Raw genomic sequence first — 57,113 nt, 5'->3', positions numbered from 1 at the left:
GGGCGACTTGCCGAGATTGATCAGGTCGATCTTGTCCTGGGAGATATCCACGCCAATGACTTCATGGCCACGAGCGGACAAACAACCAGCGCACACAGCGCCGACGTAACCCAAACCAAATATGCTGATGCGCATCGCAATTACCTCTGTCTTGTATAGGCCATTAATTGACCGGACTTAAAGTGTGGGCGCACTTGGAACTACGGCGCATACAAAGCCGCAATGCCAGGTGCAGGCATCGTTAAGTTTTAAGTTGTAGGGAGTTGCACTTTTAAAGTGCAGCTCATCATTGTCAGTAAGGCGTGTCAGATGATGGGGACGGCCTTGGGGTGGGCGCATGGCGCCGCGTTGTATCTGTTTTTATGCCTTTTAAAACAAAGGGTTATAGCTGTTGTTCGATCACCTTTGCATGGGCTTGTCTGGCTCGGATAAAACCTGAAGTTGGTCTTATCGTTGTAAGTGATATCTTACAAACTCTGTAAGAATCGTTACGGGTTGTATGAGCGGTGGTTCTGAACATAGTTCCAGTCCGTTTATCTCGTTTTCGCCGAATCTCACGAATATGTAAAAAGATGGCACTGGTTCCAAATTGATAGCACTTAAGGTTTCGGCCTTTAGTTACAGGTAGTTCATCCGGGTGGATAGTTAATTGCCACTATCTATAAAAAAATTAGGTGCCACTATGAAAAAAAGTCACATTTGTCGAGTGAATTTATGTTCACAGATATGTATCCGTGCTTTTTTGTGTGCCAGATGTTTGGCGATTTTGGCGTGGGATGTGAAGAAGGTCACAACGCGACGCGCCCTCAGTCAGGCTGAGGGGCGTCAAAAAGGCGGGGGTTATTCGGGGGCGTGGTCGCGCAAAAAGACCAAGAGGTCAGGCTTGGATTGCTCGGCGCTAAAGTAGTAGCCCTGATCGTCAAATTGCTTGAGCTGCTCGGGGGTGTTGATGCGCTCTTTGATCACAAACCGGCTCATCATGCCGCGGGCTTTTTTGGCGTAAAAGCTGATGATTTTGTGCTGGCCGTTTTTCAGGTCTTTGAATTCGGTATTGATGATGCGGGCGTTGAGGTCCGACTTTTTGACTGCCGAAAAGTATTCATTGGACGCCAGATTCAGCAGCACATCATCGCCTTGTTCGGCCAAGGCTTGGTTCAGCCATTCGCTGATGCGCGTGCCCCAAAAGGCGTAAAGGTCTTTACCGCGGGCGTTGGCCAGTTTGGTGCCCATTTCAAGGCGATACGGCATCATCAAGTCCAGCGGGCGCAACAGGCCGTAGAGCCCGGAGAGCATGCGCAGATGAGTTTGTGCGTAGTCAAAATCGGCTTCGCTGAAATCTACGGCATTGAGGCCGGTGTACACGTCGCCCTTGAACGCCAGCAATGCTTGCTTGGCATTTTCGGGGGTGAAGGCCGGGGTCCAACTGCCGAAGCGGGCTGCGTTAAGGCCGGACAGCTTGTCGGACAAGTGCATCAGCTCGCCAATCTGTTGCGGGCTCAGTTCGCGTAATTGCTCGATCAGCGTCTGGGAATGATCCAGATATTGCGGCTGGGTGAAGCGCTGGGTGGCCGGCGGCGTTTCGTAGTCGAGGGTTTTAGCGGGTGAAATCACCATCAGCATGGGGTCGTCTCCTTTAAGCGTGGTGGGATTCTAGGGGGTTGGGCGGTTTGACTCCACCTATGAAGCTGATAGGGCCGGTGAGAGGGTGTTTGAAAAATCAAAAGATCGCAGCCTGCGCCAGCGCCTACGCGGTGGGGTTATAGTGCGCACAGTTTTTATAAGGAGATTGATCCGTGCGCATTGCTCTTTTGTTGTCGGCCTGGCTGGTGTGTCTGGGCGCAGTCGCAGCGCCCAATGAGCCGGCGACGCTGGATCGCAGCACCTGGCCTGAGCAGTTGATTAGCCCGGCGCTATTTGATGTGGCTTCTCGCGCTGAAATTCTGACGTTCGCCCATGCCTTGTTGGGCAGTGAAGCGCTGGATGAAACCGCGCTCAAGCAGCGACTGGGCCTAAAAATCATCAATATGGATGCCATTGATACCGTTCGTCAGCGCATGTGGCAGCGGTTGTTGGTCAATTACAATTTTGCCCAGCAAAGCTGCGGTCAAGACGCCTCGTTTTGTTATTACGTCGATGGCATGGACAGCTTGCGCGAACAGGCGGGCAAGTTCGAAATCGCCGATGACTCGTTTTACGTGGCGTGGGCTGAGCCCAGCCGTGAGTTTCACCGACGGTATCTGGATGAGCAATTGCGGCTGGCAGCGTTGTTTCCGCAAATCAGCAGCGAGATTGAGTTGTTCGGCGATCAGGAATTCAATGGCGACGGCATGAATGACCGGCTGTTTATGCTGACCTTCGACAGCGGCCCGACCCAATTGCCGGGCACCACCGATTGGTTGACGGACTATTTGCGCAAACAGTCCATGAGCGCGACGTTCTTTGTGTTGGGCACCAGCGTGCAGGCGCGTCTGGACAAAGGGTCTGATCAGGCGGTGCAGGCGTTGTACAAAGGGCAATGCGTGGGTGTGCAGGGTTGGGAGTACCGTTCGCACAGCCACTGGAAGGATTGGCAAGACTCGATCATGCGCAGCACGGCGCTGGTCAAGCAGGTGCTGGCGCAGCGTTATGTGCCCTTGTTTCGGCCGCCTTATGGGCAGCGGCGGGCTGACAGTGGCGCGTTTTTCACGTCTCAGGGTTTGCAGGTAGCGCTGTGGGATATCGACTCTCAGGACATGGCGAGCAGCCTGACGGCCGAGCAATCAGCACAGCGGGTGTTGACCCTGATGTTGCTGTGGCGTCACGGCGTAATTGCCCTGCACGACACGCAAGACAAGGTGCGCACGGTGTTGCCTTGGCTGCTCAAGGCGACCGCGCAAAGTGGGTTGGGATGGCAAGACTGTGCGGCGTTTAAGTAGTAAATGCGCAGTGTTGGGCTTGGATGTAAGCGCGAGCGTGCTCGCGATAGGGCTTGATAAAACGCCCCTTTAGATCGCGATCTACCAAGTAGGGCGTTCAAATCTGATTAAGGTTGATCATTTAGCCTAGTTGTCGTTTGGCAATGCGCCAAGGCAGCTCGTCAGTCAAAAAAATAAATTCAAAAATACTTTTTTTTGTCACACGTTTAGGAGTATTACGAAGACAGACCGCCGAAACCTGCAACACAGGTGGCGTCTTCCAAGACCCATCGGGCAGGGCATTCATCTGAACTTGGGCAGGTGAATTCGGCAGTCACTTCGAGGCGCAGCACTGTTGTGGTATTGCGTCGAATGGCTCCCACAAAGGTGACCGAGTATGGATGATCACGGACGCACTCCTTCTTCCAACCAGCCAATCCTTTATGTACTCGATACCAACGTTCTGATTCACGATCCCAATGCGTTGCTCAATTTTGAGGAACACCACGTCACGATTCCGATGACGGTGCTTGAAGAACTCGACAAACTTAAAACCGGCAAGCTGCTGGTGGCTGCAGAATGCCGCCAGGCGATTCGTTTGATTGATCAGACCCTTGGTGCGGCATCGCCTGAAGATGTCGAGCAGGGCGTGCCTATTCAGCGAGGCAAAAGCGGGCCTAAAGGCTTTCTGTCGATTTTGATGAACAAGCGCAGAGAGCCCAATGCGCTGCTCCCCGAAAATCTCAACGACAACATCATCATAAATCAGTTGATTGACCTGCACGCCCACGACCCTAAACGGCGGGTGGTGCTGGTCACTAAAGACATCAACATGCGGCTCAAGGCGCGCGCATGCGGGATTGAGTCCGAAGACTACAGCACCGACCAACTGGTGGATGACGTGTCGATGCTGTCGCGCGGCTATCACACCATGACCGGCTCGTTTTGGGACAGGGTCAGCAAGGTTGAGACCCGTCAGGGACATGGCCGCACCTGGCATCAAGTGCAAATGATCGACAACCTGCCATCGGTGCATATCAACGAATTCATCATCGACGAGCAGGGGTTTGTAGGCTGGATCAAGGAGGTTCGTAAAGACCATTTGCTGATCCTCGACATGCACCAAGAGCCGTTGCTGCATCAGGAAGCTTGGGGGTTAAAACCCCGGGACATTTATCAGGGGCTGGCGCTGTTTGCCTTGCTGGATCCCGATATTCATCTGGTCAATCTGTCGGGTGCGGCGGGCTCGGGTAAAACCATTCTGGCGCTGGCGGCCGCCATTGAACAAACCATGGTCAGCAAGCGTTACCGGCGCATTATCTGTACCCGTAGCGTGCAAGGGCTGGATCAGGAAATCGGCTTCTTGCCGGGCACCGAAGCCGAGAAGATGGAGCCTTGGTTGGGGGCGATCACGGACAACCTTGAAGCCCTGCACATGGATGACGAAAGCACCCACGGCAGTGTCGACTACATCCTGAGCAAGGTGCCGTTGCAGTTCAAATCCCTGAACTACATTCGGGGCCGTAGCTTCCAGCAAAGCTTGATCTTGATTGATGAGTGCCAAAACCTGACGCCGCACCAGATGAAAACCATCATCACCCGTGCGGGGGCCGGTTCTAAAGTGGTGTGCCTGGGCAACCTGGCACAGATTGATACGCCTTACCTGTCGGCCACCAGTTCGGGGCTGACCTACCTGACGGAGCGTTTCAAAGACTTTCCCAATGGTGTTCACATTGCCCTGCAAGGGGTGCCACGCTCGATTCTGGCCGAATACGCTGAGTCGCATCTGTAATGTCTGACCCGGGCGGCCTTGAGCCGCCCGGTTGCATTTTTGACCTTAGTGATTAGTCACCGCGTGCCGCCTGGAGATCAGCGTGTAAATCGACGGCAGCACAAACAGCGTAAACAACGTCCCGACCACCATGCCCACCACGATCACAATGCCCAGACCAAAACGGCTGTTGGCCCCGGCACCACTGGCGAACAGCAGCGGCACCAAACCAACCACCATCGCAGCGGTGGTCATCAAAACCGGGCGCAACCGCAGGCAAGCCGAGCGAATGATGGCGTGAGCCGGGGAATAGCCGTGGCTCATTTGCAGTTCGTTGGCGAACTCGACCATCAAAATCCCGTGTTTACTGATTAGCCCAATCAAGGTCACCAAGCCGATCTGGGTGTAGATGTTGAGCGTGGCCCAGCCCAGCGCCAGCGGTATCAAGGCCCCACAAATCGACAGCGGCACGGTAATCAGAATGATCAGCGGGTCGCGCAGGCTTTCGTACTGCGCGGCCAGCACCATGTAAATCACGATGATGGCGAGCAGAAAAATCAGCATCAGTGCATTGCCTTCCTGGATAAACTGGCGCGAATCAGACTGCCAGTCATGGCTGAAGCTGGCGGGCAGTTGCTCGCTTTGCTTCGCCAAAAAGGCCACGGCCTGCCCAAGGCTGACACCCGGTGCCGGTATGCCTTGAAAGGTGGCCGAATTTTGTTGATTGAACTGTTTGAGGCGGTTGGGCTGGATGTCGCTGTGCAGGCTGACCACTGTTGCAAGCGGAACTTGCACGCCCTGGTCGGTGCTCACGTAAAAGCCGTTCAGCGCGCTCGGGCTCAGGCGTTGACTGGCCTGGGTTTGAGCGATGACGTCATACGAGCGTCCCTGCATACCAAATCGGTTGGTGTAATTTTCGCCCACCAGTACCGCCAGAGTGCTGGCGATGTCCTGCATGCGAATCCCCAAACTGTTGGCTTTGTTGCGGTCAATCCGAACTTCGGTCACCGGGTTGTTGAAGTCCAGATCACTGTCGACCACGGCGAACAAGCCGCTGGCGCGAGCCTGCCTTTTGATGTCTTGCATGGTCTGAAACAGCGACCGATAGTCTTCGGTGCTACGAATCACGAGCTGCACCGGCAAGCCGCCGGTAGAGGCTGGCAACGCGGGCATCTGGAATACGAAGATGGAATTGCCTTCTACGGCGTCGACTTTTTGTTGCAGTTCGCTCTGAACGTGCGCAGCACCGCGCTCGCGTTTGCTCCAGTCGGTGAAGTTGACCCCGGCAAAACTGGCCGCTACGCCGTCGGTGCCGTTGATGATCCAGGTGCTTGAGGCTTCTGGGAGGGCTGCCATCAGCTCGCTCAGTTGGTAGGCATAACGTTCAACAAAGTCGAGGTTGGCGTGTTGCGGGGACTTGATGGCCAACAGCAAGTTGCCTTGGTCTTCGTTGGGGGCCAGTTCTTTGTCGGCCTGCCCGTAGAGCAACGGCAAACTGAGCAACACCAGCACACCGAAAACCAACACGGCGCCGCGCCCGCGCAGTGACAGCACCAAGCCGCGTTGATAGCGGCGTGACAAACGGTGGAAGAAACGCTCGGCCATCAGGCCCATGCGCCCTTCATTTTGGCCGGCGGGTAATAACTTCGCGCACATCACCGGGGTCAAGGTCAGGGCAATAACCCCCGACACCAGCACCGCACCGGCCAAGGTCAGGGCAAATTCCTTGAACAGCGCACCGGTCAGGCCGCTCATTAAGCCGATGGGCATGTACACGGCGGCCAGCGTGATGGTCATGGCGATTACCGGCGAGGCGATTTCTCGCGCCCCGATCAACGCCGCCTGCAGCGGGGCCGAGCCGTCCTTGATGTGGCGGTGAATGTTTTCGGTGACGACGATGGCATCGTCCACCACCAAACCGATGGCCAGCACCATTGCCAGCAGGGTCAGCAAGTTGATGCTAAAGCCAAACAGGGTCATCAATGCCAATGCGCCGAGTATCGACAGCGGAATGCTGAGAATCGGGATCATCACGGTGCGCCACGAGCCCAGGCACAGAAAGATGATCACCACCACAATCAAAATGGCTTCGAGCAGGGTTTGGATCACTTCCACAATTGAGGCTTCAATAAAGTGCGCGGTTTCGAACGCCAGTGCGACTTCAACCCCCGGTGGCAGGGTTTTTTGGATGTCGGGCAATAAGCGTTTAATGCCGCCGACGATCAACAGCGGGTTGCCCTTTGGGGTGGCGTACACACCCAGATGCACGGCGGGTTTGGCGTTCATCAGGGCGCTGGTTTCGTATGCCGCCGAGCCCAGTTCAATGTCGGCAATGTCACGCAGGCGCAGCAAATGGTCTGCGCGATTGCTGATGACCATGTCACGAAATTCTTCAAGGCTTGTCAGGTCGCTGTTGACCTGAATCGAAGAGACCACGTATTGGCCTTTGATTTGGCCGGGCGCGGCCTGAACGTTATTGGCGCGAATGGCCTGCTCAACCTGATCGGCGCTGATGCCGTGGCCAGCCATGCGCTGCGGATCAAGCCAAAGGCGCATTGCCAGTCGCTGGCCGCCAAAAGCTTCGACCTTGGCCACGCCCTCGATCGTGGCGAACAGTGGCTGCACCACGCGACTCAAGTAATCACTTAAGGCGGCTGCCGATAATGTATTGCTGGTAAAGCCTACATACGCCACGGCGGTGGAGTCGCCTGCCGAGCGCTCGATCACAGGGTCGTAAGCGTGCTCTGGCAGGCGGTATTTAACCTGATTGACCTTGGCGATGACCTCGCTTAACGCCTTGGCCGAGTCTTGGTTCAGCGCCATGCGCAAGGTAATCACGCTGTGACCTTGCACGGACGACGAGCTGACGTAGTCAACACCTTCTACCGAGGCCAGCGACTGGTTGATGGGTTGGGTAATAAAGCCCTGCATCAGTTCGGCTGGCGCGCCGGGGTAATCGGTGTTGACGGTAATCACCGAACTTTCCAGCAGTGGGTATTGGCGCACCGGCAAGTCCATAAAGGCTTTGAGCCCGGCCAGCAGAATCATCAAGCTCACGACCAGCGCGAGCACAGGGCGATGGACAAAAAGATCAGTGAATTTCACTCGGTGGCTCCTGCGTCAAGGTGCCATTGGCCGGTGGCGGCAGCGTCCAAAGCGCTCTGCTGCGTGGGCTCGACACGGGCGCCATCACTGAGTTTTATTTGGCCTGAGGTCACGACCTGATCACCCATCGTCAGCCCTTGTTCGATCACCACCCAGCCATCTCGGCGATCACCGGTTTTGACTGAAACCCGGCGCACGGTCGGTGCGTTGTTAGCGTTGTTGACGGGTTGCACCACGTACACATCTTCGCCGTAGGCGCTGTAAGTCACGGCGGTTTGCGGCAGGCTCAAGGTGTTTTCAGGCAACGCTTGAGGCAAACGCACTTTGGCGAACATGCGTGGCAATGCGGCGCTGGGCGGATGCTGCAAGTGCGCTTGAACGCTCAAGGTGCGTGAGCGATCAAGGAAGGGGTCGATGCTGCTGACCACAGCGGTCAAAGGTTGATGGGGCAGGGCGTCGAGTTCGATGTGCAAATTACTGCCCGTGCGAAATTGGCTCAGGGCTTGTTCCGGCACACTGAAATTGACGTACAACCCCTTGTTGCCCATCAGGTTGATCAAGGTGTCGCCGGGGTTCACGTATTGGCCCACATGCACTTTACGAATGCCCAAGGTTCCGGCGAAGGGCGCGCGAATAGTGCGTTGTTCGATGCGGGCCATCAGTTCCTGTAGCGCACCGCGTGCCGTGGTGTATTGAGCTTGAGCATCGTCCAGAGTTTCGCGAGAAATAGCCTTTGAGCTGATCAGTTTTTTCAGGCGCTCAAGGCGTACCCGCGTGTTGGCGAGTTGGCCCTGCAAGTGAACCAACTGGCCGCGTTCGGGGGCATCGTTGAGCCGTACCAGCACTTGCCCACGCTCGACGATTTGCCCGGACTGAATGGGCAACTCAACAATGCGCCCGCCAATTTCAGCCGGGACGCTGACTTCTTCAATCGCCTCCAGCTCGCCGATGGCTTCTACATAGCGCGTGAAGGGCTGGTTGCTGACAGGGGCCACGGCCACTTTGATGGGGGCCGCCACATAGGTAACGGGCGCGGGTTGTTGCCAGCGCCAAAAGGCCCATGCGGCGCACAGTAGGGCCAAGCCTAAAAGCGCGTATAAAACGTGGCGTGAGTTAAGCTTGCTCGCGTGACGCGCTGTTTGGGTGGGTCGTTTGGCTTCAAGCATGCAGCGCTCCCTTGGAGTTGGCTATGACAGGAGGTCGCAGTGTTACTGCGCAATATCGATTTGAATTTGTTGGTCGTACTGGACGCGCTGCTCACGGAAAAACACGTGACCCGCACCGGGCTTCGCTTGCATCTGAGCCAGCCGGCCATCAGCCATTCGCTGAATAAACTCAGGGTCTTGCTCGACGACCCGTTACTGATTCGTCAGGGCAACGAGGTGGTGCTGAGCGCGCTGGCGCAAAATCTTCAGGCGCCGCTCAAAGACATCTTGGGGCAGATCGAAACATTGCTCGGTCAGTCCATCGACTTTGTACCAGCGGACTCTCAGCGTACTTTTCGCGTGGCAATGTCCGATTACGGCGCCGCGATCGTGTTGCCAAAATTGCTGGTGCAACTGCGAACACAGGCACCGGGCACCTCCTTGGTGGTCATTCAGGACAGCCGTCTCGGCATGCTTGAGCAAATCGAGCAAGGCAAGATTGATCTGGCCGTGGGCGTGTTTGCTGCGCTGTCTGCGGACGTCAGCAGTGATGTGTTGTTTGAGGAAACCTTTACTTGCCTGCTCAATCGGCGTTCGCTCCCTGAAAATGGCGTGCTTGATCTGGACAGCTATCTGGCTCGCCCGCACGTGTTGGTTTCAATGGATGGCAACACTCAGGGTGAGGTCGACAACGTGTTGCGCAGCCAGGGATTACAGCGCCGAGTGGTGGTCAATGTGCCGCATTGGGGCACCGCGCCGGGGATGATTGCCGACACTGACCTGATTCTCACCGTGGCCACCCGCACGCTGGATAACGTGCCGTTGGGCGACACATTGGTGGCGTTGGCGCCGCCGTTGACGGTTGCGCCGTTTAACTACGTGCAGGTCTGGCACAACCGTTTTAATCAAGACCCAGCCCATCGCTGGCTGCGTGAATTGGTCAAGCAGGTGAGCAAACCATCAGCCCCGTGACGCAATCACAAACCCGGCCAGCACCACGCTCACCCCAATAATCTTTTGCACGCTTGGCGTGTGCCTTGGCAGCCCGAGCCAGCCAAAGTAATCAATGACCAGCGAAATAATCAGCTGGCCGACCACCACCGCCATGATGAAATTAAGCGCCCCCAGACGCGGCACGGTAACCAGTGCAACGGTGATGTAAAACACCCCGGCCAGCCCGCCGAACCAGACCCACCAAGGCCCGCTCAACAGGGCGCCAAGGTTGGGGCGGGGCACTTTGACAATTAGCATCACCAGCGCAATGGCTACACCACTGACCAGCAAAGAAATAACCGTGGCCCAAAACGGATGCCCCAGCAGCACGCCTGTTCGGGCGTTACTGCCGCCTTGCAGGGGCACGGCAAAACCTGCAAACAGGCTCAAGACAACGGCAATAAAAAGCGGCATGAAACAAGGCCTCCAATGTTTGAACCGTTGTACGGCGAATGCGTGCAGGCGGCCAATTCGATGTTCTGATGCACGGTATTCGCGGGGTCGATGGCCTTAAGCTGAGCCCCGGGTTTACAATCGCCGCTCCTGTCTGGAGTACTGCTTGTGCTGACCCATTTAGATTCTCAAGGCCGCGCCAACATGGTTGATGTCACTGATAAAGCAGTGACATCCCGCGAGGCAGTGGCCGAAGCCGTGGTGCGAATGCGTGCTCAAACCCTGGAAATGATCGTCAGCGGTGGGCACCCCAAGGGTGATGTGTTTGCCGTGGCGCGAATTGCCGGCATTCAGGCCGCGAAAAAAACCTCTGATCTGATCCCTTTGTGCCACCCGCTGATGCTTACCAGCGTCAAAGTTGAACTCAGTGCCCAAGGCACTGACGCGGTGCGCATTGTGGCGCGCTGCAAATTGGCCGGGCAGACCGGTGTCGAGATGGAAGCGCTGACAGCTGCCAGCGTGGCGGCCCTGACCATTTATGACATGTGCAAAGCCGTTGACCGTGGCATGACCATCGAAACCGTACGCTTGCTGGAAAAGCTCGGCGGCAAGAGCGGGCACTTTCAGGCAGACGCGCCATGAAACTTCAGGTGATGTTTTTTGCCCGCTACCGCGAAGCATTGGGGCTGGATGCACTTTCGGTTGAGGGCTCGTTTACGTGCATCGAACAACTGCGTTCGCATCTGGTGCAACAAGGCGGCGCCTGGCAAGTACTGGCCGAACCCAACCTGATGTGTGCGCGTAACGAAGAACTGTGCAAACTCGATGAGCCTTTGGCCGAGGGTGACGATGTGGCGTTCTTCCCGCCTGTGACCGGAGGCTGAACATGGCCATTCGCATTCAGACCGCCGCGTTTGATCCGGGCGCCGAAACCAACGCCATGCACGCAGCTAATACGGGCGTTGGCGCCGTGGTGACATTTACGGGCTATGTGCGCGACTTCAATGACGGGCGCGACGTGGCGGGAATGTTTTTGGAGCACTACCCGGGCATGACTGAAAAAGCCTTGGGCAAGATCGTGCTGGAAGCCGGGCAACGTTGGCCCTTATTGAGGCTACAAGTGATTCACCGGGTCGGGGCGTTGGAGCCGGGCGAGCCGATTGTATTTGTCGGCGTGGCCAGCGCGCATCGTCAGGCGGCATTCCAAGCCTGCGACTTTGTGATGGACTACCTGAAAACCCGTGCTCCGTTCTGGAAGAAAGAACACACCGCAGATGGCCCGCGCTGGGTAGAAGGTCGTGCCAGCGATCATGCGGCGGCAGATCGCTGGGTATAGTTGCTCGCTTGAGTTCGGCTTTTGAGCAATCGCGAATAAATACATACCATTCCTACGTCAATAGGCGAATTGGCCTACGCGTGTATTGCCACTCTATCCGTTAGCGTTCACCTCTTTTCTTTGGGGCCACCTTTTTCTAAAGCGTGGCCTTTTTGTTTGAGGAGCCACGGATGCTCACGCCTGCTCGATCCCCCCGTTTCAGCCTTGCCATTCACGCCACGCAACATGCGTTTCATGTGCTCGGATTCACGGGCGATGAAGCCATCAGCACCCCGTATGCGTTCGATGTTCAGTTGGTCAGTGATCGCGCTGATCTGGATATTGAAGCGTTGCTGCATCAGCCTGCCTTTTTAGCCTTTGATGAGCAGGGTTCAGGTGTTCACGGGCAGATCTCCCGCATTGGCATGAGCAGCCCTGGCACACGGCTGACTCACTACCATCTGACGCTTGTGCCGTCTTTAACCTACTTGGGTTATCGCACTAACCACCGCATTTTTCAGAATATGACCGTGCAGCACATCATCGAGAAGCTGCTTAAAGAGCACGGCATTCTCAGTGACGCCTACCTGTTTAGCTCATTCTCGACCTACCCACCTCGGGAATACTGCGTGCAATACGGCGAGTCCGATTTGCACTTCATTCAACGCCTGTGCTTTGAAGAGGGTTTTCACTACCACTTTCGGCATTCTCCCGACGGCCATGTGCTGGTTTTCGGCGATAAACAGCAGGCGTTTACCGGGTTGGAACATCCAACACCTTACGTACAGCGCTCAGGCATGGTGGCTAAACACGCCGCTATCAATCGCTTTGAATTGAGTCTGCACACCCAGACCAATCACACCGCCCACCGTGATTACGATTTTGAAAAAGCCAGCTGGACGCTACAAGCCAGCCGTCGCGTTAAACGCAACGAACCCATACTCGAAAGCTACACCTACCCCGGCCGCTTCAAGCAAACGGCTCACGGCGAGCGCCACAGTCAGCGCGCTTTGGAGCACCATCAAACGGGCTATCAACAGGTTAATGGCCACAGCGATCAACCGACCTTGCGCAGCGGTTACCTGCTAACCATGACCGAACACTCGACCCCGGCATGGAATACCGACTGGCTACTGACCCACGTCCATCACGAAGGTAAACAGCCGCAAGTGCTGGAAGAGTACGCACCCAGCGTGCCGTCGAAAAACGTGGACGGCTTTACCCAAGGCTACCGCAACACCTTTAGCGCCATCCCCGAGGACATGACCTACCGCCCACAAAAGGTTTTCGACAAGCCACGCATGCTCGGTAGCCAAACTGCTCGTGTGACCGGGCCTGCGGGCGAAGAGATCCATTGCGATAAATTCGGCAGGGTTCGGGTCAAGTTTCATTGGGATCGCAGCGCCATCGACAACGACAAAAGCAGCTGTTGGCTGCGAGTGGCCTCAAGCTGGGCGGGCGATCATTTTGGTGCGATGACCCTCCCCAGAGTGGGTATGGAAGTGTTGGTTGATTATCTGGAAGGCGACCCGGATCAGCCGATCATTGCCGGGTGCCTGATCAACAGCCTTAACCCGGCGCCCCTCGACCTGCCCGCCAATAAAACCCAAAGCGTACTGCGCAGCCGCAGCACACCGGGCGGGGGCGGCTACAACGAACTGCGCATCGAAGACCGCAAAGGCCAGGAGCAAATCTACCTGCATGCCCAGCGTGACATGGAGCAAATCGTCAAAAACGACAGTCGCCTGCAAGTGGGGGGTGAGCACCGAACCCTCATCACCGGCAACAGCGTGACGGTGCTTGAAGCCCAAGATCAACGCACCGTCACGGGCGATCGAAAAACGCAGCTCAACGCCAGCGATCACTTACAGGTGGCAGCCAGCAGCCACACCAGCGTGGGGCAAGTGCTGGTCGCTGAGGCGGGGCAAGACATTCATGTAAAGGCCGGCGCGCTTGTGGTGCTGGAGGCGGGTTTCATGATCACCCTGATGGCGGGCGGCCAACACTTGGTGATCAGCGCGGCGGGTATCTATAGCAGCAGCCCGATTTTATTAGGTGGCGTGCCCATGCCGGCGACGCCAGCGGCTCCGTTGTTGCCGGGCCAGGTTGGGCATGTGTTAACGGCACAAGATCTGCCCACGTCTATTGCCCCCTCACAACTGGCGCTGATGACGATGACCAAGGCCATTGATGCAGACATTTGTCCGGTGTGCGAAGCCTGCAAAAACGGCTTGTGCCTACCTGAAGGAGCGCAGCAATGAGCGCTGTAATGCCTGAACAATGGATTGAGATGCAGCGTCGCCAAGGGCATGACGTGTGTTTAGTGCTGGATGCTCTGAACGAGAAGCGTGCCCAACAGGCGCTGTTGAGTGAGCGCGCTTACGAGCGTTATTGCAGCGTTTACAGCCAAACAGCGGTAGCAGAACTGGCCCATGCAGGGCCATGCTTGATACTGCTCGGCCCCGATGACAGGGAGTGTTTGAACGAACTGCTTAATGCTCCCGAGCGCCACTGGGGCTGGCTGACCAGTATTGCGCGGGGTGATTTACCCGCGTTGCTGAAGCACTGGCGCGAACGTTTTTTAATCGGTACACGACCCAACCAAGGGTTGTACCGCTTTCAGGACAACCGCGTGTTGACCCGTGCCCTTGAGTATTTGCTCCCAGATGCACTGCCGGCCTTTCTCGGCCCCACTCTCAGCGCCTGTTACTGGCAGGGGCAATGTTGGGCCGTGACCGACAACCCAGCCCCCGGCCACTACCCGCTGCCAGATACGCCGGGCTGGTTGCACGTGCCCATGCCTTCAGCTACTGCGGCGCACATTCGCGAGGCCAACGCCCGGCGTTTTTTGCTGGAGCAGCATCAGCAGGCATTTTTGCGCCTTGGTGCACAACGCCCGTCTCAGGCGTGGATCCGCCAACAACGGGAATTGGCTGACACATGGGGCTGGTTAGCTTCAGAGCAGTTGGAGTTTTTATTGAGCCACAGCCTGAAATATCCCTCGTTTGAACTGCCGGTTCAATGGCACCCGCGCGCGCAAGAAACCCCAACCGAACACTTTGAACGAATAAACCAAACCGCCAGATTCTGGGCAGGCGAGGGTGCCCTATGAAGCGGCTTATTCAATATGCCGGTTTGATAATGGGTATTTACTTGCTCACCAGTTGCTCTTGGGGCAAGCCAAACACCTTCACTTTTACCGTGGATATGCCACCGGGGTTTAGATATAGGGCGATTGTTATTTATGTGCCTGCGCCGGGGGAGACCTGTACGGTGCCCAAAAAATACAATAAAGCTCCAGTGTTCAATGACTGGTGGCGGGAAAATTATAAACCTGACTCCGAAATTGTAATTCGCAAAATCCGCAATGGATGCCCATTGGTGGTCTATAACATCAAACTCGAGATGTTTGCGAAATATGGAGAAGATAGGGGCGATTATGGTGTTGGCAGAGCTCAGGTGGTTATCAAAGAAAAGCTGGATGCAATTGATACGGAAACTTTTGATGCTACGGGGGAAAGTGTTTTTTACGGTGAGTGTGAATGGCTGTTTAGAACATCAGGTTCAAAACGCCGACTTGCTAAGCTGCTAAGTTGCAAAGATGTGAACGTTGGCCGTCCATCAACCCGTGGCGGCCCTGTTGCAGGCTATACCCTAGATCAATTGCCGGGCAAAACGGTAAAAATGAAAATTAACTTGGCGAAAGAAGAAAGGTCTGCCATCGGTGATACGTGGGTGAAGGTCGAAAATGGATGGAAGCGTTGTATGGGGGATAACTTTGAAGATCAATATGCTTTTTGTAATGGTAATTATAAAGACTTCAGTTCTTTCATAATGCCGGATGGCAAGCAATGTACTGTTTATCCGGGGTGTACCGAGTGAAGGGCATAGTCAGAAAACGATGGATTGTGTGCTGTGCGCTGGCCAGTTGTGCTGTGCTTGCGGTCGGCTGGTATTTAAGAGAGCCAAATACCTTCACTTTTACCGTGGATATGCCACCGGGATTTAGATATAAGGCGATTGTTATTTATGTGCCCGCGCCGGGGGAGACCTGTACGGTACCCAAAAAATACAATAAAGCTCCAGTGTTCAATGACTGGTGGCGGGAAAACTATAAACCTGACTCCGAAATTGTAATTCGCAAAATCCGCAATGGATGCCCATTGGTGGTCTATAACATCAAACTCGAAATATTCGCGACGTATGGAGAGGATAGAGGAGATTTTGGTGCTGATTGGGCTCAGGTGGTTATTAAGGAAAAGCTGGATGCAATTGATACGGAAACTTTTGATGCTACGGGGGAGAGTGTTTTTTACGGTGAGTGTGAATGGCTGTTTAGAACGTCTGGGAAAACGCGAGTGCTCAGAAAGCTATTGAATTGCAAAGATGTGAACGTTGGCCGTCCATCAACCCGTGGCGGCCCTGTTGCAGGCTATACCCTTGATCAATTGCCGGGCAAAACGGTAAAAATGAAAATTAACTTGGCGGAAAATGAAAGGCCGTATATGGGGGATACGTGGGTGGAATTTCCTAATGGTTGGAAGCGCTGCATGGGTAAAGGGTTTGAAGATCAATATGCTTTTTGTCGGGGTAACGAAAAAGATTTTAGCCACTTCATGATGCCGGATGGCAAACAGTGCACTATTTATCCGGGGTGTACCGAGTGAAGGGCATAGTCAAAAAACGATGGATTGTGTGCTGTGCGCTGGCCAGTTGTGCTGTGCTTGCGGTCGGCTGGTATTTAAGAGAGCCAAACACCTTCACTTTTACCGTGGATATGCCACCGGGGTTTAGATATAGGGCGATTGTTATTTATGTGCCTGCGCCGGGGGAGACCTGTACGGTGCCCAAAAAATACAATAAAGCTCCAGTGTTCAATGACTGGTGGCGGGAAAATTATAAACCTGACTCCAAAATTGTAATTCGCAAAATCCGCAATGGATGCCCATTGGTGGTCTATAACATCAAACTCGAGATGTTTGCGAAATATGGAGAAGATAGGGGCGATTATGGTGTTGGCAGAGCTCAGGTGGTTATCAAAGAAAAGCTGGATGCAATTGATACGGAAACTTTTGATGCTACGGGGGAGAGTGTTTTTTACGGTGAGTGTGAATGGCTGTTTAGAACGTCTGGGAAAACGCGAGTGCTCAGAAAGCTATTGAATTGCAAAGATGTGAACGTTGGCCGTCCATCAACCCGTGGCGGCCCTGTTGCAGGCTATACCCTTGATCAATTGCCGGGCAAAACGGTAAAAATGAAAATTAACTTGGCGAAAGAAGAAAGGTCTGCCATCGGTGATACGTGGGTGAAGGTCGAAAATGGATGGAAGCGTTGTATGGGGGATAACTTTGAAGATCAGTATGCTTTTTGTAATGGTAATTATAAAGACTTCAGTTCTTTCATGATGCCGGATGGCAAGCAATGTACTATTTATCCGGGGTGTACCGAGTGAAGGGCATAGTCAGAAAACGATGGATTGTGTGCTGTGCGCTGGCCAGTTGTGCTGTGCTTGCGGTCGGCTGGTATTTAAGAGAGCCAAATACCTTCACTTTTACCGTGGATATGCCACCGGGGTTTAGATATAGAGCGATTGTTATTTATGTGCCTGCACCGGGGGAGACCTGTACGGTACCCAAAAAATACAATAAAGCTCCAGTGTTCAATGACTGGTGGCGGGAAAATTATAAACCTGACTCCGAAATTGTAATTCGCAAAATCCGCAATGGATGCCCATTGGTGGTCTATAACATCAAACTCGAAATATTCGCGACGTATGGAGAGGATAGAGGAGATTTTGGTGCTGATTGGGCTCAGGTGGTTATTAAGGAAAAGCTGGATGCAATTGATACGGAAACTTTTGATGCTACGGGGGAGAGTGTTTTTTACGGTGAGTGTGAATGGCTGTTTAGAACGTCTGGGAAAACGCGAGTGCTCAGAAAACTATTGAATTGCAAAGATGTGAACGTTGGCCGTCCATCAACCCGTGGCGGCCCTGTTGCAGGCTATACCCTAGATCAATTGCCGGGCAAAACGGTAAAAATGAAAATTAACTTGGCGAAAGAAGAAAGGTCTGCCATCGGTGATACGTGGGTGAAGGTCGAAAATGGATGGAAGCGTTGTATGGGGGATAACTTTGAAGATCAATATGCTTTTTGTAATGGTAATTATAAAGACTTCAGTTCTTTCATAATGCCGGATGGCAAGCAATGTACTGTTTATCCGGGGTGTACCGAGTGAAGGGCATAGTCAGAAAACGATGGATTGTGTGCTGTGCGCTGGCCAGTTGTGCTGTGCTTGCGGTCGGCTGGTATTTAAGAGAGCCAAACACCTTCACTTTTACCGTGGATATGCCACCGGGATTTAGATATAAGGCGATTGTTATTTATGTGCCCGCGCCGGGGGAGACCTGTACGGTGGGTACTAAAGATAATAAAGCGTCGGCGTTTAATTATAAGTGGTGGAAAGATTATAAGCCTGATATTGAAATCGAAATTCGGCGTGTGCGTAATGGCTGTTCATTGGTTGTGTATAACATAAAGTTAGAGATGTATGCGGTGTATGGTGGGGCGTGGTTGGATTTTGGTGCTGATTGGGCTCAGGTGGTTGTTAAGGAAAAGCTGGATGCAATTGATACGGAAACTTTTGATGCTACGGGGGAAAGTGTTTTTTACGGTGAGTGTGAATGGCTGTTTAGAACGTCTGGGAAAACGCGAGTGCTCAGAAAGCTATTGAATTGCAAAGATGTGAACGTTGGCCGCCCATCAACTCGTGGCGGCCCTGTTGCAGGCTATACCCTTGATCAATTGCCGGGCAAAACGGTAAAAATGAAAATTAATTTGGCGGAAAAAGAAAGGCCGTATATGGGGGATACGTGGGTGGAATTTCCTAATGGTTGGAAGCGCTGCATGGGTAAAGGGTTTGAAGATCAATATGCTTTTTGTCGGGGTAACGAAAAAGATTTTAGCCACTTCATGATGCCGGATGGCAAGCAGTGCACTGTTTATCCTGGGTGTACAGAGTAAGGGTAGGAGAACGTGATGGTTTCTGCGGAAAAACAAGATAATGATTTCAACAATCGAATGCTTTCATGCCCTTTACAAGTTAAAGAAACCAGTTTTCAACTGGTAGATGAGTTTGGTTTGGGACAGCCTTACGCTGAGTTAGTGTATGAAGCTATTGATTCGGAAGGATTCAAGTACAGTGGTTTTTTAGATTCGGCAGGAACAGGGACGGTACGTGATCACTTTGCAGGGCCTATTGCCGTAACGATGTTGTCGTCATATCAAGGTGTAGATGACTACTACAGTGCATTAATGATTCGAGAATATTACCCCCTACAAATTACCGAACTTCAGGTCAGGGCCGAACAAACCCGTTATATCAATAAAGATGGCAGGCGCACTCAAGATAATCCGGTGCTGGGGCTTGTGAACACGGATTACTGCCAAATTGAAGTACGGCATTTGGTTGAGCATATGTCTCATTTGCCGCCTAAAGTTAAGTGTTATTACCCTCCGAGCCCGGGGGCGCGAGAGGTGATGGGGAAGCATGGCCTGCGGGGAGTTTGTATAGCCGGCAGTCGGCATACGGTATTGCAAGTGCGGCCGCTGCGGGCATTACGCCCCATGTTGTCGACGGACCCAGAGTTTTGTGCGCTCAACCTATACCAGTTAGCACTGATGGCCACATTAAGTTACTGCCCATTTGGTCAAGCCCCAGACCAGCATCCGATTGAAACGCCCAGTGTCACCTTTGGCCAAGCTCCTAGTTCGGGCAATTGGTTTGCTGATGGGCTGGCCAAGTTTGAGGAACTCTGGCAAGTGGATGCCGGGCAGGCACAGGCCTTTTACCCGCTGTATGAAGACGTTGCTTATTCCAAACGCTTTGAAATTGCTCCGTTTGATCCCGTGTTGTACCCGGACAACAACCCACAGTTAGGCCCTGATCAGGAAAGCCCCTCTAAAATCCATTTTCTGGATGATCGTGGCGATGTTGACGAGACCGACACCCAGGCGTTCGCCACCCATAACGATGAAATCATCCTGATTGCAGTGCGTGGTACCAGCGAGCTATTGCCGGATGCACTGCGGGATATCGATGCTTTTCAGGTGGCTTTTGAAGAGGGAGCTGGCTCTGTTCATCGCGGGTTTTATGAGGCAGCAAAAGTGGCTTCAACTTTTGTGGGTAAATACCTGGAAAAATTCTACTCCGGCCAAAAACTACTAATCTGCGGCCACAGCCTTGGTGGGGCCATCGCTTTTTTGCTGTCGGAGATGCTACGCCGTAGACCTGAGGAGTACGACATTTTGCTCTACACCTACGGTGCGCCACGGGCAGGGGATGCAAGCTTTGTGGAGGCGGCCAAACCCTTGGTGCATCACCGCATGGTCAATCACAACGACCCGGTGCCTAGCGTGCCAATGACCTGGATGAAGCTAAAACCTGCCGATTTTATGCCGGGGGCAGGGATTCTTATCCGTAATGTGCCGGTGCAGTTCGCCGCTTTTGTGGCCAATACGGTCAACTGGGAGGGCGACCCGTATGCCCATCATGGGAACTTGCAGCACTTTTTACCGGTGGATTTCGGCGGCGGTGAGGTTTCACATATTTTGTGGGCACCGGGCTGTGAAACGCTGGCCCAGCATGCGGCCTGCACGCTGGCGCTTGAGCAATATGAAGGGCTGCCCGCACGGGGTGGGTTAGGCAGGCAGTTGTTGGATGCGGGCAATCACTCAATGACCGGAGGTTATGTGCCGTGCAGTTGGGCAACGCTCAAGCGCTGGCAAGAAGCCATGACCGCCAAGCGCCCACGAGTGACCAGTCTTGAGCTGGAATGGGTCGATGAAATGTTGGCGCGGGTTGAAGCGCAACTGGAACAAAGGCGCAGTTGGCTAAAGCAGCAGGCGCATCCTTATGTGCGTGCTTCCCAGTCAGCGGTCGATAGCCTGCGTCGGGAAGTGTCGAAGATAAAAGAGACTCGCGACCGCCTACACACGCTGGGCTATAAAGCGCTTCAAGCGGGGGACGTGTATGGCACGCATGCCGCACACCCTGAACCCCTGGCCGAGAATGTAGAGCGTTGGGCAGCTCACCCCGAAAACCAGCGTATAGAACAGTTGGCGATGGCGCCCAAGGGCATATCGGCGGCTGAAATGTATGCCTCGTTCGGCACCCACGTTGTCGGCGCGCCCTATGCGGGTGACATTCTGGACTTAGTCTAAATATCAAAGGCTGCGGCGCAGGCCTTGTGTAGGCCCGAGCCTGCTCATGTCTTGCTGGCGCCCAAAAATCAGGCTGTTTCGGTTGGGTCCAGCGGCTTGCGCACTGCGCGCACGACCGGGCGCAGCAGTTCGGTCGGCGGTGTTTCGCAGCTGATCTTGCGACCCAGCAGGGCTTCGATTGACGGCAGTTGGTACGAGTCATCTTCACCGGCAAAACTGATCGACACGCCGCTGGCACCGGCCCGGCCTGTACGGCCAATGCGGTGTACGTAGTCGTCAGGCACTTCAGGCAGGGTGAAGTTGATTACGTGGCTGATGCCGTCGATGTGAATGCCGCGGCCTGCCACGTCGGTGGCTACCAGCACGCGAACCTTGCCTTCACGGAAGCCTTCGAGGGTTTTGATGCGTTTGTGTTGCGGCACGTCGCCAGACAGTTGCGCGGCGTTGATGCCGTCGCGTACCAAGCGCTCTTCGATACGTCGCACTTCATCTTTGCGGTTGGCGAACACGATCACGCGTTCCCAGCCGTTGTCGTTGACCAAGTTGAACAGCAATTTGTACTTGTCTGCCCCCGCGACAGCGTAAACGTGTTGCTCAACCAGTTCGTTGGCGACGTTTTGCGCTTCGATTTCGACGATGGCCGGGTCAGTGGTCCATTGCTTGGCCAAGTTCATCACGTCTTCGGTAAAGGTCGCCGAGAACAGCAGTGTTTGGCGCTCGGCTTTGGGTGGCGTCTGGCGAATGATCTGGCGTACTTGCGGGATGAAGCCCATGTCGAGCATGCGATCGGCTTCGTCGAGCACCATCACTTCAACCATGTCCAAATGCACTTCGCCGCGCTGGTTGAAGTCCAGCAAACGGCCCGGTGTGGCCACCAGAATGTCGCAATGACGGGCTTCAAGCTGTTTGAGCTGCTTGTCGAAGTCCATGCCGCCCACGAACGTCATGACGTTGAGGTCGGTGTATTTGGTCAGGTCGGCAGCGTCTTTGGCGATTTGCACCACCAGCTCGCGGGTGGGCGCAATGATCAACGCGCGTGGCTCACCCATGTAGCGCTCTTTGGGCGGCGGGGTTTGGGTCAACTGGCTGATGATCGAGATCAAAAAGGCGGCGGTTTTACCCGTGCCGGTTTGAGCGCGGCCAATGGCATCGCGGCCGCTCAGGGTGTAACCCAGCACTTGTGCCTGAATCGGCGTGCAATAAGGAAAGCCCAGATCTTGAATGGCGTGCATCAGCTCAGGGGCGAGCTTGAAGTCGTGAAAGCGGGTTTTGCCTTCTTGTGGCTCTACCACGAAGTCTTCGAGTTTCCAGGGAATGATCGGTGGTTTTGGGGCCACTTCACGCCGTGGTTTGGCAACTTTTGGTTTTTCGGCGCGCACCGGTTCTGGTGCGGGCTGTGCGACGGGGGTGGTCACCGGCGCTTGAGCAGGAGCAGAACGGCCAGGCTGTTGCGCGTCGGCACGCGGGCTGGGGGTGTTCGCAGGTGTCGAGGAAGCTGGCGCGAGCGGCTCAGCCTCGCTTTTACCGAATATTTTTTTGAGTGCTTTGAGCACGGTCATCTCATCAGTTGGTTAAGGAGTGTACGCCGGGCAGTGTAATGCAAGTCGCGTGCTCGGCGTAGTGAGCGGCCCTATGTTTCGGTATTAGCCCAGATGTTTGGTCAACCAAGCGCCGATGTCGCGGATTTCTTCCGGTAACACTTCGTGACCCATTGGGTATTCCTGCCATGTAACGGTCACACCCAACCGTTTCAAGTGTTCATAGGCCGTACGACCCATAGCGTTTTGGACTACATCGTCGTACTGACCATGCAGACACAAAGCCGGGGTTCGCTGCTGGCTGGCAGACAACTCCAGCTCATTACTGAATGTGGGGGCGTAAGTGGAGAGGGCAAGTACGCCACCCAAAGGCCCCTGCCATTTCAAATACGCGGTGTGCAGTACCACGGCGCCGCCTTGTGAAAAACCGGCCAAAAAGATCCGGTTGCTGTCGATACCGCTCTGGCGCTGGGCTTCGATCAAGGCAATGACGCTGTCGGCTGATTCATTGAGCTCATCTTCACTGATCGAACGCGCCGGGCTCATGGCTTTGATGTCGTACCAGCTAGGCATGGCATATCCGCCATTGATCGTCACCGCACGGGTCGGCGCCTGAGGCAAAACAAAGCGCGTGCTCATTAATGACTCTTGCAGCGCTTCGGCCACTGGCAAGAAGTCATAGCGGTCGGCACCCAAGCCGTGGAGCCAGATAACACAAGCGTCTGCGGGCTTTTGGGGTTCGATAATCAAAGGTGTGTGCATGGCTGCTCCATCGTTGTGCGTGCGCGCAGTTAGGGTGCGCGACAAGTGTGCATATTCGCGGACTTATTGAAGGTGATGCCGTGTGCTTGAACGATTCTTCTGAAAACACAGGGGTGAATCGCTTCTGAGGCCACAGTGGTACGCGCTTTGCTATGTGTACAGGGAGGTAAAGGCGCTCACCTACGGCGGTAACACTAACAGGCAACTGCCGAGGTGGGGCAGCAAAAAGCTTCAGGGTGAAGTTTGACAAGGAGTTCAGCAGCTCAAGTGAGCGCTTCAGTTTGAAGGTTAGTGCGATGCACCCATCGCTCAAGGCTTATGCCGCTTGACCCAATAAAAAGCCAACACGGGTCAACAGTGCCTCACAAGGGGGCGGCGGGTCTTGTTCAAACACAATAAAAGCAAAACTGGAGGTTTGAATGAAGCAGTTGAAATCCACCTTGGCGTTAGCCACCGCAGCGATCATGTTGAGCATCAGTGGTGTTGCTCATGCCGGCGCGACATTGGACGGGGTTAAAAAGAAAGGCTTTGTGCAGTGTGGTGTCAGTGATGGTTTGCCGGGCTTTTCGGTGCCCGACAAAGACGGCAAGATTTTGGGGATCGACGCCGACATTTGCCGCGCCGTGGCCGCTGCTGTTTTTGGCGACGCCACCAAGGTCAAGTTCAGCCAGTTGAACGCCAAAGAGCGTTTCACTGCACTGCAATCGGGCGAAATTGATGTGCTGTCGCGTAACACCACTTGGACCAGTTCGCGTGACGCAGGCATGGGCATGGTGTTTGCCGGTGTGACGTATTACGACGGCGTTGGTTTTTTGGTGAATAACAAGCTGGGCGTAAAAAGCGCCAAAGAGCTGGACGGCGCAACCATCTGCATCCAGGCCGGGACTACAACTGAACTCAACGTGTCGGATTACTTTCGGGCCAATAACCTTAAATACACCCCCATTACCTTCGACACCTCGGATGAAAGCGCCAAGTCGCTAGAAAGCGGGCGCTGTGACGTGCTGACCTCGGACAAATCCCAGCTGTATGCACAGCGCAGCAAGTTGGCCAACCCAACGGACTACATCGTTTTACCAGAGACCATCTCTAAAGAGCCACTGGGCCCAGTGGTGCGTAAGGGGGATGAAGACTGGTTCAGCATCGTCAAGTGGACCTTGTTCGCGATGCTCAATGCTGAAGAAGCAGGCATCACCTCCAAAAACGTAGTGGCCGAAGCTAAAGCCACTAAAAACCCTGACGTTGCCCGCCTGTTGGGCGCTGACGGTGAGTACGGCAAAGACCTAAAGCTGCCTAAGGACTGGGTGGTGCAAATCGTCAGCCAAGTGGGTAACTACGGCGAAGTGTTTGAGAAGAACCTTGGCAAAGACACACCGTTGCAAATTGACCGCGGGATGAACGCCCTGTGGAACAACGGCGGCATTCAATACGCACCACCTGTGCGCTGATGGTCCTTTCACCCGGTAGGCCAACTGCCGGGTGATGTTGTTCTGATCCAATTTTTCAGGGGCACTTCATGCAGACTAAAGTCAGCGCACCCAAGCTGGGGCTTAGCCTTGGCGATCCACGTGTGCGTGCGTGGTTATTTCAAATCGTCACCATTGTGTTGGTGGTGTCGTTGGGCTGGTACTTGTTCAATAACACCCAGACCAATTTGCAACATCGAGGCATTACCTCAGGCTTTGATTTTTTGGAGCGCAGTGCCGGCTTTGGCATCGCGCAGCATTTGATTGATTACACCGAATCGGACAGTTATGCCCGCGTCTTTGTGATTGGCCTGCTCAACACCTTGCTGGTTTCGGTGATTGGTATCGTACTGGCGACTGTTTTGGGCTTCATCATCGGCGTGGCGCGTTTGTCGTCGAACTGGATGATCAGCAAGCTGGCCACAGTTTACGTTGAGGTTTTTCGCAATATTCCCCCGTTGCTGCAAATCCTGTTCTGGTACTTCGCCGTGTTTTTGACCATGCCGGGGCCGCGCAACAGCCACAACGTTGCTGACACCTTCTATATGAGCAGCCGTGGCTTGAACATGCCTGCGGCCATCGGGACTGACGTTTTTTGGCCATTTGTTGTCAGCGTGCTGCTGGCGATTGCGGCTGTTGTGTTAATGGCGCGCTGGGCCAAAAAGCGTTTTGAGGCCACGGGCGTGCCGTTTCACACCTTTTGGGTTGGTCTGGCGCTGTTGCTGGTCATTCCCGGGCTGTGTGTGCTGATTTTGGGCGCGCCAGTGCATTGGGAAATGCCCGAACTCAAGGGGTTTAACTTTGTTGGCGGTTGGGTGCTGATCCCCGAACTGCTGGCGCTGACCATTGCGCTCACGGTTTATACGGCGGCTTTTATTGCCGAAATCGTGCGTTCGGGCATCAAGTCGGTCAGTCATGGCCAAACCGAAGCTGCGCGTTCGCTGGGGCTGCGCCCTGGGCCGATGTTGCGCATGGTGATCATCCCGCAAGCGCTACGGGTCATCATTCCGCCGTTGACCAGCCAATACCTGAACCTGGTGAAAAACTCGTCGCTGGCGGCGGGCATCGGTTATCCAGAGATGGTTTCACTGTTTGCCGGCACGGTGCTGAACCAGACCGGGCAAGCCATTGAGGTCATCGCCATCACCATGAGCGTGTACTTGGCCATCAGCATCAGCATTTCGTTGTTGATGAATTGGTACAACACGCACATTGCGCTGATCGAACGATGAGGACGCGACCATGACGACACATGTTTTTAAACCCGACATGCCGCCGCCCGGTAACCGCATCGGCATTGTGGCTTGGGCTCGGGCCAATCTGTTTTCCAGTTGGCTTAACACGTTGCTCACCCTGTTTGCGTGTTATTTGGTTTGGCTGATTGTGCCGCCGCTGCTGAACTGGATGATCTTTGACGCCAATTGGGTGGGCACCACCCGCGCCGACTGCACCAAAGAGGGCGCTTGCTGGGTGTTTATCCAACAACGCTTTGGCCAATTTATGTACGGCTATTACCCGTCCGAGTTGCGTTGGCGGGTGGACTTGACGGTGTGGCTGGCGGTGATCGGCGCAGCGCCGCTATTTATCTCGCGCTTTGAGCGCAAGGCAATTTACGGGCTGGGCTTTTTGGTGGTGTACCCGATTTTGGCCTACAGCCTGTTACATGGCGGTTATTGGGGGCTGACCAGTGTGGCCACCAGCCAATGGGGCGGCTTGATGCTGACCTTGGTGATCGCCACGGTGGGCATCGCAGGTGCATTGCCACTGGGTATTTTGCTGGCGCTGGGTAGACGCTCTGACATGCCGGCCATTCGCGTGGTGTGTGTGACGTTTATTGAGTTCTGGCGTGGTGTGCCGCTGATCACAGTGCTGTTTATGTCATCGGTGATGCTGCCGCTGTTTCTGCCCGAAGGCATGAACTTCGACAAGCTGCTGCGGGCCTTGATCGGAGTGATCTTGTTCCAGTCGGCCTATGTTGCCGAAGTGGTGCGCGGTGGCTTGCAGGCCATTCCCAAAGGCCAATACGAAGCCGCAGCGGCAATGGGTTTGGGTTATTGGCGCAGCATGGGGCTGGTGATTTTGCCCCAGGCCTTGAAGCTGGTAATCCCCGGCATCGTGAACACCTTTATTGCCCTGTTCAAGGACACCAGTCTGGTGATCATCATTGGCCTGTTCGACCTGCTTAACAGTGTCAAGCAAGCCGCGGCTGATCCCAAGTGGCTAGGCATGGCGACCGAAGGCTATGTGTTTGCAGCGTTGGTGTTCTGGATTTTCTGTTTTGGTATGTCCCGCTACTCCATTCATTTGGAGCGCAAGCTGGACACTGGCCACAAGCGTTAGGAGTGCGACATGAGTGAAGCAATCAAACAACCTGCGAGCCCTGAAGGCATTATTCAGATGCAGGGCGTCAACAAATGGTATGGCCAGTTTCATGTCCTCAAAGACATCAACCTCAACGTGCAGCCGGGCGAGCGGATTGTATTGTGCGGGCCGTCAGGCTCGGGTAAATCGACCACCATTCGCTGCCTTAATCGTCTTGAAGAACATCAGCAGGGGCGCATCATGGTCGATGGTGTGGAGCTGACCAACGACATCAAGCAGATCGAAACCGTGCGTCGCGAAGTGGGCATGGTGTTTCAGCACTTCAATTTGTTTCCGCACCTGACCATCCTTCAAAACTGCACACTGGCGCCGATGTGGGTGCGCAAAATGCCCAAGCGTCAGGCCGAAGAAATTGCCATGCACTATCTGGAGCGGGTGCGTATCCCGGAGCAGGCGCACAAGTTTCCGGGGCAACTGTCGGGTGGTCAGCAACAGCGGGTGGCGATAGCCCGGGCGCTGTGCATGAAGCCAAAAATCATGCTCTTTGATGAGCCGACTTCGGCACTCGACCCGGAGATGGTCAAAGAGGTGCTCGACACCATGATTGGCCTGGCACAAGACGGTATGACAATGCTGTGCGTGACCCATGAAATGGGCTTTGCCCGCACCGTGGCTAATCGCGTGATCTTCATGGACAAGGGCGAAATCGTTGAGCAGGCAGCGCCCAACGACTTCTTTGACAACCCGCAAAACGATCGCACCAAGCTGTTCTTGAATCAAATCCTGCATTGATGGGCTGTGTGTAGTCGCTGCCGCAGGCTGCAATCGAGCCCGCAGGGCTTGTGTCATTCAAGGACACAAGCCCTGCGGCCGTTTCGCCACCTGCGGTAGCGGCCACACGTTCATAACCCAATCCCCCTCTTGATATTGCGGCCCAGAGCGCGCCGTCGATTGCCCTTGCGCGGGGTGCTGACTACCATGTCGGAAAATTCCCTAGAGGAATGTGCTGACAGGCGAGCTATTTGTCAGACCTTTCCCGTTACAAGTCGTGGCGCTACGCCGGACTTCGTCAACTGCCTTGACCCGGAGATGCTCATGACGCGCAATGCCTCGCTATCCACTCACAACACCGACCCCGCTCGTCACCTGGACGACTTGCAAGAACTCTTGATCGACGCAGAAGTCGACGACGAGATCGTGCAGCAGGCGCCTGTGCAGGTGTTGCGCCCGTGGTTGTTGCTCCTGGGGCTGGTGTTGGTGGCGTTGAATTTGCGTCCGGCGTTGTCGAGCATGGCGCCGTTGCTCAGCGAGGTGTCGAACAGTTTGGGGTTGTCGGCGGCCCAAGCGGGTTTGTTGACCACCTTACCGGTGCTTTGCCTTGGGCTGTTTGCGCCTTTGGCTCCGATACTTGCCCGCCGTTTTGGGACTGAGCGGGTGGTGCTGGGAATTTTGCTGACGCTGGGTGGCGGGATTATTTTGCGCAGTTGTTTCGGTGAAGTCGGGCTGTTCGCTGGGAGCATTCTGGCGGGTGCCAGTATCGGGGTAATTGGTGTGTTGTTGCCGGGCATCATCAAGCGTGATTTTGCAGGCCATGCGGGCACTATGACGGGCGTGTACACGATGGCTTTATGCCTGGGCGCTGCGCTGGCGGCGGGTGCAACGGTGCCGTTGAGCGATTATTTGGGTCACAGCTGGGCGCTAGGGTTGGGCTTTTGGGCAGTGCCTGCGGTGATTGCCGCCGTGTTTTGGTTGCCACAAGTGGGCAAGCGCCAAGGCGCCCACTCGGTGAGTTATCGGGTGAGTGGTTTGTTGCGCGACCCGCTGGCGTGGCAAGTGACGCTGTACATGGGTTTGCAATCGTCGCTGTCGTACATCGTGTTTGGCTGGTTGCCTTCGATTTTGATTGGTCGTGGTTTGACCCCGACCCAAGCGGGTCTGGTGATGTCGGGCTCGGTGATTGTGCAACTGATTACCGCGTTGACAGCCCCTTGGCTGGCAACGCGGGGTAAAGATCAGCGGTTGGCGATTGTTGTGGTCATGGGCATGACACTGGCGGGCTTGTTCGGCTGTCTGTATGCGTCGCTGGACGGCTTGTGGGGCTGGGCGATTGTGCTCGGGCTGGGGCAGGGCGGTACGTTCAGTCTGGCGCTGACTCTGATTGTGCTGCGCTCGCGCGACTCCCATGTGGCTGCCAACTTGTCGGGCATGGCCCAAGGCATTGGTTACACCGTGGCGTCGATGGGGCCGTTTGCGGTAGGCGTGGTGCATGAACTAACAGGTGGCTGGAGCGCACTGGGCTGGATTTTTGGCGTGATTGGCACTGGAGCCATCATTGCTGGGCTCGGCGCCGGGCGGGCACAGTATGTGAATGCGCGCAGCGAAAAAATTTGACCTGAGCTGACCTGCGTTAAGGTCGTAGCGGATAGCGATAGTGTTTCTAACCATTGCAGATTATCGTGCAGGCATTCAGACCTGCACGGAGCCCGCAATGAACACAGTCCATCACGCTGTGATAACTCGTTTTTACGAAGCCTTTCAGCGCCTCGATGCTGAGGGCATGGCAGCGTGTTACACCGATGACGTGCGCTTTAGTGATCCGGTGTTTGGGGAGTTGCAGGGCAAGGATGCGCGGGATATGTGGCGCATGCTGACCTCGCGGGCCAAGGATTTCACGCTCACGTTTGATCAGGTACAGGCCGATGATCGAGCGGGCAGTGCGCACTGGGTGGCCACTTATGTGTTCAGCCAGACCGGCAATATTGTGATTAACAACATTCAGGCGCGTTTTGTGTTTCGCGACGGCAAGATCTGTGAGCACCGTGACCACTTCGATTTATGGCAGTGGTCACGTCAGGCACTGGGCATCAAAGGTTTGTTGTTGGGCTGGACACCTTTGGTGAAAAACGCCATCAGGGCTCAGGCCCACAAAGGGCTCAAGGCGTTTCAAACGGCGCGTTAAGGCACTCTGATAAGATTTGGCTCTTTTTCATGACGGTGAAATGGGCGTGACACAACTCCTTGCCCCTGCGACCCCCACTTCTGCGCCCAAACCTTGGTTTGTGTATTTGGTACGTGCGGCCAACGGTTCGTTGTACTGCGGAATCAGTGATGACCCGTTGCGTCGGTTTAGTCAGCATCAGTGTGGCAAAGGTGCGCGTTTTTTTGCCTCAAGCCCCGCCGTGGCGTTGGTCTACGTCGAGTCTTGGCCGGACAAAGGTGAAGCGTTGCGCCAGGAGCGCTTGATCAAAAAGCTCAAAAAGAGCGCCAAGGAATGCTTGGTGCAAAGTCAGTTATTGCAGCCAAACCCTTTGTAGCAAGCTCGCGCTTACCGGGTTATTTCAGGGCGGCGAGAATCGCGTCCGGGTTGAAGTCTCGAATCAACGTGCCATTGACGTCGAGAATCGGAATACCGCGACCGCCCAAGGCTTCATACGCTTGGCGGGCAGCGGGATCCTTTTCGATATCAAACTCTTTAAACGGGATGCCTTTTTGATCCAAAAAGCGTCGAGTGGCCTTGCAGTAGCCACACCACTCGGTGGCATACAGCACAACCCGAGCATTGGCCCGGGTGTGTTCAGCCACAGCACCTGACGGATTAAGCACCCGCTCGATCTTGCCCCAGTTTTGAAACACAACGACCACGACCAGAACAAACAGGACTTTTTTCAGAATGCCGTTGAGCATTACTTGCTGCGCTTGAGTTGATCGAGCAACTGGGTCGGCAAGCCTTTGATCACTAGCGTGCCGGCCTCTTCGTCAAATTCGACCTTGGAGCCCAGCAGGTGTGCTTCAAAGCTGATGGACAAGCCCTCAGCGCGCCCCGTGAAGCGGCGGAACTGGTTAAGGGTACGCTTGTCTGCCGGAATCTCGGGGGACAGGCCGTAGTCCTTGTTGCGGATGTGGTCGTAGAACGCTTTTGGGCGTTCTTCGTCAATCAGCTCGGACAGTTCTTCCAGGCCCATAGGCTCGCCGATTTTGGCCTGACTGCTGGCGTAATCGACCAAGGTTTTGGTTTTTTCACGGGCGGACTCTTCAGGCAGGTCTTCGCTTTCAACGAAATCGCTGAAAGCCTTGAGCAGCGTACGAGTCTCGCCAGGGCCGTCCACACCTTCTTGGCAGCCGATGAAGTCGCGGAAGTATTCCGAGACTTTTTTGCCATTCTTGCCTTTGATAAACGAGATGTACTGCTTGGACTGTTTGTTGTTCTGCCACTCGGAGATATTGATTCGAGCCGCCAAATGCAATTGCCCAAGATCCAGATGGCGCGATGGGGTGACATCCAGTTCGCTGTTAACGGCAACGCCGTCACTGTGATGCAGCAGGGCGATGGCTAGATAGTCAGTCATGCCTTGCTGGTAATGGGCAAATAGCACGTGGCCGCCCACGGAGAGGTTGGACTCCTCCATCAGTTTTTGCAGATGCTCAACCGCGATGCGACTGAAAGCGGTGAAATCCTTGCCGCCGTCCAGATACTCTTTAAGCCAGCCGCTGAACGGGTGTGCGCCAGACTCGGCATGGAAAAACCCCCAGGCTTTACCTTGCTTGGCGTTATAGCTTTCGTTGAGGTCAGCGAGCATGTTCTCGATGGCCATCGACTCGGCTAATTCGGAGTCGCGAGCGTGGAGAACAGCGGGCGTACCGTCGGGTTTTTTTTCAATCAAATGGACGATGCAATGACGGATCGGCATGGGCTTCTCGGCGTGTAATGAGGGGGCAGGGTGAGCACCCCGTAAAAGCGCCAAGTGTAACGCACCTAAGCCCTAGGGCAGCCTCCGGTCTGGTGTTAAGGGGGCTTCTGACTGCCCAGAGGCATTTTTTTACGGTTTTAAGGCGATAAAGCTGACCAAATGGCGAGGTAGAGGCGGATATTTGCTCGTCGCTGTGCTAGTTTTGCCCGGTCTTGCGCTCGGTAACGGCGCAAAGCGTGCATTCAGCATGTGTCAGGTCGAACCAAACCCCGTTTTAGCACTCTACATCCGCGATTCGTCGTGAAAGCAAACGGGCGTGCCAGACCCTTGAGATCTGGCTCGATAGCTGACTTTGCACTCTGCAAACCAAATGAATTTGATAGGGAAGGAACATCTCAATGGCTATTACTAAAGACCAACTGATCGCCGATATCGCTGAAGCTATCGACGCGCCGAAAACTACCGCGCGTAACGCTCTGGACCAACTGGCTCAGATCGTTGCTGATCAATTGGAAAATGGCGGCGAAATCACTCTGCCAGGTATTGGCAAACTGAAAGTGACTGAGCGTCCTGCCCGTACTGGCCGTAACCCTTCGACTGGCGCAGCCATCGAAATCGCTGCCAAAAAAGTTATCAAGCTCGTTGTGGCCAAAGGCCTGACTGACGCTGTTAACAAGTAAGACGATTCATAAAAAAACCGCGCATCGGAGCATTCCGATGCGCGGTTTTTTTATGAGTGCCGTAGTCGCTGACGAGCCTCGTCAGTGACTACACGCTCATCCTATTTCCAGTTTTTTTCACGCCACATTTGTTGCTGATCTTTGTCATGGAAGGTCCATGCGACAAAGCGGCTTTGTTTGTTGCCTTGCGACATGTCCACCACTCGGCTTTCCCGTGCACCGGCTTTTTTCAGTGCGGTCTGGATTGCTGGCAAGTTGGATGCCTTGGACACCAGAACGCTGAACCACAGGATCTGACGGCCTACTTCAACGCTTTCGCGGATCAGTTGGGTAACAAAGCGCTGCTCACCACCTTCGCACCACAGTTCAGCCGCTTGGCCGCCGAAGTTCAGAACCGGCAACTTGCGCTTGGGGTCGGCTTTGCCCAGTGCGCGCCACTTACGTTCGCTGCCACGGGTTGCTTCGTCCAACGAGGCGTGGAAGGGCGGGTTGCACATGGTCAGATCAAAACGCTCGCTGCTTTCCAGTACATCCAGCAGGATCTTCTGCGGGTTAGGTTGCAGACGCAGGCTGATGGCTTTGTTCAAACTGTTGGACTGCACAATTGCCTTGGCCGCCTTGACGGCAGTAGGGTCAACTTCAGTGCCAAGGAACTGCCAGCGGTATTCGCTATGGCCAATCAGCGGGTAAACGCAGTTGGCGCCCATGCCGATGTCCAGCACGCGCACATTTGAACCGCGTGGGATTTCGCCATCGTTCATGGTGGCCAGCAAGTCGGCCAGAAAATGCACGTAGTCCGCGCGACCCGGTACGGGCGGGCACAGATAATCAGCCGGGATGTCCCAGTGAGCAATGCCGTAGAACGCCTTGAGCAGAGCGCGGTTGAACACGCGCACGGCTGTCGGGTTGGCAAAGTCGATGCTTTCTTTGCCGTACGGGTTGATGATCACAAACTCCGCCAGTTCCGGGCAGACCGAAATCAGCTGTGGGAAGTCATAGCGCCCTTGATGGCGGTTGCGCGGGTGCAGGCTGGGTTTGACGCGTGGCTCGGCCGGCTTGGCTTCGCTGGCAGCCTTGGGCTTGTGGCGTGTGGCTTTGGAAGTGCGGGGCGTTGTCATGTTCAATTCATTCCACAAAAGCAATCGCGGGCAAGCCCTAAAACCCCCTGTAGAAACGAGCTTGCTCGCGATGATCTCGATAGCGCTGCCTATAGGAGCGTTATCGTTCTAGACCATCGCGAGCAAGCTCGTTCCTACACAAAGGTAGGTCTTGCCCGCGATCAGGTGCGCAGCGTAATTACAGGCTGGAAATCCGCGCGTGCTGGTCTGCCAACTTGCTCAAAGCCTGTTCGGCTTCGGCCAGTTTGGCGCGTTCCTTGTCGATGACTTCGGCCGGAGCCTTGTCTACGAACGCGGCGTTTGACAGTTTTCCGCCTACGCGGGCCACTTCGCCGTGCAAGCGCTGGATTTCCTTGTCCAGACGCGCCAACTCTGCATCTTTGTCGATCAGACCGGCCATTGGCACCAGCACTTCCATCTCGCCAACCAGAGCGGTGGCGGACAGCGGTGCTTCGGCGCCGTCTTGCAGCACGGTGATGGATTCGAGTTTAGCCAGCTTTTTCAGCAAGGCGTCATTCTCGGTCAAACGGCGCTGATCTTCGCTGCTGACGTTTTTAAGGTACAGCTGCAACGGCTTGCCCGGGCCGATGTTCATCTCGCCACGGATGTTGCGCGTGCCAAGCATCAAGCCTTTGAGCCATTCGATGTCGTCCTCAGCGGCCTGGTCGATGCGCGCTTCGTTCGCCACAGGCCACGGTTGCAGCATGATGGTCTTGCCTTCAACGCCCGCCAGCGGCGCGATGCGCTGCCAGATTTCTTCGGTGATGAACGGCATGAACGGGTGCGCCAGACGCAGGGCCACTTCCAGTACGCGAACCAGCGTACGGCGGGTGCCGCGCTGACGTTCAACTGGAGCGTTTTCGTCCCACAGCACTGGCTTGGAGAGTTCCAGGTACCAGTCGCAGTATTGGTTCCAGATGAACTCGTACAAGGCTTGCGCCGCGAGGTCGAAACGGAATTGGTCCAGGTGACGGGTCACTTCGGCTTCGGTGCGTTGTAACTGCGAGATGATCCAGCGATCAGCCAGCGACAACTCGTAGGCTTCGCCGTTTTGGCCGCAGTCTTCACCCTTGTCCAGCACGTAACGTGCGGCGTTCCAGATTTTGTTGCAGAAGTTGCGATAGCCTTCAACGCGGCCCATGTCGAACTTGATGTCACGACCGGTGGACGCCAGCGAGCAGAAGGTGAAGCGCAGGGCGTCGGTGCCGTAGCTGGCGATGCCGTCTGCGAATTCATCGCGGGTTTGCTTCTCGATCTTCTTCAGCAGTTTTGGCTGCATCAGGCCAGTGGTCCGTTTGGCCACCAGGTCTTCGAGTTCAATGCCGTCGATAATGTCCAGCGGGTCCAGAACGTTGCCTTTGGACTTGGACATCTTCTGGCCCTGACCGTCACGCACCAGACCGTGTACATACACCGTCTTGAACGGAACTTGCGGGGTGCCGTCTTCGTTTTTCACCAAGTGCATGGTGAGCATGATCATCCGGGCAACCCAGAAGAAAATGATGTCGAAACCGGTTACCAACACGTCAGTGGAGTGGAAGGTTTTCAGCGCTTCGGTTTTTTCTGGCCAGCCGAGGGTGGAGAACGTCCACAGACCCGAGCTGAACCAAGTGTCGAGCACGTCGTTGTCTTGTTGCAGCGCAACGTCCGGGCCCAGGTTGTTTTTGGCGCGGACTTCGGCTTCGTCGCGGCCTACATAAACTTTGCCCGACTCGTCGTACCAGGCCGGAATACGGTGGCCCCACCACAGCTGACGGCTGATGCACCAGTCCTGGATGTCGCGCATCCACGAGAAGTACATGTTTTCGTACTGCTTGGGCACGAAGGCGATACGGCCGTCTTCAACGGCAGCAATGGCAGGTTCTGCCAACGGCTTGGTCGACACGTACCACTGGTCGGTCAGCCACGGCTCGATGATGGTGCCCGAGCGGTCGCCTTTCGGGACTTTCAGGGCGTGATCGTCAACGCTGACCAGCAGGCCTGCTTCGTCAAAATCAGCCACGATTTGCTTGCGCGCTTCAAAACGGTCGAGGCCTGCGTACTTGGCGGGCAGCGTGCCGTCGACAGTTTCGTTCAGCGTGCCGTCAAGGTTGAACACCTGCGCAGCAGGCAGCACCTTGGCATTTTTGTCGAAGATGTTGAGCAGAGGCAGGTTATGACGCTTGCCGACTTCGTAGTCGTTGAAATCGTGGGCCGGAGTGATTTTCACGCAGCCGGTGCCGAATTCAGGATCGCAGTAATCGTCAGCAATGATCGGGATGCGGCGGCCAACCAGTGGCAGCTCAACGAATTTGCCTATCAGGGCCTTGTAGCGCTCGTCTTCCGGGTTCACGGCCACGGCAGCATCGCCGAGCATGGTTTCGGGGCGAGTGGTTGCCACAACCAGGTAATCCAGACCTTCAGCGGTTTTAGCGCCGTCAGCCAGTGGATAGCGCAGGTTCCACAAGAAACCTTTCTCGTCGTGGTTTTCCACTTCAAGGTCGGAAATGGCGGTGTGCAGTTTGGTGTCCCAGTTGACCAGACGCTTGCCGCGATAGATCAGGCCGTCTTCGTGCAGGCGCACAAAGGCTTCTTTTACGGCTTCGGACAGGCCGTCATCCATCGTGAAGCGCTCGCGGCTCCAGTCGACGGACGAGCCCAAGCGACGGATCTGACGGCTGATGTTGCCGCCGGACTGGTCTTTCCATTCCCAGATTTTTTCGAGGAATTTTTCGCGGCCCAGGTCGTGACGGTTCAAGCCTTGAGCTTCGATTTGGCGCTCAACCAGCATTTGGGTCGCAATGCCCGCGTGGTCGGTGCCAGGCTGCCACAAGGTGTTGCGACCCTGCATGCGGCGGAAGCGGATCAGGGCGTCCATGATCGCGTTGTTAAAACCGTGCCCCATGTGCAAGCTGCCGGTGACGTTCGGCGGCGGGATCATGATGGTGTACGGGTCGCCCGCGCCTTGCGGGGCAAAGTAATTCTCGTCTTCCCAGGTTTTGTACCAGGAAGTTTCAATGGCGTGCGGCTGGTAGGTCTTATCCATGCGCGGCGGGACCCTATTGGCATTAATTCAGGAAAGCCGGCAAGTATAGCGGGGCGGGGCGCATAGGGCGAGTTGTGTGGGCAAGAAGCTAAGGCGCATTTGTAGTCGCTGCCGCAGGCTGGGATGAAGCAGGCAGGGCCCTAAGGCAAACGGGTTGCTGCGCATCCATTGCAGCCTGCGGCAGCGACTACCGGGTTAGCTTTGGTGTTGGGCGAGCAAGCGTTCCATGTGCGCATCGAGGCGGCGTTTGATTTCGGTTTCGATGTGCGGCGCAAAGTCGTTGATGACCTCTTGCATGATGGCTTGGGCTGCCGTGCGCAGTTCTTTGTCCAAGTGGACTAACAGAGCGTCCGGGGCTTTTTCAGCTTTTGGGGTAATGGCCAGTGGCATTTGAACGGGCTCAGGCACTTCGGGGGCAATCGGAGTGCTTTGTTCTACCACCGGCTGGACGTCAACCGTGTCGGACAACAGCGGAATTTTCGCGCCGTCCTCGCCCACCATTTCAGTCAGCAGGGGCGGTTGCAGGCCTTCATCACCGAGCAACTTGCGGATGGACTCGAGGTCGTCGAGCAGATGTGCGGCGTTTTGCGGCGAATTGGAGGTGTCCATCGTGTGCTCAGAGTCGTTGTAACTTGTGGTCTTGCAGAGGATAGCCCTGTTCACGGTAGAAGCGGAAACTCTCCCGTGCGGCCAGTCGAACGGCGGGGTCTTCGACCACCACTTCTGCCACGCGGGCGAAGCGTGTGAAAAATTCGGGGACTTTAAGGTCCAGATTGATCAGTAAATCCTGATGGCCGTCAGGTGCCTCATCAAGGCCCATGACAATCACCCCGTCGGGTTCATCTTCGACAGTGCTGTGGGGCACGAAACTCTCGCCCTTGAAGCGCCAAAGACGTGCGTCCAAGTCCTTGCGCTGGGCAATATCGCTGCAATGCAGATACACCCGATGCCCCAGTCGCCAGGCTTTTTCGGTGAGTTTGCAGGCGAAATCCAGTCGTGCTGAAGGCTCGGCACTGGGAAGGATATAAAAGTCGACTTTGGTTTTTTCAGAGGTCATTGCAATTCCTGAATCGAAGGCTGCGTGATTGATGACGCAGCCTTCGATCATCAGCTTCAAGCGTTGGCGCGATCCAACAGGTACTGAGTCAGCAGAGGAACTGGGCGGCCACTGGCGCCTTTATCCTTGCCACCGCTGACCCATGCGGTGCCGGCGATGTCCAGATGCGCCCAGTGGTAGGCCTTGGCAAAGCGCGACAAGAAGCAGCCTGCGGTGATAGCACCCGCTTTAGGGCCGCCAATGTTGGCCATATCGGCAAACGGGCTGTCCAGTTGCTCTTGGTACTCGTCGAACAACGGCAGCTGCCAGGCGCGATCGTCGGCTTGCTTGCCGGCTTCTAGCAGTTGGTCGATCAATTCGTCGTTGTTACCCATCAGGCCCGAGGTGTGAGCGCCCAGCGCAACCATGCACGCGCCGGTCAGTGTGGCGATGTCGATTACCGCTTGCGGCTTGAAACGCTCGGCGTAGGTCAGGGCATCACACAGCACCAGACGGCCTTCAGCGTCAGTGTTGAGGATCTCAACCGTTTGACCGCTCATGGTGGTCACGATGTCGCCCGGACGTGCTGCACCGCCGCTTGGCATGTTTTCGGCGCAGGCCAAAATGCACACCAGATTGATCGGCAGTTTCAGCTCAAGGACTGCGCGCAGCGTGCCGAACACACTGGCAGCGCCGCCCATGTCGTACTTCATTTCATCCATGCCTGCGCCCGGCTTGAGGCTGATGCCGCCGGTGTCGAAGGTGATGCCTTTGCCAACGAGTACGAACGGTTTTTCGGATTTCTTGCCGCCCGAGTAGTTCATCACGATCAAACGTGGCGGCTGATCGCTGCCTTGGCCGACGGCGTAAAAAGCCCCCATGCCCAGCTCTTTGATTTTCTTCTCGTCGAGAATCTCGACTTTGAGGCCTTTGTGCGCTTTGCCCAACTCTTTGGCTTGCTCGGCCAGGAAGCTTGGGTGGCAGATGTTCGGCGGCAGGTTGCCCAGATCGCGGGTGAACGACATGCCGGCAGCAATCGCCTGGGCGTGGGTAACGGCGAGTTGAACTTCAGCCTGCGCAGCCTTGATAGTCAGCAGGGTAATTTTTTTCAGGGCGCGCGGTTCGGCTTTTTTGCTTTTGAAACGATCGAAGGTGTATTCGCCATCGACCAGCGTTTCTGCCAGCAGGCGAGTTTTGCTGTAGCTGTCGCGACCTTTGACCACCAGTTCGTCGAGGGCGAATACGGCATCGCTGCCGCCCAGACCTTTAAGCACGGACAGTGCGGCGCTGATGATTTTACGGAACGGGCGATCACCCAGTTCGTCGTCTTTGCCCGTGCCCAGCAGCAATACGCGCTCGGCCTTGAGGTTGGGCAGGCTGTGCAGCAGCAGGCTTTGACCGGTTTTGCCCGCAATGTCGCCGCGCTTGAGTACGGCGCTGATGGCGCCGCCAGTGAGTTCGTCGATGGCTTTGGCGGTGTGGTCGAGTTTTCGACCTTCGCCGATGGCGACCACGAGAGTGGCCGTTTTCAACGTTTCTGGGCTAACGCTTTTTACAACCAGTTCCATGTCCGGGTCCCTGAATCAAATGGTCAACATGCGCGCAAACACTGGGTTTGCTTGCTTAATAGATGAAGCGTTTCACCCCGTTTGCAGGATGACGTCAAGGCGGGCAGTTTGAACCCCGTCGACCGAGCCTGACAACCCTCGCATGCCGCCATATTGACGGTTTAAGCCCTTGGGTGAGTATGCGCAGTGACAGGCGCGCTTATTCACAGGATAATGCGCCATCTTTTTAAACGGCTCAGCTCATCTCTATGAGCTTGCGTCGACTCGTTATGCCGCTTGTTTGGCCGCCTTAGCCTGACGACCCTGGAGTGTCTGGTTTGATCGTCTTCCGTTATTTATCCCGCGAAGTCCTGCTTACATTGAGCGCTGTCAGCGCTGTGCTGCTGGTCATCATCATGAGCGGTCGTTTCATTAAATACTTGGCTCAGGCTGCTTCTGGGGCCTTGGACCCTGGTTCGCTGTTCCTGATCATGGGGTTTCGTCTGCCGGGCTTCCTGCAACTGATCCTGCCACTGGGGCTGTTTCTCGGCATTCTTCTGGCTTACGGGCGTTTGTACCTCGAAAGCGAGATGACGGTGCTGTCGGCCACCGGCATGAGCCAGCAGCGTTTGCTGGGCATGACGATGATCCCGGCCACGTTTGTTGCCCTGATCGTTGCATGGTTGAGCCTGAGTCTGGCGCCACAAGGCGCTAACCAGTTCCAGTTGTTGCTGAACAAGCAAGATGCCCTGACGGAGTTCGACACCTTGGTGCCGGGCCGCTTTCAGTCATTGAGCGATGGTTCTCGAGTGACCTACACCGAAGAGTTGACCAACGACCGGACCAACCTGTCGGGGGTGTTCATCTCTCAAAAGAGGCTCGGTCAGGATGCCAAAGACCGCAGTATTTCAGTGCTGGTGGCTGAAAAAGGCCGTCAGGAAGTGCGTTCTGATGGCAGCCGCTGGTTGATTCTGGATAACGGCTACCGCTATGACGGTAACCCGGGGCAGGCCGATTACCGTGCCATCAAGTACGACACCTATGGCGTGTTGTTGCCTAAACCCGATGCCAGTGATGAAGTCACCGACCGCGATGCGATCCCGACGCTCGATTTGGTCGGTAACTCTCAGCCACGAGCCATTGCTGAGCTGCAATGGCGTATTTCCCTGCCGTTGCTGGTGTTTATCGTGACCTTGATCGCAGTGCCGTTGTCGCGTGTTAACCCGCGCCAAGGTCGCTTCCTCAAGTTGCTGCCCGCGATCCTTCTTTATATGGGTTACCTGACTATTCTGATTTCGGCGCGTGGAGCCCTTGAAAAAGGCAAAATTTCACCGGCCATCGGTTTGTGGTGGGTGCACCTTCTGTTCTTGGCCATCGGCCTGGTGTTGCTGTATTGGGAGCCGTTGCGCTTGAAGCTGGCGAGTCGCCGTAGCGAGAAGGAGATCGCCCGTGGTTAAGCTCGATCGCTACATTGGTAGCAGTGTGTTGATGGCGATCCTGGCGGTTCTGGGGATCATTTTGGGGTTGGCTTCGCTGTTTGCGTTCATTGATGAAACAAGCAGCATCAGCGACAGCTATACCGTGATGGACGTATTCAGCTTTGTATTGCTGACAGCGCCGCGTCGTTTGTACGACATGCTGCCGATGGCGGCATTGATTGGCTGCTTGATCGGTCTGGGCAGTTTGGCCAGCAACAGCGAATTGACCATCATGCGCGCAGCGGGTGTGTCCATCGGGCGTATCGTCTGGGCGGTCATGAAACCCATGCTGGTGTTGATGCTGGCGGGTGTGTTGGTGGGTGAATACGTGGCCCCTGCCACTGAAACCATCGCGCAGGCCAATCGTGCATTGGCGCAAGGTGGCGGCGACGCTCAGAGTTCCAAGCATGGTCTGTGGCACCGTCAGGGCGATGAGTTCATTCACATTAACGCCGTTCAACCCAGTGGCCTGCTGTATGGCGTGACGCGTTATCGCTTTGATAAAGAGCGCCACATGCTGTCGTCGAGCTTTGCTAAAAAAGCTCAGTTTGATCAGGATCACTGGCAACTGACCGATGTGACGACCACGCTATTCAAAGATCGCAGCACCGAAGTGGTCAAGGCACCGGTAGAGCGCTGGGACGTTGCCCTGAGCCCTCAACTGCTCAATACCGTGGTCATGGCGCCTGAGTCGTTGTCGATCAGTGGTCTGTGGAGTTACATCCACTACCTCAAGGATCAAGGCCTGAACAATGGCCGTTATTGGTTGGCTTTTTGGGTCAAGGTGTTGCAGCCGCTGGTCACCGCCGCGCTGGTGTTGATGGCAATTTCGTTTATTTTTGGTCCGTTGCGTTCAGTCACATTGGGCCAGCGTGTGTTCACCGGCGTGTTGGTGGGCTTCACCTTCAAAATCGCCCAAGACCTGCTGGGGCCGTCCAGTCTGGTGTTCGGCTTCTCGCCGTTGTTTGCCGTGATGCTGCCTGCCGCCATTTGCGCGCTGGCCGGGGTTTGGCTGTTGCGCCGAGCGGGTTGATGAGCAAGCGTTGAGTTAATCGAAAGCCTCTATCTCGTGATAGAGGCTTTTTTGTGGGAGTGCTTTGGCCTGTGAACGTGACGCTTGGCTTGATGATCAGGTACAATTCCCGGCTATTTTTCGGCGGGCAGTCTGCCTGCGACTTTTTTTGAGTGTTGACCCGTGAGTGATTTGAGTCATATCCGCAATTTCTCCATCATCGCCCACATTGACCATGGCAAGTCGACGCTGGCCGATCGCTTTATTCAGATGTGCGGCGGCCTGACTGCCCGTGAAATGGAAGCCCAGGTGCTGGACTCCATGGACCTCGAGCGTGAGCGCGGGATCACCATCAAGGCCCACAGCGTTACCTTGTATTACACGGCCAAAGACGGCATTACCTATCAGTTGAACTTCATTGACACCCCGGGTCACGTTGACTTCACCTATGAAGTCAGCCGTTCTTTGGCGGCCTGTGAAGGTGCGTTGCTGGTGGTCGATGCGGGGCAGGGCGTAGAAGCCCAGTCCGTCGCCAACTGCTACACCGCGATCGAGCAGGGCCTTGAGGTTATGCCGGTCTTGAACAAGATCGACTTGCCGCAGGCTGATCCAGACCGCGTTAAAGAAGAAATCGAAAAAATCATCGGCATTGACGCCACCGATGCCGTGACGTGCAGCGCCAAAACAGGCCTGGGTGTCGACGAAGTGCTTGAGCGCCTGGTTCACACCATTCCTGCGCCGACCGGCAATTACGAAGATCCGCTGCAAGCGTTGATCATCGACTCCTGGTTCGACAACTACCTGGGCGTTGTGTCTCTGGTTCGCGTGCGCCACGGCCGTGTGAAAAAGGGCGACAAGATTCTGGTTAAATCCACCGGCAAGGTTCATCTGGTGGACAGCGTCGGTGTATTTAACCCAAAACACACCGCCACCACTGACCTGAAGGCCGGTGAAGTAGGTTTCATCATTGCAGGCATCAAGGACATTCATGGTGCGCCAGTGGGCGATACCCTGACCTTGAGTTCCACGCCTGATGTTGACGTGCTGCCAGGTTTCAAACGTATTCAGCCGCAGGTTTACGCCGGTTTGTTCCCGGTCAGCTCCGATGACTTCGAAGACTTCCGTGAAGCGCTGCAAAAGCTCACGCTCAACGACTCGTCGCTGCAATACACACCAGAAAGCTCTGACGCACTGGGCTTCGGCTTCCGTTGCGGCTTCCTTGGCATGTTGCACATGGAGATCATTCAGGAGCGCCTGGAGCGCGAGTACGACCTGGATCTGATCACCACCGCACCGACCGTTATTTTTGAGCTGCTGCTCAAAACCGGCGAAACGATTTACGTCGATAACCCGTCAAAACTGCCTGACGTGTCGTCCATTGAAGATATTCGCGAGCCGATCGTGCGCGCCAATATCCTTGTGCCTCAAGAGCACCTGGGCAACGTCATAACCCTGTGCATTGAAAAACGTGGCGTTCAACACGACATGTTGTTCCTGGGCACACAGGTTCAAGTGACTTACGACTTGCCGATGAACGAAGTGGTTTTGGACTTCTTCGACCGTCTCAAGTCCACCAGTCGCGGCTATGCTTCGCTCGATTACCATTTCAATCGTTACCAGTCGGCCAATCTGGTCAAGCTGGACGTATTGATCAACGGCGAAAAAGTCGATGCTCTCGCATTGATCGTTCACCGCGACAACGCTCATTACAAAGGGCGTGCGCTGACCGAAAAAATGAAAGAACTGATTCCGCGTCAGATGTTTGATGTGGCAATTCAGGCTGCAATTGGCGGCCAAATCATTGCGCGCTCCTCTGTTAAAGCGCTCAGAAAAAACGTACTGGCCAAATGCTACGGTGGTGACGTTAGCCGTAAGCGCAAGCTGTTGGAAAAGCAGAAAGCCGGTAAAAAACGCATGAAGCAAGTGGGCAACGTGGAAATTCCACAAGAAGCCTTCCTTGCAGTGCTCAGGTTGGATAGTTAGGTCCTATGTCACTAAATTTCCCGCTGTTGCTGGTCATTGCTGTAGCCGTCTGCGGTTTGCTGGCGCTGCTCGATCTGGTCTTCCTGGCTCCGCGCCGGCGTAAGGCCATTGCTAACTATCAAGCCAGCGTCAATCCGGCTGATATTCAGGTGATCGAGAAGCTCAACAAAGAACCGCTGCTGGTTGAATACGGCAAGTCGTTCTTCCCGGTGTTGTTCATCGTGTTGGTGCTGCGTTCGTTTCTGGTTGAGCCGTTCCAGATTCCGTCCGGCTCGATGAAGCCGACACTGGATGTGGGCGATTTCATCTTGGTGAGCAAGTTTTCTTACGGGATCCGCCTGCCGGTGATCGACAAGAAAATCATCGAGGTGGGTGATCCGAAGCGGGGCGATGTGATGGTGTTTCGCTATCCAAGCGATCCGACAGTCAACTACATCAAGCGTGTAGTCGGGCTGCCGGGCGACAAAATTCGTTACACCAGTGACAAGAAGCTGTACGTCAACGACCAACTGGTTGCTGAGCAACTGGTTGGCTCTGAGCCCGGCACATTGGGCAGTGCGCAGCTATACAAAGAAAAGCTGGGTGAAGTCGAGCACATGATCCGCAAGGAAATGAGCCGCTATCGCACTCCACCTGATCATGAATGGACGGTTCCGGCCGAGCATTACTTCATGATGGGCGACAACCGCGACAACTCGAATGACAGCCGTTACTGGGATGATCCGAACATTCCCAAAGATGAGCTGGGCATGGTCCCTGACAAGAATATTGTCGGCAAGGCCTTCGCAGTCTGGATGAGTTGGCCTGAGCCCAAAATGAGCCACCTGCCAAACTTCTCGCGGGTTGGGTTGATCAAGTAATCAAAACGGCGCTGTTAATAACAGCGCCGAATGCTTTTCAGGTGTCTGAATAAATCAGACGTCTGGCGATGCTTACAACCGTCACACCGAGTCAGGTAGGCGGTTAACTGTATTCAGGATGTGGATTTGAACAAAGCGTTAAGTGTGACGGCGGCGAACAGCCTGTTCCCTGTCCATTTGCTATGCGATAAACGAGCATCACTGATCCCTAATATCGGTCCGGTGGTGACATTCGGCCACGAACTCAGCGTGGGTAAATCGTGAGTTTTTCTTTAAATCGTTTAGAGCGTCAGCTCGGCTACACCTTCAAAGACCAGGAACTGATGATTCTGGCCCTGACTCACCGCAGTTTCGCAGGGCGTAATAACGAGCGCCTTGAGTTTCTGGGTGACGCTATCCTCAATTTTGTTGCCGGTGAAGCCTTGTTTGATCGCTTCCCGTTGGCCCGTGAAGGCCAGTTGTCGCGTTTGCGCGCACGCTTGGTAAAAGGCGAAACCCTGGCAGTATTGGCCCGTGGTTTTGAGCTGGGCGAGTACCTGCGTTTGGGGTCGGGCGAACTGAAGAGCGGTGGTTTTCGCCGTGAATCGATTTTGGCCGATGCTCTTGAAGCCCTGATCGGTGCTATCTACCTGGACGCCGGCATGGAAGCTGCTCGCGACCGCGTATTAGCCTGGCTGGCCAGCGAGTTTGAAACGCTGACACTGGTCGATACCAATAAAGATCCAAAAACCCGCCTGCAAGAGTTCTTGCAGTCGCGTGCCTGTGAGCTGCCACGTTACGAAGTGGTGGATATCCAGGGCGAACCGCATTGCCGCACTTTCTTTGTTGAGTGCGAGATTGCTTTATTGAATGAAAAAAGCCGAGGTCAGGGTGTGAGTCGTCGTATTGCCGAACAGGTAGCGGCCGCCGCAGCACTGATAGCCCTTGGCGTGGAGAATGGCCATGACTGATTCAACTGCAACACGCTGTGGCTATGTCGCCATTGTTGGTCGACCAAACGTGGGTAAATCCACACTGCTGAACCACATTTTGGGTCAAAAGCTGGCGATCACTTCGCGCAAGCCACAGACCACTCGTCACAACATGTTGGGCATCAAGACCGAAGGCAGCGTGCAAGCGGTCTATGTAGACACCCCGGGCATGCACAAGGGTGGCGAAAAAGCCCTGAACCGTTACATGAACAAAACCGCTTCTGCTGCGTTGAAAGACGTTGATGTGGTGATCTTCGTGGTGGATCGCACCAAGTGGACCGACGAAGACCAGATGGTGCTGGAGCGTGTTCAATACGTAACCGGCCCTTTGATCGTCGCGTTGAACAAGACCGACCGTATCGAAGACAAAGCCGAGCTGATGCCGCACCTGAGCTGGCTTCAGGAGCAACTGCCGAACGCGCAGATCATCCCGATTTCTGCTCAACACGGCCACAACCTCGAAGCCCTTGAGCGTGTGATTGCTGACCATCTGCCGGAAAACGAGCATTTCTTCCCGGAAGACCAGATCACTGACCGCAGCAGCCGCTTCCTGGCCGCTGAGTTGGTTCGTGAAAAGATCATGCGTCAAATGGGTGCAGAGCTGCCGTACCAGATCACTGTTGAGATCGAAGAGTTCAAGCAGCAGGGTAAAACCCTGCACATCCACGCGCTGATCCTGGTTGAGCGTGACGGCCAGAAGAAAATCATCATTGGCGACAAGGGCGAGCGCATCAAGCGCATCGGCACTGAGGCGCGTAAAGATATGGAGCTGCTGTTCGACTCCAAAATCATGCTTAACCTGTGGGTTAAGGTTAAAGGCGGCTGGTCCGACGACGAACGTGCCTTGCGTTCATTGGGCTACGGCGACCTGTAACACCGGCCTCTCAATAGCAGGTGAATACCCCGCAGGAGCTGGCGCAAGCTGCGAACTTTTGATCTATAAAGTCGCAGCCTTCGCCAGCGCTTGCAGTGAGTTACAACCACAATTGAGACATCATGGCTAACCCCGTCCCCCAACTCGCCTATGTCCTGCACAGTCGCCCTTATCGCGAAACCAGTGCTTTGGTCGACTTCATTACGCCGCAAGGGCGTTTGCGTGCGGTATTGCGCAGTGCGCGTGGCAAGGCTGGCACCTTGGCTCGGCCTTTTGTTCCGCTTGAGATCGAATTTCGTGGGCGTGGCGAGCTAAAAAACGTGGGGCGAATGGAAAGCGCAGGCATTTCAACCTGGCTCAATGGTGAAGCGCTGTTCAGCGGTCTTTATCTCAATGAGCTGCTCATTCGCCTGTTGCCTGCTGAAGACCCTCACCCTGCGGTATTCGATCACTACGCAGCGACGTTACTGGCATTGGCCGAAGGCCGACCGCTGGAGCCTTTATTGCGGGCATTCGAATGGCGTTTGCTGGACGATTTGGGCTATGGCTTCTCGCTCTCGCGTGATATTCACGGCGAGCCTGTTGCAGCAGATGGCTTGTATCGCTTGCAGGTTGATGCCGGGCTGGAGCGTGTTTGGTTGTTGCAACCAGGGCTGTTTCACGGCACAGAGTTACATGCAATGGCCGAGGCCCAGTGGAGCACCCCCGGCGCTTTGTCAGCTGCCAAACGGTTAATGCGTCAGGCTTTGGCTGTTCATTTGGCCGGTAAGCCACTGGCCAGTCGTGAGTTGTTTCGCAAGCCCTGAATAGATCGGTATGCTGTGCGCCGAATCTTCAACTCTTCAGGAGAGCCCACGTGACCCAAAGCAATCGCATTCTTCTCGGCGTGAATATCGACCACGTAGCCACGCTGCGTCAGGCTCGCGGCACGCGTTACCCTGACCCGGTCAAGGCCGCGCTGGACGCGGAAGAGGCGGGCGCTGATGGCATCACCGTTCACTTGCGCGAAGACCGCCGTCACATTCAAGAGCGTGATGTGTTGTTGCTCAAGGATGTGCTGCAAACGCGCATGAATTTTGAAATGGGCGTGACCGAAGAAATGATGGTATTTGCCGAGCATATTCGCCCGGCGCATATCTGTCTGGTGCCTGAGACCCGCCAAGAATTGACCACCGAAGGTGGTTTGGATGTGGCAGGACAAGAAGCACGAATCAAGGCGGCGGTTGATCGTCTGTCCAGAATAGGCTGTGAGGTGTCGCTGTTTATCGACGCTGACGAGCGTCAGATCGAAGCCTCCAAGCGTGTCGGAGCCCCTGCGATTGAGTTGCACACTGGTCGTTATGCCGATGCCCAGACCCCAACTGAAGTGGCTGAAGAGTTGCGGCGCGTAGCCGAAGGCGTGGCGTGTGGCCTGGCCCAAGGCCTGATCGTGAACGCAGGTCACGGTTTGCACTACCACAACGTGGAAGCGGTGGCGGCGATCAAAGGCATCAACGAACTGAACATTGGCCACGCCCTGGTTGCCCATGCGCTGTTCGTTGGCTTTAAGTCGGCTGTAGCGCAAATGAAGGCGCTGATATTAGCGGCGGCAAAGGCTTAACTCGCCTTATTCGCGTGTGTACTCGCTGACGAGGAACGAGGCTGCGTTCGGCGGCAAAGCCGTCGTAAAATCTGAGCACTCAATAAATCTGATACACCGAGGCGCTTGATTTGCGGCGACTACGTCGCCGAACGCAGCCTCGTTCCTGCGGCAGCTGCTACGCAATCACGCCTGCTTTTAAAGCTTCGGCTCTTCTTTAGGCTTGGTCTTGTCGATGCCGGGGAGGTGCAGCTTGTCATCGGCGACTTGATCGCCTTCAAGCTGCGGCTGTGTGGCCCACGTCAGGATGTCGTAGTAGCGTCGAATGTTGGCCACAAAGTGCACCGGTTCTCCGCCTCGGGCGTAGCCATAACGGGTTTTGCTGTACCACTGCTTTTGTGCAAGTCGAGGTAGCATCTTCTTCACGTCCAGCCACTTGTTCGGGTTCAAACCTTCTTTTTTGGCTAGCTTGCGCGCGTCGTCTAGATGACCTCCCCCCACGTTGTAGGCCGCCAGTGCAAACCAGGTGCGATCAGGCTCTTCGATGTCGTCGTCCAGTTGGCTCTTAATAAGAGCCAGGTATTTAGCTCCGCCAAAAATGCTTTGTTTGGCGTCCAGTCGATTGGACACGCCCATGGCTTGAGCTGTGTTCTGGGTCAGCATCATCAGGCCGCGAACACCTGTTTTTGAGGTGACAGCCGGTTGCCACAAGGATTCCTGATAGCCCATAGCTGCCAGCAAACGCCAGTCGACGCCTTCTTTTTTTGCCGCTTCTTTGAAGAATTTTTCGTACTTGGGCAAGCGCTGCTGCAAGTGCTGAGCGAAGGTGTAAGCGCCTACATAACCCAGCACGTCAACGTGACCGTAGTAACGGTCTTTGAGCCGTTGCAGGGTGCCGTTTTTCTCAACTTTATCCAGATACGCGTTGATCTCGTTGAGCAGGCTGTTGTCTTCGCCAGCCATGACAGCCCAGCGTTGGCTGCGGGCATCCCCCAAATCGAATGCGACACGCACGTTGGGGAAGTAGACCTGATTCATGGCCACTTCATTGGAGTCGACCAGCGTCAGGTCAATCTGGCCTTCATCGACCATGCGTAACAAGTCGACAACCTCAACGGCATCAGACTCGTCGTACTCGATTCCCGGGTATTGCTTCTTGAGTTCGGCAAGTTGTTCGGCGTGGGAGCTGCCCTTAAGAACGGTAATGCGCTTGCCTGCCAGATCTGCCGCTGTGGTTGGGCGCGATTGCCCGTTGCGGTAGATGATCTGTGGGGTGACTTCAAGGTAGGGGTGTGAAAACTTGGCTTGTTGCAGGCGTTTCTCGCTGCTGACCAGACCGGCAGCAGCTAAAGCTGGACCGTCAGGTTGGCCCAGTTGAGTGAACATATCGTCCAGGTTGTCTGCTGTTTCGATTTTCAGCTCAACCCCAAGATCATCGGCAAAGCGTTTTACCAGCTCGTATTCAAAGCCGGTTTCGCCATTGCGATCTTCGAAATAGGTGGCCGGGCTGTTACGGGTGATGACCCGCAGTACCCCATCCTCCTTTACGCGCTCAAGTGTGCTGGGTTTTTCAACGCAGGCACCAAGCATCAGGAAGAGTCCGGTGGCGAGCAGCCATTTGGCGCAGCGCGGGCGGATTGCAGTGAGTGAAAACATTCGCGCAGTATACGCAAACGAGCGCGCACGCCATATATCGACAATTTGCAGTCGTTCTGCTAATCGCCGCCTAAACCACGCAAACCCTTATGGAATGGGGCTTTGGCCGATGTTTAAAGACCGTAAGCGACCACTTTAGGCGGCTCTGATAGCCATAAAGAATAAGGCCTTGGTCAGTTGGCGACGTTTGGTGTGCGCTTGGTGTTCCGTTTCGGGTGCCGTCACGAACGGTTTAGGCTAGAATGCCGGGCCTCAAAGCACACCCCTCCCGAGGCTGTCCCGAAGATGTTGATCCTGCGCGGCGCTCCTGCCCTTTCTGCCTTTCGCCACAGCAAACTTCTTGCACAACTGAGCCAAAAGGTTCCGGCTGTCAGTGGTTTGTATGCTGAATTCGCCCACTTTGCCGATGTTACCGGTGAGCTGACCAGCGATGAACAGCAGGTACTGGCTCGTCTCCTGAAGTACGGCCCAAGCGTGCCGGTCCAAGAGCCAAATGGCCGACTGTTTTTGGTGTTACCGCGGTTTGGCACTATCTCTCCTTGGTCGAGCAAGGCCAGCGATATTGCCCGTAACTGTGGCCTGGCTAAAATCCAGCGTCTGGAGCGCGGCATCGCGTTCTACGTGTCGGGTCAATTCAGCGATGCTGATGCCGAACTGATCGGCGCTGCATTGCACGACCGCATGACGCAAATCGTGCTGGGTAACCTTGAACAGGCTGCTGGTCTGTTCAGTCACGCCGAGCCTAAACCGCTGACCGCGATTGACGTGCTGGGTGGTGGTCGTGCCGCGCTGGAGAAAGCCAACGTCGAGTTGGGTCTGGCTCTGGCTGAAGACGAAATCGACTATTTGGTTAATGCCTTCAACGGCTTGGGCCGTAACCCTCACGACATCGAACTGATGATGTTTGCTCAGGCCAACTCCGAGCATTGCCGTCACAAGATTTTCAACGCGAGTTGGGATATCGACGGCCAGAGCCAGGACAAAAGCCTGTTTGGCATGATCAAAAACACCTACGTGATGCACAGCGAAGGTGTGCTTTCGGCTTATAAAGACAACGCGTCGGTTATTGTCGGCAGTGTGGCTGGCCGCTTCTTCCCGGACCCTGAAACCCGCCAGTACGGTGCGGTGCAGGAGCCAGTGCACATCTTGATGAAAGTTGAGACGCACAACCACCCAACCGCTATTGCCCCGTTTCCGGGTGCTGCGACTGGTTCGGGTGGCGAGATCCGTGACGAAGGCGCAACGGGTCGTGGCGCCAAGCCAAAGGCCGGTCTGACGGGCTTTACGGTATCCAACCTGCAAATTCCTGGCTTCGAACAGCCGTGGGAAGTGCCGTACGGCAAGCCTGAGCGCATCGTGACTGCGCTGGACATCATGATCGAAGGCCCGCTGGGCGGCGCGGCGTTCAACAACGAATTTGGTCGCCCGGCTCTGACCGGCTACTTCCGTACATTCGAGCAGTCCATCACCACCCCGCACGGTGATGAAGTCCGGGGTTACCACAAGCCGATCATGTTGGCTGGCGGTATGGGCAACATTCGCGCCGAGCACGTACAAAAAGCAGAAATCACCGTAGGCTCCAAGCTGATTGTGCTGGGCGGCCCTGCGATGTTGATCGGTCTGGGCGGCGGTGCTGCTTCATCTATGGCCACTGGCGCAAGCTCGGCTGACCTGGACTTCGCTTCGGTACAGCGCGAAAACCCGGAAATGGAACGCCGTTGTCAGGAAGTGATCGACCGTTGCTGGCAGTTGGGCGACAAAAACCCGATTAGCTTCATCCACGACGTGGGCGCGGGTGGTCTGTCGAACGCCTTCCCTGAGCTGGTCAACGATGGTGAGCGCGGCGGTCGTTTCGAACTGCGTAACATCCCGAACGACGAGCCGGGCATGGCCCCGCACGAAATTTGGAGCAACGAATCCCAAGAGCGTTATGTTCTGGCCGTTGGCGTTGAAGACTTCGAGCGTTTCCAGGCTATTTGCGAACGTGAGCGTTGCCCGTTTGCAGTGGTTGGCGAAGCCACTGCCGAGCCACAACTGACCGTTACCGACAGCCACTTTGGCAACAACCCGGTGGACATGCCGCTGGAAGTGTTGCTGGGCAAGGCTCCGCGCATGCACCGCTCGGCGGTACGTGAAGCAGAGCTGGGCGATGACTTCGATCCGTCCACGTTGAGCATTAGCGAGTGCGTTGAGCGCGTTCTGCATCACCCGGCTGTGGCCAGCAAAAGCTTCCTGATCACCATTGGCGACCGCACCATTACGGGGCTGGTTGCTCGCGATCAGATGGTCGGCCCGTGGCAGGTTCCAGTGGCTGACGTGGCTGTGACCGCGACCAGTTTTGACGTGTACACCGGTGAAGCGATGGCGATGGGCGAGCGTACTCCGCTGGCACTGCTCGACGCGCCAGCGTCGGGTCGGATGGCCATTGGTGAAACCCTGACCAACATAGCGGCCTCGCGTATTGGCAAGCTTTCGGACATCAAAATGTCGGCCAATTGGATGTCGGCAGCCGGTCACCCCGGTGAAGACGCTCGTTTGTTTGACACCGTTAAAGCTGTCGGCATGGAACTGTGCCCTGAACTGGGCATTACCATTCCAGTGGGCAAAGACTCCATGTCGATGCAAACCCGCTGGAGCGAAGAGGGCACAGATAAGAGCGTGACCTCACCGCTGTCGTTGATCGTTACCGGCTTTGCGCCAGTCGTCGATATTCGCCAAACGTTGACCCCTGTGCTGCGCATGGACAAGGGGCTGACCGATCTGATCCTGATCGATCTGGGCCGTGGTCAGAACCGTATGGGCGCTTCCATCCTGGCGCAAACCTACGGCAAGCTGGGCAAACAAGCGCCTGACGTTGATGACGCAGAAGACCTCAAGGCCTTCTTCGCCGTGATCCAAGGCTTGAACGCTGACGGTCACTTGCTGGCTTACCACGACCGTTCCGACGGTGGTTTGCTGACCAGCGTGCTGGAAATGGCGTTTGCTGGTCATTGTGGTCTTAACCTGACCCTCGATTGCCTGACTGAAAACGCCAGCGAAATCCCGGCCATCCTGTTCAACGAAGAACTGGGTGCGGTGATTCAGGTGCGTCAGGACGCGACTGCTGAGGTATTGGCGCAGTTCAGCGTGGCAGGTTTGGGCGAGTGCGTAGCTGTTATTGGCCAGCCGCTGAACAACAGCGAAGTCAGCATCAGCCTGCAAGGCGAAACACTGTTCGAAGGTCAGCGTGGTTTGTTGCAGCGTCAGTGGGCTGAAACCAGCTACCAGATCCAGCGCCTGCGTGATAACGCTGACTGCGCCGATCAAGAGTTCGATGTGTTGCTGGAAGAAGACAACCCGGGCTTGAGTGCCAAGCTGGGCTTTGACGTAAACCACAACATCAGCGCGCCTTACATCAAAAAAGGCATTCGCCCTCAAGTGGCGGTGCTGCGTGAGCAGGGCGTTAACGGCCAGGTTGAAATGGCAGCAGCGTTCGACCGTGCGGGCTTCAACGCGATTGATGTTCATATGAGCGACATTCTGGCGGGCCGTGTTGACCTGAACGAGTTCAAAGGTTTGGTTGCTTGTGGCGGCTTCTCCTACGGCGACGTATTGGGTGCCGGTGAAGGCTGGGCCAAATCTGCCCTGTTCAACACCCGTGCGCGTGATGCGTTCCAAGGCTTCTTCGAGCGTACCGACAGCTTCACCCTAGGTGTTTGCAACGGTTGCCAGATGATGTCCAACCTCAGTGAACTGATCCCGGGCAGCGAGTTTTGGCCGCACTTCGTGCGTAACCGTTCCGAACAGTTCGAGGCCCGTGTTGCGATGGTGCAAGTGCAGGAGTCGAACTCGATCTTCTTGCAAGGCATGGCCGGTTCGCGCATGCCAATCGCTATCGCTCACGGCGAAGGTCATGCCGAGTTCGCCAGCGAAGAAGCACTGCTTGAAGCCGATTTGTCCGGTTGTGTGGCGCTGCGTTTTGTCGATAACCACGGCAAGGTCACTGAAAACTACCCCGCTAACCCGAACGGCTCGCCGCGTGGGATTACCGGTCTGACCAGCCGTGACGGCCGCGTAACAATCATGATGCCGCACCCTGAGCGTGTGTTCCGCGCGGTGCAGAACTCGTGGCGTCCAGAAGAGTGGAGCGAAGATGCGCCTTGGTTGCGCATGTTCCGTAACGCTCGTGTGTGGGTGAACTAAGCCGATGTACAAACTCAGCTTTTTCGTTCCTCCCAGCCATGTTGAAGCGGTCAAATGTGCTGTATTCGCCGCCGGTGGCGGGCGTATCGGCACCTATGATCACTGCGCCTGGCAGACAATGGGCCAAGGTCAGTTTCGGGCGTTGGACGGCAGTCAGCCGTTTATCGGCCAAACCGGTCAGGTTGAATATGTCGGGGAATGGAAAGTTGAGCTGGTCGTCGCTGACGCTTTGATTCACGCTGTGGTGGCTGCGCTTAAGCTCAGCCACCCGTATGAAACACCGGCGTATGAAGTGTGGCATTTGGCTGATTTTTAGCTTAATGGCGCATAAAAAACCCCGCTGAACCGGTAACGGTCAGCGGGTTTTTTTGTGTGTGAATTCAGCGCTTATGGACGAATTTCAACCAGAGTCCCATCTTTGGCCAGATTCCAGACTTCACGCATTTCGTAGTTTTTCATGGCGATGCAGCCGTCGGTCCAGTCCAGGGTATGGAACAGCTCTTCAGGGTTATCTTCGGTGTCGGGAGTGCCATGAATCATGATCATTGAACCCGGGCTCACGCCTTCGCGGCGCGCTTGAGCGGCGTCGCTGATATTAGGGTAAGAAATGTGCATCGCCAGATTGAATTTTTCGCTCTTCTTGCGCCAATCAACCCAATAAAGACCTTCGGGGGTGCGTTTATCGCCTTCACGAGTTTTTGCGCCCTTGGGTTGTTTGCCCAGCGAAATACGGTAGGTCTTGATAGGTTTGCCGTTGCTGATCAGTTGCAACTGGCGCGCAGACTTGAGCACCAGAATTTTCTCTACGTGTTGACTGTGGCTGGCCAGCGGCAAAGGACGAGGGGATTTGAGCACCTTGCTTGTGTCGACGGGTTTACCGTTTACGGTGATGAAAACATCAGCTTGGCACGTCACAGCGAATGACAGACAAAGAGCAGCGAGCAACCAACGCATTGGAGGGGCATTCCTAAAGGTACGAGACTAACAACATTATTGTTGGGGAGTAATCAAGCTGGCCAGCGGTGGCACGGCTTCGCTGCGCACAGGAAATACGCGTGCCGGGCGGTCAGCGAAAAAGCATTCTAAGGTACGGCTCACTGTGCGGAAAGCCAGCTCTGACCAAGGGATATCGGCCTCTTCAAACAGGCGTACTTCCAGGCTTTCTTGGCCGGCAGCAAAGTCGAGGTTTTGCAGTTCGGCGCGGTAAAAAATATGCACCTGATTGATGTGTGGAACATCAATCAGGGTGTAGATATGCAAGTGATTTACGTGGGCGCAGGCTTCTTCAAGGGTTTCGCGGCAGGCGGCCTGCTCGACTGTTTCGCCGTTCTCCATAAAGCCTGCGGGCAGGGTCCAGTAACCTTTGCGCGGCTCTATGGCGCGACGGCAGAGCAACACTTGAGTGCCCCAAGTAGGCAAGCAACCCGCAACGATATTGGGGTTTTGATAATGAATGGTGTGGCAGTGATCGCACACATACCGCAGGCGAGCGTCGCCCTGAGGGATGTGTTGACTGACGGAGTGGCCGCACTGGCTGCAAAATTTCATGCTGTGTTCTCTAGATGCGGTGGCTATCTTGAGGCTGAGGCGGGCTTACGGCAAGTTCCACTTTGTGTGTGCGGCAGCGTGGGGCTTGGGTGCTTCGTGCGATTTGGTGCATGATGCCCGATAAGTGACGGATCGAGATGACCTATGCTGGACGAGCTACTTAGTCGAATGAGCCGCTACACCCCGCGGATACTGGAAGCAGAACAGCGTTTCTCTGAGGCGGCAGTGTTGCTGCCTGTGACGCGCAGTGATGAGCCCGAACTGATCTTGACCCTGCGAGCCAGCGGGTTGTCGACGCATGGTGGCGAAGTGGCTTTCCCGGGTGGACGTCGCGACCCGCAAGACCCAGATCTGGTGTTCACCGCCCTGCGCGAGGCCGAAGAAGAAATTGGCTTGCCGCCGGGTCTGGTTGAAGTGGTTGGGCCGCTTAGCCCCTTGATTTCACTGCATGGGATTCGCGTCACGCCCTATGTTGGGCTCGTGCCGGACTATGTTGAGTACTTGGCCAACGATGCAGAAATCGCTGCGGTATTCAGCGTGCCGCTGGCTTTTTTTCGCGAAGACCCGCGCGAGCACACCCATCGTATCGATTATCAGGGGCGCAGTTGGTATGTGCCGAGCTACCGTTTTGGGGTGTACAAAATTTGGGGGCTGACAGCGATCATGATCGTTGAGCTGATGAACCTGCTTTACGACGACGTCAACATCAGCCTGCATACGCCGCCTGAACGTTTTATCAATATTTAGAGCTGTCAGCAGATAGCCACGCTTGCCTTGAGGACACCTGCATGAAGTATTGCCTTGGCGACTCGCTCGTCCACACTCATCCCGACAGCTGGACGGCCCCCAATGCCACCTTGGTTGGCAAGGTGCGCCTGGAAGAGGGCGCCAGTGTGTGGTTTAACGCCGTGCTGCGGGGCGATAACGAGCTGATCCTGATTGGCAAGAACAGCAACGTGCAAGATGGCACAGTGATGCACACCGACATGGGCTTCCCACTGACCTTGGGCACCGGCGTGACCATCGGGCATAACGCCATGCTGCATGGCTGTACGGTGGGCGATTACAGCCTGATCGGGATTAATGCGGTGATCCTCAATGGTGCAAAAATCGGCAAGCACTGCATCATCGGCGCCAACTCGTTGATCGGTGAAGGCAAGGTAATCCCGGACGGTTCGCTGGTGGTTGGGTCGCCGGGCAAAGTAGTACGCGATTTGACTGATGAACAGAAGAAGCTGCTCGAAGCCAGTGCGGCGCATTATGTGCAAAACGCCAAGCGCTATGCCCGCGACCTGAAGGCGCAGAGCAATGAGTGAAGTTGAGCGTCCAGTCCCATCGCCCTGTGTGAATATCTGCGCGTTGGACGATGATGATGTGTGCACAGGCTGTCAGCGTACTGTTGCTGAGATCACCCGTTGGAGCCGCATGACAAACCCCGAGCGGCGCGACGTGCTGATGTTGTGTCATGAGCGGGCTAAGTCCAGTGGCGTGATGTGGATGACAGGCCGCACGCCCGGCGCCTGATCTGTAGGCGCTGGCGCTATTTGATGTGACTCAAGTACCCTGTGCGCCTTATTTTGAGGTGTCGCCCGCTCCCATGCTGTTTCTAATCGCTTACATCGCCAGTGTCGTGCTGATTAACTTTGCGTTTTCCACGGCGCCCCACCTCGACATCATCTGGTCTGCTTGGGGTGGGCTGGTGTTTGTGCTGCGCGATATGGTGCAAACCCGCTTCGGTCATGGCGCGATATTGGCCATGTTGGTGGCCTTGGTACTCTCCTACGTCACCTCTGATCCCTCCATTGCGCTGGCCAGTGCAACTGCGTTTGCGGTGTCCGAGTGTATTGACTGGTTGGTCTTCAGTATCACCAAGCGGCCCTTGCATGATCGGCTTTGGATCAGCTCTGCGCTGAGCATCCCGCTCGATACCTTCATCTTTTTTGGCATGATC

53 protein-coding genes (2 of these 53 only partly in view) are annotated in these 57,113 nt (G+C 55.5%); 36 read left to right on the top strand and 17 right to left on the bottom strand.

Annotated features, from left to right (window positions below; translation table 11 throughout):
* Nucleotides 1–135, bottom strand: the start of a protein-coding gene (locus ACZRJQ_RS18315; RefSeq protein ID WP_463979742.1) for a nucleotide sugar dehydrogenase. Its footprint begins 1,182 nt before the window's first position; only the first 135 of its 1,317 coding nucleotides appear in the window; it begins with the start codon at nucleotides 133–135; its stop codon lies off the left edge, out of view.
* 705 nt (nucleotides 136–840) lie between these two features.
* Nucleotides 841–1,620 carry a peroxide stress protein YaaA gene (gene yaaA / locus ACZRJQ_RS18310; protein ID WP_463979741.1) on the bottom strand — a complete coding sequence of 260 codons (780 nt, stop codon included), beginning with the start codon at nucleotides 1,618–1,620 and terminating at the stop codon, nucleotides 841–843.
* A 173-nt stretch (nucleotides 1,621–1,793) separates the two neighbouring features.
* On the opposite strand from yaaA, the gene ACZRJQ_RS18305 reads away from it, so the two are divergent.
* Both ACZRJQ_RS18305 and ACZRJQ_RS18300 read left to right on the top strand, forming a co-directional pair.
* Entirely contained in the window at nucleotides 1,794–2,915 is a 1,122-nt protein-coding gene (locus ACZRJQ_RS18305) for a polysaccharide deacetylase family protein (RefSeq protein ID WP_463979740.1), read from the top strand.
* Nucleotides 2,916–3,291: 376 nt separating this feature from the next.
* Nucleotides 3,292–4,686 carry a PhoH family protein gene (locus ACZRJQ_RS18300; RefSeq protein WP_463979739.1) on the top strand — a complete coding sequence of 465 codons (1,395 nt, stop codon included), beginning with the start codon at nucleotides 3,292–3,294 and terminating at the stop codon, nucleotides 4,684–4,686.
* Nucleotides 4,687–4,731: 45 nt separating this feature from the next.
* On the opposite strand, the gene ACZRJQ_RS18295 is transcribed toward ACZRJQ_RS18300, so the two are convergent.
* Together ACZRJQ_RS18295 and ACZRJQ_RS18290 are read right to left on the bottom strand one after the other, a co-directional pair.
* Nucleotides 4,732–7,770, bottom strand: a complete 3,039-nt coding sequence (locus ACZRJQ_RS18295; protein ID WP_463979738.1) for a MexW/MexI family multidrug efflux RND transporter permease subunit — start codon at nucleotides 7,768–7,770, stop codon at nucleotides 4,732–4,734.
* Nucleotides 7,767–8,936, bottom strand: coding sequence for an efflux RND transporter periplasmic adaptor subunit (locus ACZRJQ_RS18290; protein ID WP_463979737.1), 1,170 nt, complete (start codon nucleotides 8,934–8,936; stop codon nucleotides 7,767–7,769). Before ACZRJQ_RS18290 ends, ACZRJQ_RS18295 begins: the two co-directional genes overlap by 4 nt.
* 39 nt (nucleotides 8,937–8,975) lie before the next feature.
* Between ACZRJQ_RS18290 and ACZRJQ_RS18285 the strand changes: the two genes are divergently transcribed.
* Entirely contained in the window at nucleotides 8,976–9,887 is a 912-nt protein-coding gene (locus ACZRJQ_RS18285; RefSeq protein WP_463979736.1) for a LysR family transcriptional regulator, read from the top strand.
* Here the strand turns inward: ACZRJQ_RS18285 and ACZRJQ_RS18280 are convergent.
* Entirely contained in the window at nucleotides 9,876–10,322 is a 447-nt protein-coding gene (locus ACZRJQ_RS18280; protein ID WP_463979735.1) for a DMT family transporter, read from the bottom strand. The genes ACZRJQ_RS18285 and ACZRJQ_RS18280 overlap by 12 nt on opposite strands.
* Nucleotides 10,323–10,469: 147 nt before the next feature.
* Here ACZRJQ_RS18280 and moaC point away from each other — a divergent pair, with 147 nt between their 5' ends.
* The 11 genes from moaC (at nucleotide 10,470) to ACZRJQ_RS18225 (ending at nucleotide 20,837) form a co-directional block, all read left to right on the top strand.
* Complete coding sequence (moaC, locus tag ACZRJQ_RS18275) at nucleotides 10,470–10,943, top strand: cyclic pyranopterin monophosphate synthase MoaC (protein WP_463979734.1); 474 nt, start codon at nucleotides 10,470–10,472, stop codon at nucleotides 10,941–10,943.
* Nucleotides 10,940–11,185 carry a MoaD/ThiS family protein gene (locus tag ACZRJQ_RS18270; RefSeq protein WP_463979733.1) on the top strand — a complete coding sequence of 82 codons (246 nt, stop codon included), beginning with the start codon at nucleotides 10,940–10,942 and terminating at the stop codon, nucleotides 11,183–11,185. The genes moaC and ACZRJQ_RS18270 overlap by 4 nt, the downstream gene beginning before the upstream one ends.
* Before the next feature lie 2 nt (nucleotides 11,186–11,187).
* Nucleotides 11,188–11,637 carry a molybdopterin synthase catalytic subunit MoaE gene (gene moaE, locus ACZRJQ_RS18265; RefSeq protein WP_463979732.1) on the top strand — a complete coding sequence of 150 codons (450 nt, stop codon included), beginning with the start codon at nucleotides 11,188–11,190 and terminating at the stop codon, nucleotides 11,635–11,637.
* Between the two features lie 170 nt (nucleotides 11,638–11,807).
* On the top strand, nucleotides 11,808–13,877 hold the full coding sequence (locus ACZRJQ_RS18260) for a type VI secretion system Vgr family protein (protein WP_463979731.1): 2,070 nt from the start codon (nucleotides 11,808–11,810) through the stop codon (nucleotides 13,875–13,877).
* Nucleotides 13,874–14,728: a DUF4123 domain-containing protein gene (locus tag ACZRJQ_RS18255; protein ID WP_463979730.1), complete on the top strand. Its 855-nt coding sequence runs from the start codon at nucleotides 13,874–13,876 to the stop codon at nucleotides 14,726–14,728. The genes ACZRJQ_RS18260 and ACZRJQ_RS18255 overlap by 4 nt, the downstream gene beginning before the upstream one ends.
* The gene (locus ACZRJQ_RS18250; RefSeq protein WP_463979729.1) at nucleotides 14,725–15,498 is read left to right on the top strand and encodes a hypothetical protein; all 774 of its coding nucleotides are present in this window, start codon (nucleotides 14,725–14,727) and stop codon (nucleotides 15,496–15,498) included. The genes ACZRJQ_RS18255 and ACZRJQ_RS18250 overlap by 4 nt, the downstream gene beginning before the upstream one ends.
* Nucleotides 15,495–16,283 (top strand): hypothetical protein, encoded by a 789-nt coding sequence (locus tag ACZRJQ_RS18245; protein ID WP_463979728.1) that lies wholly within the window; start codon nucleotides 15,495–15,497, stop codon nucleotides 16,281–16,283. Before ACZRJQ_RS18250 ends, ACZRJQ_RS18245 begins: the two co-directional genes overlap by 4 nt.
* Nucleotides 16,280–17,068 (top strand): hypothetical protein, encoded by a 789-nt coding sequence (locus ACZRJQ_RS18240; protein WP_463979727.1) that lies wholly within the window; start codon nucleotides 16,280–16,282, stop codon nucleotides 17,066–17,068. Before ACZRJQ_RS18245 ends, ACZRJQ_RS18240 begins: the two co-directional genes overlap by 4 nt.
* Nucleotides 17,065–17,853, top strand: a complete 789-nt coding sequence (locus ACZRJQ_RS18235) for a hypothetical protein (RefSeq protein ID WP_463979726.1) — start codon at nucleotides 17,065–17,067, stop codon at nucleotides 17,851–17,853. Before ACZRJQ_RS18240 ends, ACZRJQ_RS18235 begins: the two co-directional genes overlap by 4 nt.
* On the top strand, nucleotides 17,850–18,638 hold the full coding sequence (locus ACZRJQ_RS18230; RefSeq protein ID WP_463979725.1) for a hypothetical protein: 789 nt from the start codon (nucleotides 17,850–17,852) through the stop codon (nucleotides 18,636–18,638). The genes ACZRJQ_RS18235 and ACZRJQ_RS18230 overlap by 4 nt, the downstream gene beginning before the upstream one ends.
* 603 nt (nucleotides 18,639–19,241) lie before the next feature.
* A complete protein-coding gene (locus tag ACZRJQ_RS18225; RefSeq protein ID WP_463979724.1) occupies nucleotides 19,242–20,837 on the top strand; it encodes a lipase family protein in 1,596 nt (531 codons plus the stop codon).
* 68 nt (nucleotides 20,838–20,905) lie between these two features.
* Here ACZRJQ_RS18225 and rhlB read toward each other — a convergent pair whose 3' ends face one another.
* Together rhlB and ACZRJQ_RS18215 are read right to left on the bottom strand one after the other, a co-directional pair.
* Nucleotides 20,906–22,396 (bottom strand): ATP-dependent RNA helicase RhlB, encoded by a 1,491-nt coding sequence (gene rhlB, locus ACZRJQ_RS18220; protein ID WP_463979723.1) that lies wholly within the window; start codon nucleotides 22,394–22,396, stop codon nucleotides 20,906–20,908.
* Between the two features lie 84 nt (nucleotides 22,397–22,480).
* Nucleotides 22,481–23,137: an alpha/beta hydrolase gene (locus ACZRJQ_RS18215; protein WP_463979722.1), complete on the bottom strand. Its 657-nt coding sequence runs from the start codon at nucleotides 23,135–23,137 to the stop codon at nucleotides 22,481–22,483.
* A gap of 419 nt (nucleotides 23,138–23,556) precedes the next feature.
* On the opposite strand from ACZRJQ_RS18215, the gene ACZRJQ_RS18210 reads away from it, so the two are divergent.
* The 7 genes from ACZRJQ_RS18210 (at nucleotide 23,557) to ACZRJQ_RS18180 (ending at nucleotide 30,239) form a co-directional block, all read left to right on the top strand.
* The gene (locus tag ACZRJQ_RS18210) at nucleotides 23,557–24,585 is read left to right on the top strand and encodes an amino acid ABC transporter substrate-binding protein (protein WP_463979721.1); all 1,029 of its coding nucleotides are present in this window, start codon (nucleotides 23,557–23,559) and stop codon (nucleotides 24,583–24,585) included.
* A 68-nt stretch (nucleotides 24,586–24,653) separates the two neighbouring features.
* Nucleotides 24,654–25,835 (top strand): amino acid ABC transporter permease, encoded by a 1,182-nt coding sequence (locus ACZRJQ_RS18205; protein ID WP_463979720.1) that lies wholly within the window; start codon nucleotides 24,654–24,656, stop codon nucleotides 25,833–25,835.
* Nucleotides 25,836–25,845: 10 nt separating this feature from the next.
* Nucleotides 25,846–26,943 (top strand): amino acid ABC transporter permease, encoded by a 1,098-nt coding sequence (locus ACZRJQ_RS18200; RefSeq protein ID WP_463979719.1) that lies wholly within the window; start codon nucleotides 25,846–25,848, stop codon nucleotides 26,941–26,943.
* A 9-nt stretch (nucleotides 26,944–26,952) separates the two neighbouring features.
* Nucleotides 26,953–27,717: an amino acid ABC transporter ATP-binding protein gene (locus ACZRJQ_RS18195; protein WP_463979718.1), complete on the top strand. Its 765-nt coding sequence runs from the start codon at nucleotides 26,953–26,955 to the stop codon at nucleotides 27,715–27,717.
* Between the two features lie 303 nt (nucleotides 27,718–28,020).
* Nucleotides 28,021–29,316: a CynX/NimT family MFS transporter gene (locus tag ACZRJQ_RS18190; RefSeq protein ID WP_463979717.1), complete on the top strand. Its 1,296-nt coding sequence runs from the start codon at nucleotides 28,021–28,023 to the stop codon at nucleotides 29,314–29,316.
* Nucleotides 29,317–29,413: 97 nt separating this feature from the next.
* Nucleotides 29,414–29,884: a nuclear transport factor 2 family protein gene (locus ACZRJQ_RS18185; protein ID WP_463979716.1), complete on the top strand. Its 471-nt coding sequence runs from the start codon at nucleotides 29,414–29,416 to the stop codon at nucleotides 29,882–29,884.
* Nucleotides 29,885–29,930: 46 nt separating this feature from the next.
* Nucleotides 29,931–30,239, top strand: coding sequence for a GIY-YIG nuclease family protein (locus tag ACZRJQ_RS18180; RefSeq protein WP_463979715.1), 309 nt, complete (start codon nucleotides 29,931–29,933; stop codon nucleotides 30,237–30,239).
* A 19-nt stretch (nucleotides 30,240–30,258) separates the two neighbouring features.
* Here ACZRJQ_RS18180 and ACZRJQ_RS18175 read toward each other — a convergent pair whose 3' ends face one another.
* Nucleotides 30,259–30,609, bottom strand: coding sequence for a glutaredoxin family protein (locus tag ACZRJQ_RS18175; RefSeq protein WP_463979714.1), 351 nt, complete (start codon nucleotides 30,607–30,609; stop codon nucleotides 30,259–30,261).
* A complete protein-coding gene (gene yejK, locus ACZRJQ_RS18170; RefSeq protein WP_463979713.1) occupies nucleotides 30,609–31,613 on the bottom strand; it encodes a nucleoid-associated protein YejK in 1,005 nt (334 codons plus the stop codon). Before yejK ends, ACZRJQ_RS18175 begins: the two co-directional genes overlap by 1 nt.
* Before the next feature lie 398 nt (nucleotides 31,614–32,011).
* Between yejK and ACZRJQ_RS18165 the strand changes: the two genes are divergently transcribed.
* Complete coding sequence (locus ACZRJQ_RS18165) at nucleotides 32,012–32,293, top strand: HU family DNA-binding protein (protein WP_003440137.1); 282 nt, start codon at nucleotides 32,012–32,014, stop codon at nucleotides 32,291–32,293.
* Nucleotides 32,294–32,394: 101 nt separating this feature from the next.
* Here the strand turns inward: ACZRJQ_RS18165 and rlmF are convergent, their stop codons facing one another.
* The 5 genes from rlmF to ACZRJQ_RS18140 all read right to left on the bottom strand — a co-directional run bounded on the left by rlmF (nucleotide 32,395) and on the right by ACZRJQ_RS18140 (nucleotide 39,040).
* Entirely contained in the window at nucleotides 32,395–33,411 is a 1,017-nt protein-coding gene (rlmF, locus tag ACZRJQ_RS18160; RefSeq protein ID WP_463979712.1) for a 23S rRNA (adenine(1618)-N(6))-methyltransferase RlmF, read from the bottom strand.
* Nucleotides 33,412–33,589: 178 nt separating this feature from the next.
* Nucleotides 33,590–36,436, bottom strand: coding sequence for a valine--tRNA ligase (locus ACZRJQ_RS18155; protein ID WP_463979711.1), 2,847 nt, complete (start codon nucleotides 36,434–36,436; stop codon nucleotides 33,590–33,592).
* A gap of 195 nt (nucleotides 36,437–36,631) precedes the next feature.
* Entirely contained in the window at nucleotides 36,632–37,045 is a 414-nt protein-coding gene (locus ACZRJQ_RS18150) for a DNA polymerase III subunit chi (RefSeq protein ID WP_463979710.1), read from the bottom strand.
* Nucleotides 37,046–37,052: 7 nt separating this feature from the next.
* Complete coding sequence (locus tag ACZRJQ_RS18145; RefSeq protein ID WP_463979709.1) at nucleotides 37,053–37,493, bottom strand: DNA polymerase III subunit chi; 441 nt, start codon at nucleotides 37,491–37,493, stop codon at nucleotides 37,053–37,055.
* Nucleotides 37,494–37,549: 56 nt separating this feature from the next.
* Nucleotides 37,550–39,040, bottom strand: a complete 1,491-nt coding sequence (locus ACZRJQ_RS18140) for a leucyl aminopeptidase (protein WP_463979708.1) — start codon at nucleotides 39,038–39,040, stop codon at nucleotides 37,550–37,552.
* Nucleotides 39,041–39,357: 317 nt separating this feature from the next.
* Between ACZRJQ_RS18140 and lptF the strand changes: the two genes are divergently transcribed.
* The 8 genes from lptF to pdxJ all read left to right on the top strand — a co-directional run bounded on the left by lptF (nucleotide 39,358) and on the right by pdxJ (nucleotide 47,797).
* Nucleotides 39,358–40,476, top strand: coding sequence for an LPS export ABC transporter permease LptF (lptF, locus tag ACZRJQ_RS18135; protein ID WP_463979756.1), 1,119 nt, complete (start codon nucleotides 39,358–39,360; stop codon nucleotides 40,474–40,476).
* A complete protein-coding gene (lptG, locus tag ACZRJQ_RS18130) occupies nucleotides 40,469–41,530 on the top strand; it encodes an LPS export ABC transporter permease LptG (RefSeq protein WP_463979707.1) in 1,062 nt (353 codons plus the stop codon). Before lptF ends, lptG begins: the two co-directional genes overlap by 8 nt.
* 162 nt (nucleotides 41,531–41,692) lie before the next feature.
* Complete coding sequence (gene lepA / locus ACZRJQ_RS18125) at nucleotides 41,693–43,492, top strand: translation elongation factor 4 (RefSeq protein WP_463979706.1); 1,800 nt, start codon at nucleotides 41,693–41,695, stop codon at nucleotides 43,490–43,492.
* A 5-nt stretch (nucleotides 43,493–43,497) separates the two neighbouring features.
* On the top strand, nucleotides 43,498–44,352 hold the full coding sequence (gene lepB / locus ACZRJQ_RS18120; RefSeq protein ID WP_463979705.1) for a signal peptidase I: 855 nt from the start codon (nucleotides 43,498–43,500) through the stop codon (nucleotides 44,350–44,352).
* 260 nt (nucleotides 44,353–44,612) lie between these two features.
* Nucleotides 44,613–45,302 carry a ribonuclease III gene (gene rnc, locus ACZRJQ_RS18115; protein ID WP_463979704.1) on the top strand — a complete coding sequence of 230 codons (690 nt, stop codon included), beginning with the start codon at nucleotides 44,613–44,615 and terminating at the stop codon, nucleotides 45,300–45,302.
* Entirely contained in the window at nucleotides 45,295–46,197 is a 903-nt protein-coding gene (era, locus tag ACZRJQ_RS18110; RefSeq protein ID WP_463979703.1) for a GTPase Era, read from the top strand. Before rnc ends, era begins: the two co-directional genes overlap by 8 nt.
* A 122-nt stretch (nucleotides 46,198–46,319) precedes the next feature.
* Nucleotides 46,320–47,003, top strand: a complete 684-nt coding sequence (gene recO, locus ACZRJQ_RS18105; protein ID WP_463979702.1) for a DNA repair protein RecO — start codon at nucleotides 46,320–46,322, stop codon at nucleotides 47,001–47,003.
* A gap of 50 nt (nucleotides 47,004–47,053) precedes the next feature.
* Nucleotides 47,054–47,797 (top strand): pyridoxine 5'-phosphate synthase, encoded by a 744-nt coding sequence (gene pdxJ / locus ACZRJQ_RS18100; RefSeq protein WP_463979701.1) that lies wholly within the window; start codon nucleotides 47,054–47,056, stop codon nucleotides 47,795–47,797.
* A gap of 177 nt (nucleotides 47,798–47,974) precedes the next feature.
* On the opposite strand, the gene mltF is transcribed toward pdxJ, so the two are convergent.
* A complete protein-coding gene (gene mltF, locus ACZRJQ_RS18095) occupies nucleotides 47,975–49,432 on the bottom strand; it encodes a membrane-bound lytic murein transglycosylase MltF (RefSeq protein WP_463979700.1) in 1,458 nt (485 codons plus the stop codon).
* Nucleotides 49,433–49,717: 285 nt separating this feature from the next.
* Here mltF and purL point away from each other — a divergent pair, with 285 nt between their 5' ends.
* Together purL and ACZRJQ_RS18085 are read left to right on the top strand one after the other, a co-directional pair.
* Nucleotides 49,718–53,614 carry a phosphoribosylformylglycinamidine synthase gene (gene purL / locus ACZRJQ_RS18090; RefSeq protein ID WP_463979699.1) on the top strand — a complete coding sequence of 1,299 codons (3,897 nt, stop codon included), beginning with the start codon at nucleotides 49,718–49,720 and terminating at the stop codon, nucleotides 53,612–53,614.
* 4 nt (nucleotides 53,615–53,618) lie between these two features.
* Nucleotides 53,619–53,930, top strand: a complete 312-nt coding sequence (locus tag ACZRJQ_RS18085; RefSeq protein WP_463979698.1) for an NGG1p interacting factor NIF3 — start codon at nucleotides 53,619–53,621, stop codon at nucleotides 53,928–53,930.
* A 71-nt stretch (nucleotides 53,931–54,001) separates the two neighbouring features.
* On the opposite strand, the gene ACZRJQ_RS18080 is transcribed toward ACZRJQ_RS18085, so the two are convergent.
* Nucleotides 54,002–54,568, bottom strand: a complete 567-nt coding sequence (locus ACZRJQ_RS18080) for a L,D-transpeptidase family protein (protein ID WP_463979697.1) — start codon at nucleotides 54,566–54,568, stop codon at nucleotides 54,002–54,004.
* Nucleotides 54,569–54,604: 36 nt separating this feature from the next.
* A complete protein-coding gene (locus ACZRJQ_RS18075) occupies nucleotides 54,605–55,162 on the bottom strand; it encodes an NUDIX hydrolase (protein WP_463979696.1) in 558 nt (185 codons plus the stop codon).
* A gap of 144 nt (nucleotides 55,163–55,306) precedes the next feature.
* On the opposite strand from ACZRJQ_RS18075, the gene ACZRJQ_RS18070 reads away from it, so the two are divergent.
* From ACZRJQ_RS18070 to ACZRJQ_RS18055, 4 genes are all read left to right on the top strand, one after another.
* Entirely contained in the window at nucleotides 55,307–55,909 is a 603-nt protein-coding gene (locus ACZRJQ_RS18070; protein WP_463979695.1) for a CoA pyrophosphatase, read from the top strand.
* A gap of 41 nt (nucleotides 55,910–55,950) precedes the next feature.
* On the top strand, nucleotides 55,951–56,478 hold the full coding sequence (locus ACZRJQ_RS18065) for a gamma carbonic anhydrase family protein (protein ID WP_463979694.1): 528 nt from the start codon (nucleotides 55,951–55,953) through the stop codon (nucleotides 56,476–56,478).
* Nucleotides 56,471–56,686, top strand: coding sequence for a DUF1289 domain-containing protein (locus ACZRJQ_RS18060; protein WP_463979693.1), 216 nt, complete (start codon nucleotides 56,471–56,473; stop codon nucleotides 56,684–56,686). The genes ACZRJQ_RS18065 and ACZRJQ_RS18060 overlap by 8 nt, the downstream gene beginning before the upstream one ends.
* A gap of 73 nt (nucleotides 56,687–56,759) precedes the next feature.
* Nucleotides 56,760–57,113, top strand: partial view of a preQ0 transporter gene (locus ACZRJQ_RS18055; RefSeq protein ID WP_463979692.1) — the 5' portion only. 117 nt of this gene lie beyond the right edge of the window; the window shows 354 of its 471 coding nt (coding positions 1–354); its start codon is at nucleotides 56,760–56,762; the stop codon falls past the right edge of the window.

Source organism: Pseudomonas sp. E315, assembly GCF_055406205.1.
This window is presented reverse-complemented; position numbering and strand designations above follow the sequence as displayed.

Excerpts from the sequence above, each read along its gene's own strand:
- yaaA (WP_463979741.1), bottom strand. The coding sequence starts at position 1,620 with ATGCTGATGGTGATTTCACCCGCTAAAACCCTCGACTACGAAACGCCG.
- ACZRJQ_RS18300 (WP_463979739.1), top strand. The coding sequence starts at position 3,292 with ATGGATGATCACGGACGCACTCCTTCTTCCAACCAGCCAATCCTTTAT.
- ACZRJQ_RS18290 (WP_463979737.1), bottom strand. The coding sequence starts at position 8,936 with ATGCTTGAAGCCAAACGACCCACCCAAACAGCGCGTCACGCGAGCAAG.
- ACZRJQ_RS18280 (WP_463979735.1), bottom strand. The coding sequence starts at position 10,322 with ATGCCGCTTTTTATTGCCGTTGTCTTGAGCCTGTTTGCAGGTTTTGCC.
- ACZRJQ_RS18270 (WP_463979733.1), top strand. The coding sequence starts at position 10,940 with ATGAAACTTCAGGTGATGTTTTTTGCCCGCTACCGCGAAGCATTGGGG.
- moaE (WP_463979732.1), top strand. The coding sequence starts at position 11,188 with ATGGCCATTCGCATTCAGACCGCCGCGTTTGATCCGGGCGCCGAAACC.
- ACZRJQ_RS18260 (WP_463979731.1), top strand. The coding sequence starts at position 11,808 with ATGCTCACGCCTGCTCGATCCCCCCGTTTCAGCCTTGCCATTCACGCC.
- ACZRJQ_RS18255 (WP_463979730.1), top strand. The coding sequence starts at position 13,874 with ATGAGCGCTGTAATGCCTGAACAATGGATTGAGATGCAGCGTCGCCAA.
- ACZRJQ_RS18250 (WP_463979729.1), top strand. The coding sequence starts at position 14,725 with ATGAAGCGGCTTATTCAATATGCCGGTTTGATAATGGGTATTTACTTG.
- ACZRJQ_RS18225 (WP_463979724.1), top strand. The coding sequence starts at position 19,242 with ATGTTGTCGACGGACCCAGAGTTTTGTGCGCTCAACCTATACCAGTTA.
- rhlB (WP_463979723.1), bottom strand. The coding sequence starts at position 22,396 with ATGACCGTGCTCAAAGCACTCAAAAAAATATTCGGTAAAAGCGAGGCT.
- ACZRJQ_RS18215 (WP_463979722.1), bottom strand. The coding sequence starts at position 23,137 with ATGCACACACCTTTGATTATCGAACCCCAAAAGCCCGCAGACGCTTGT.
- ACZRJQ_RS18210 (WP_463979721.1), top strand. The coding sequence starts at position 23,557 with ATGAAGCAGTTGAAATCCACCTTGGCGTTAGCCACCGCAGCGATCATG.
- ACZRJQ_RS18205 (WP_463979720.1), top strand. The coding sequence starts at position 24,654 with ATGCAGACTAAAGTCAGCGCACCCAAGCTGGGGCTTAGCCTTGGCGAT.
- ACZRJQ_RS18200 (WP_463979719.1), top strand. The coding sequence starts at position 25,846 with ATGACGACACATGTTTTTAAACCCGACATGCCGCCGCCCGGTAACCGC.
- ACZRJQ_RS18195 (WP_463979718.1), top strand. The coding sequence starts at position 26,953 with ATGAGTGAAGCAATCAAACAACCTGCGAGCCCTGAAGGCATTATTCAG.
- ACZRJQ_RS18190 (WP_463979717.1), top strand. The coding sequence starts at position 28,021 with ATGACGCGCAATGCCTCGCTATCCACTCACAACACCGACCCCGCTCGT.
- ACZRJQ_RS18185 (WP_463979716.1), top strand. The coding sequence starts at position 29,414 with ATGAACACAGTCCATCACGCTGTGATAACTCGTTTTTACGAAGCCTTT.
- ACZRJQ_RS18175 (WP_463979714.1), bottom strand. The coding sequence starts at position 30,609 with ATGCTCAACGGCATTCTGAAAAAAGTCCTGTTTGTTCTGGTCGTGGTC.
- yejK (WP_463979713.1), bottom strand. The coding sequence starts at position 31,613 with ATGCCGATCCGTCATTGCATCGTCCATTTGATTGAAAAAAAACCCGAC.
- ACZRJQ_RS18165 (WP_003440137.1), top strand. The coding sequence starts at position 32,012 with ATGGCTATTACTAAAGACCAACTGATCGCCGATATCGCTGAAGCTATC.
- rlmF (WP_463979712.1), bottom strand. The coding sequence starts at position 33,411 with ATGACAACGCCCCGCACTTCCAAAGCCACACGCCACAAGCCCAAGGCT.
- ACZRJQ_RS18155 (WP_463979711.1), bottom strand. The coding sequence starts at position 36,436 with ATGGATAAGACCTACCAGCCGCACGCCATTGAAACTTCCTGGTACAAA.
- ACZRJQ_RS18150 (WP_463979710.1), bottom strand. The coding sequence starts at position 37,045 with ATGGACACCTCCAATTCGCCGCAAAACGCCGCACATCTGCTCGACGAC.
- ACZRJQ_RS18145 (WP_463979709.1), bottom strand. The coding sequence starts at position 37,493 with ATGACCTCTGAAAAAACCAAAGTCGACTTTTATATCCTTCCCAGTGCC.
- ACZRJQ_RS18140 (WP_463979708.1), bottom strand. The coding sequence starts at position 39,040 with ATGGAACTGGTTGTAAAAAGCGTTAGCCCAGAAACGTTGAAAACGGCC.
- lepB (WP_463979705.1), top strand. The coding sequence starts at position 43,498 with ATGTCACTAAATTTCCCGCTGTTGCTGGTCATTGCTGTAGCCGTCTGC.
- era (WP_463979703.1), top strand. The coding sequence starts at position 45,295 with ATGACTGATTCAACTGCAACACGCTGTGGCTATGTCGCCATTGTTGGT.
- recO (WP_463979702.1), top strand. The coding sequence starts at position 46,320 with ATGGCTAACCCCGTCCCCCAACTCGCCTATGTCCTGCACAGTCGCCCT.
- mltF (WP_463979700.1), bottom strand. The coding sequence starts at position 49,432 with ATGTTTTCACTCACTGCAATCCGCCCGCGCTGCGCCAAATGGCTGCTC.
- purL (WP_463979699.1), top strand. The coding sequence starts at position 49,718 with ATGTTGATCCTGCGCGGCGCTCCTGCCCTTTCTGCCTTTCGCCACAGC.
- ACZRJQ_RS18085 (WP_463979698.1), top strand. The coding sequence starts at position 53,619 with ATGTACAAACTCAGCTTTTTCGTTCCTCCCAGCCATGTTGAAGCGGTC.
- ACZRJQ_RS18080 (WP_463979697.1), bottom strand. The coding sequence starts at position 54,568 with ATGCGTTGGTTGCTCGCTGCTCTTTGTCTGTCATTCGCTGTGACGTGC.
- ACZRJQ_RS18075 (WP_463979696.1), bottom strand. The coding sequence starts at position 55,162 with ATGAAATTTTGCAGCCAGTGCGGCCACTCCGTCAGTCAACACATCCCT.
- ACZRJQ_RS18070 (WP_463979695.1), top strand. The coding sequence starts at position 55,307 with ATGCTGGACGAGCTACTTAGTCGAATGAGCCGCTACACCCCGCGGATA.
- ACZRJQ_RS18065 (WP_463979694.1), top strand. The coding sequence starts at position 55,951 with ATGAAGTATTGCCTTGGCGACTCGCTCGTCCACACTCATCCCGACAGC.
- ACZRJQ_RS18060 (WP_463979693.1), top strand. The coding sequence starts at position 56,471 with ATGAGTGAAGTTGAGCGTCCAGTCCCATCGCCCTGTGTGAATATCTGC.